Raw genomic sequence first — 57,347 nt, forward strand, 5'->3', positions numbered from 1 at the left:
CTTGGGCGTGGAAGACGACTGCGGCGCGGCGACGGCCACCCCGGCGGCCGGAACGATGACGCCCGCGGCGAGGACCGCGGCGGCCGCTGAGCGGCCGACGAGCTTACGCATGTATGTCTCCTGGTTTGGCAGGAAATCGGACAACCCACGCATACCTCGCCCAGGGCGGGGACCTGCCGAGCGTCCCGGGCATACAGCCTTACGAGGTGTTAATTGCGCCGATCGCAGCAGCGCCCGCCCGCCCCGCCGACCACCCGGCCCGCGGCACCCCCACAGCGCCCCACCGGCCGTCACCGACCGGCCCGCCGCCCGCCGTTCTCCGCACGGACCACTCCTGACCCGCGCTTAACATGGTGCGGATCACCTCGAACAACCACAGTGGGAGCATTCATGGGCCTCGGCGTGCGCTGGACCCTGCACGGCGACGGGCGCACCCCCGCCCCCGGGGCCGTGGTCGCGCCGGACGAACGGCTCTCCTGGCCGCGCACCGCGGGGCTCGGCGCCCAGCACGTGGTGGCGATGTTCGGGGCGTCATTCGTCAGTCCGGTACTCATGGGCCTGGACCCCAACCTGGCGATCATGATGTCGGGCGTCGCCACCATGCTCTTCCTGCTCGCCACGCGCGGCCGGATCCCCAGCTACCTGGGGTGCAGCCTGTCGTTCGTCGGCGTGGCGGCCGTCATCCGCGCCCAGGGCGGCGACAGCGCGGCCGTCACCGGCGCGATCTTCGTGGTCGGCGCGGCGCTGTTCCTCAGCGGCCTGGCGGTCCGCAGGTTCGGCGCCCGGATCATCCACGCGGCGATGCCGCCCGTGGTGACCGGCGCGGTGGTGATGCTGATCGGCTTCAACCTCGCCCCGGTGACCGCGAGTACCTACTGGCCGCAGGACCAGTGGACGGCCCTGCTCACCATGCTCTTCACCGGGCTGGCCGTGGTCTGCCTGCGCGGCTTCTGGTCGCGTGTCGCGATCTTCCTGGGGCTGCTCTTCGGCTACGCCCTCTCCTGGACCCTGGACCGGATCTTCGGAAAGATCCACTCCGTCAACGGCGGCCCCCAGGCCGTCGACCACTGGCGGCTCGACCTGTCGGGCGTCGGCAAGGCGGACTGGATCGGCCTCCCCTCCCTGCACGGCCCGTCGTTCGGCTGGTCGGCGGCGCTGGTGGCACTGCCGGTGGTCATCGCCCTCATCGCGGAGAACGCGGGACACGTCAAGGCCGTGGGCGAGATGACCGGCGACCCGCTGGACGACCGACTCGGCACCGCGATCTCGGCCGACGGCGCGGCGACGATGCTGTCCACGGCGGTCGGCGGGCCGGCGAACACCACCTACTCCGAGAACATCGGCGTCATGGCGGCCACCCGCGTCTACTCGACCGCCGCGTACTGGGCGGCGGCCTGCTTCGCGCTCCTCTTCGGCATCTGCCCGAAGTTCGGCGCGGTCGTCGCGGCCGTCCCCGGGGGCGTGCTGGGCGGGATCACCGTCATCCTCTACGGCATGATCGGCCTGCTCGGCGCGCAGATCTGGGTGCACAACAAAGTGGACCTGCGCAATCCGCTCAACCTGGTGCCGATCGCGGCGGGCGTGATCATCGGCGTCGGCGGCGTCAGCCTCAAGATCAGCAACAACTTCGAACTCAACGGCATCGCCCTGGGCACGATCGTGGTCCTCACCGGCTACCACGCGCTGCGCTTCCTCGCCCCGCCGCACCTCAAGCGGCAGGAGCCGCTGCTGGACGAGGGGACGAGCGGGTACGACGGACTGGCGGCGGAGGGCGAACGGGACGGCCGCTCCGGGGCCTGACGGCCGCCACCGACCTGCGACGTCGTCACTCACCGTCACCCGTTCCGGTTAACTTGAAGGCCAGAGCCCCTACGCTCCGTATCCATCTGTCACTCTGTGTGCATGGAGATGACGCGAGCACGGACCATGACACCCATGACCGGCATCGAGCGGGTCGTCGCCCGGATGCGGGCGCTGGCCGCCGAGTTGCCGCCGGAGGACGGGGTGGCGGTCTTCAACGGGGTGTATCTGGCGGTCACCGAGGAGGTGGCCCGGCGGGTACCGGACGGCGGGTTTCGGGACCGTCTGGCCACCACCACGCTGGACGTGCTGTTCGCGAGCCGCTATCTGGACGCGGTCGACGAGGCGGCGGCGGGGCGAAGACCGCCGGCCTGTTGGCGTCCGCTGTTCCAGCTCCGCGGCCATCCCGCCGTCCGGCCGGTGCAGTTCGCACTGGCGGGCATCAACGCCCATATCGGCCACGACCTGCCGCTCGCCCTCGCCGACACCTGCCGCGGCCTGGGCGCCGAACCGCGGGACCTGGAGGGGGACTTCCACCGGGTCGGCGCACTGCTGGTCTCCGTGGAGGAGCGGATCCGCGAGGCCCTGATGCCCGGCCCCGACCTGCTGGACGTGGCGGATCCGCTCACCCACCTGCTCGGGTCGTGGACGCTGGAGGCCGCGCGCGGGGCCGCGTGGGCGGCGTTCCGGGCGCTGTGGGCACTGCGCGAACGGCCGGAGGTGGCGGCGGAGTTCGCGGAGCGCGTCGACGCGAGCGTGGGGCTGGTGGGGCGCTGTCTGCTGACGCCGCTGGGGTGCGGGGGCGGCCGGGACGACGGGAAAGACGAGAACGACGAGAACGACGAGAACGACGGGAAGCGCCCCGCGCGCCGGGCGGGCGGCGGCGGGGCGCTTCCTCGAAGACATCCCTTGGGACAGCCCTTGGGACAGTCCTTGTCTCAGTCCTCCGGCAGCTCGACGGGCGCGATCTCGTCGTAGACGTCGCCGGGGCCCGGGTTGGTCGGGTCGGTGGCGCCGCCGAACTGGTGCATCACACCCCAGACGGCGTTCAGCGCGGTCTGCACGGCACCCTCGGCCCAGCCGGCCGTCCAGGAGATGTCGTCGCCCGCGAGGAAGATGCCGCGCTTGCCCTCGGGGAGGCGGTCCTGCATGAAGTGGGTGAACAGCCGGCGCTGGTAGCGGTAGTGGCCCGGGAGGTTGGCCTTGAACGCGCCCATGAAGTAGGGCTCGTTCTCCCAGGAGATCGTCACCGGGTTGCCGATGATGTGCTTGCGGATGTCGACGCCGGGATAGATCTCGCCGAGCGACTTGAGCATGACCTCCAGGCGCTCGTTGGCGGAGAGCGGCAGCCACTTGAGGCTGTCGTCGCACCAGGTGTAGGAGAGGCAGATCACGGCGGGCTTGTCCGGTCCGTCGTCCAGGAGGTAGGTACCGCGCGTCATGCGGTCGGTGAGCGTCATCGACATGACGTCCCGGCCCGACGCGTCCTTGTCCAGCCAGAACGGCCGGTCCACCGGCACGAACAGCTTGGAGGACTCCATGTAGTGGGTACGCTCGACCGCCGTCCAGTGGTCGATCGGGAGGAGCGCGTCGTCGCACTCGATCTTGGACAGCAGCATCCAGGACTGGGCCGTGAAGATGGCCGCCCGGTAGGTGCGGATGTCGCCCGCGGCGTCGGTGACCGTGATCCGGTTGCCGGCCGTGCGGTGCAGCCGGGTCACGGCCGGGCGGGGCGCGCCGTCGTGCAGCGAGGAGAGCGAGGTGCCCTGCGGCCAGTGGACGATCTTCTCCGGCTCGCGCTCCCAGAGCCGCAGCGGGAGCTGCTGGCTGCCGCCGACGATGCCGCGGTGGTGGTCGTCCGCCTCGGTGTAGACGACGCGCAGGATCTCCAGGATGGAGTTGGGGAAGTCGGTGTCCCAGCCGCCGGTGCCGAAGCCGACCTGGCCGAAGATCTCCCGGTGGCGGAAGGACTTGAACGCCTCCGACTCGCAGAGGAAGCCGTAGAAGGTCTGGTTGTCGAGCTTCTCGACGAGCTTGGCCCAGATCTCGCGGATGCGGGGCACGTCGCGCTCGCGCATGGCCCGGTTCATGTCGGAGAAGTCCGCGCCCTCCTCCAGGCAGGCGGCCCAGGCGGCGGCGACGTCGCGGTAGACCTGCGGCAGGTCGTCGACGGTCTCGGCGTAGTGGCTCTCGCCCTTGAGGTCCACGACGGTGGAGGGGGTGCAGGGGGCCAGCGGGTTGGGGAACGGCTTGGTCTCCAGGCCCACCAGGTCGATGTAGTGCTGGAAGGCGGTGGAGGACGGGGGGAAGCGCATGGCGCCCATCTCGGCGGTCAGGCCCGCGTCCTGGCCCTCGGTGCAGCCGTCGAAGCCGACCGTGCGCAGCCGGCCGCCGATCTGGTCCGCCTCGTAGACGACGGGCTTGAGGCCCATCTTCATCAGCTCGTAGGCGGCCACGATGCCGGAGAGTCCGCCGCCGATGACCGCGACCTCGGCGCCGTGCTCGGTGGCCGGTATCTGGCCCAGCCCGGCCGGGTGGGTCAGGTAGTCGTCGTAGGCGAAGGGAAAGTCCGGGCCGAACATGGTGATCGGCGGCTCGTTCTGCTGGACCTGCTCGTCGTGGACGGCGGTGGGCACCGTGGACGTCATCGGCTGAACTCTCCTGCGTGCAAGGGGGTGTGGGGTGAAGCGAGGGGGTGGAGCGAGGGGGGACTCAGACGAGCCGCGTGTAGAGCTCCGGCCTGCGGTCGGCCAGATAGGTGTTCTCGGCGCGCGACCGGTGGAGCAGGGCGGGGTCGGCCTCGGCGACGAGCAGATCCTCGTCGGCGCCGGCCCGGGCGCGTACGGTCCCGTCCGGGGCGGCGAGGCAGGACAGCCCGGCGAAGGCGAACTCGCCTTCCGTACCGCACCGGTTGACATAGGCGATGTAGAGCTGGCTCTCCCAGGCGCGGGCCGGGACGATCGTCTGCGGCACGATCTCGTAGGGCCGCATCAGCGCGGTCGGCGCGAGCAGCAGCTCCGTGCCGGCGAGGGCGTGCGCCCGCACGGGCTCCGGGAACTCGACGTCGTAGCAGATCAGCAGCCCCAGTCGGACGCCGTCGAGCTCGGCCTGCACCACGGCCTCCGTACCGGGGGTGAAGTACGTGGTCTCGTAGGCGCCGAAGAGGTGGGTCTTGCGGTAGTGGGCGAGCGGGGTGCCCTGCGGGCCCATGAGTTGGAGCGCGTTGTAGACGGCGGCGCCGTCGCGCTCCGGGTAGCCGTACCCGATGGCGAGCCCGTGCCGGGCGGCGATCGCGGCCACGGCTTCGGCGCCGGGACCGTCGGCGGGTTCGGCGCGGTCGGGGACCAGGTCGCCGAGCGCGTAGCCGGTCAGGTAGAGCTCGTTGGTGAGCAGCAGCCGGGCACCGGACTCCGCCGCGCGGCGGGCCGCGGCGTCCAGCGCGCCGAGGGCGGCGTCCGCCGAGGACGGAACGCCGCAGGGCCCTTGGAACAGCGCGATACGCAGCGGGTTCATATGTCCTCTTCGGGTGGGCGGCGTGAAGGCGTTTCGATGAACTTTCGACGGGATTCCGGTCAGGATTCCGTTAAACGCCTTGACGGTACGGCCCGGCCTCAGGGGGCGACAAGCTATGGATGTTGCGTGCAGACCAGCGATTCGTTGCGCCTTTTCCGGCGTCGTCGGTGATTCGTTGCGCGCCCTGCGGCGCCCGCGCGCGGCACGGCCTCATCGGGCCCCGGGCCACGCCTTCGGGGCGCCTCCGGGGCCGGCCCGGACGGTGGGGCGGGTCGGGCGGCCGGGGACGGAGGGGACGGAGACGCCCTGCGGGCCGGCGGACCGACGGAAGGGCCGACCGGCGCCCGGTCTCGGGGCGCTCTGCCGATCCGGCCGCCGGTGATCGTTCAGCGACCCGCCGCCGCGGCGGCGTTGCCCATCACCCGCCCCAGCACCCGCGCCAGCACGGACCGCTCCTCGGCGGACAGGCCGGCCGTCAGCGGGCCCTCCAGTCCGGCGAGCACCTGCCGCATGTCGTCGAGCATCCGCCGGCCCCGCTCGGTGACCTGGAGTTCCGCCTTCCGCCCCCGCCCGGCGGGCGTCGTGCGCGCGACGGCGCCGGCCTCCTCCAGACGGAGAACCGTGGCCTGCATGCTCTGCGCCGTGACTCCGGCGCGCCGCCCCAGTTCGCTGTAGGAGAGACCGGGCTCCCGCGCGAGATGCCCCAGGGCACCCATCATCCGGAGCGAGTACCCGTCCCGGGCGGACAGCACATGATGAGCCGCATCCTGAACGAACCGCCCGAGCCCGATCAACATCAACGACAACGGCATCCCCGGAGAACCCCCCGCGGGCGGCCCTCCGGCAGGCGGACCCCCAGCGGGCGGACCCGCAGCAGGCGCACCGCCCGCAGGCGGACCGCTCGCGGCGGCGGTTTCGGCGGGCCGGCGTCCCTCCGACGCGGACGGTACGTCCGCTGCGGATCCGGGCCCCGTGCGGAACGCTTTCGTCCGCTCGTCCCCGGCCATCACCATCACCCCTCGCCCGCATTACGTCCGCTTGACCGCCGGCCATCACACCCGGGGCCACTTCCGGCCACGCCGCCCAGGGATGCTAGCGTCTCACGATGTTTAAGCCAGACTGAAACCCTCGGCCGGCCCGGTTCTGCCCGCCCGACCGCGATGGGAGCGGAAAGCCATGACGAAACTCCTGCTCAGCCTGCATGTGCTGGCAGCGATCCTGCTCATAGGTCCGGCGACCGTGGCCGCCAGCCTCTTCCCCCGCTTCGCGCGGCAGGCCCTGGCCCCGGACGGCGACCGCACCAAGAAGGGCACCGCGGCCCTGCGGATCCTCCACCGCATCACCCGTGTCTACTCGGCGATCTCGGTGACCGTTCCCGCCTTCGGCATGGCGACGGCGCAGCGGATGGGCGTCCTGGGCGACACCTGGCTGGTCGTCTCGATGGCGCTGACCGCGGTGGCGGCGGTGCTGCTGGCGATCGCGGTGTTCAGCCAGGACGCGATCATCGACGCCCTCGACCTCCACGACACCGAGCCCGAGGCGGCCCCCAAGCTCGCCGCCGGCCTGCCCCGACTGTCGATGATCACCGGACTGTTCGCCCTGACCTGGGCGGTCGTCACCGTCCTGATGATCGTCCGCCCCGGTTCGACGACCGGAGCCTGAACCGGTCACGAGCGATCGGTTCCTCGCGTCCGCGCCCCCGGCCGAGGCGAATCTCCCTGCGGGACATGGCGGAATGACCGTTGACGCGGACCTTCGCCGGGCCCACCGGCGAGGTCCGCTGGAACCGCCTCGGCGGGGAGGGCCACCGCCGGTCGTCCTGCCGCACGGCACCCCGTGCTCGTCCCTTCGCCTGACGCGCGGTGCCCCGGTCACCCGCCCGCGTCCACCTGGCGTACATCCGGGACGCGCCCGGCTACGGGCAGTCGGAGAAGACCATGACCGGCAGGACGTCCCCCTGGTCGCCCGAGGCCGTGTCTTCGGCGAGTTCCCGGTCCACCGGGAACCAGCCGAACCCCTGGTCGTGACCCACGACTTCGGTGGCGCCGTCGCCCTGCGCGCCCACCTGCTGCACGGCGCCCGCTACCGCGCGCTCGCCCTCGTCGACCCGGCGGCACTGGCCCCGTGGGACTCGCCGTTCTTCCGCCTCGCCGGTGAACACTCCCCCGTCCTCGAGCAGTTGCCGCCCGCACCGCACGCCGCACTCGTCCGCGCGCACATCGGCACGACCGGCGGGCCCGATCCGCACCCCGCCGTCCCGGAGCGGCTCGTCGAGCCCTGGCTCGGCACGGCGGGCCGGCCGACGTCCCACCGGCGGATCCCCCAGGCCGACCAGTGGCACACCGACAAGATCCAGGGCCGCTACTCCGTCATGGTGTGCTGGGGCACGGATGACACATGGATCCCGCCGGAGAAGGGCCGTGAGCCGGCCGCCGCGATACCCGGCGCCTCCTTTGAGCCGGTCCCGGGCAAGGACCGCCTTGCCGAGGCGGACGCACCCGCCCAACTCATTGCGGCACGGCATGAGTTCCTCCAATCGGCGACGGTTTCCCGCCCCTGGGACAGCGACGCTCAATGGCCGAAAAGCGCCCCTGCGCCCGCAACGCGTGGTGCTAGCGTTCCGAACGAGCACCACTGGGACGACGCCTCGGCCGCGCCGTCCCTCTTACGAGGGAAGCCGCCCCTCACACGGGGGACGATGCGGGGGACGAGGGGGGACCACATTCACCTGCGCCAGAGCCTTCCGGACACACGATCGGCCACGGTGAGCCCACCGGATGGCGCCGCGCGACCGGTGGCCTGATCTCACGTGCCGTGCCGCGCAGCCGAGTTGCGCACGGCAGGCCCGTTCCGTGAAGCCGCCTCGACCACCACGCCGAGCGCATCCCCGCGACGCGCCCACACCGCGATCCCTTCCGCACGGCGCCGCCGGACGGCCTCCGAAGGGCGCTCCGAGCCGTCCCGCGCTCCCCACCGATTCCCTCCGCCCGCCGGGTGGAGGGCGCACCGGCAAGGGAGCCCACCCGGGCTCCGTCCACGACGAGGAGGATTCTCATGAACACCGTGCAGGCGTGGAAGGACTGTGCCTACCGCGAGACCCTGGCCGCGGCTCCCGCGCACCCCGCGGGCTCCATCGACCTGACCGAGGAACTGCCGGGCGAGCGCGGCGGCGTCCAGGCCATGTCGGGCACCATCGCCATCAAGACCATGTCCGCGCCGTTCTGGACCTGCTGCAAGTAACCGTTCCGGTACCACCGTCCGGACCCTCGCGGCACGTCGCCCGCCCCGGCGGGCGACGTGCCGCACCGCGAGCCGACGCCACCCGCCGCACCCCGGAAGGAAAGCCATGCCCCAGAGCACCCAGGCGCCCCACAGCGCCGGGCCCGGCCGCCCCTCCCCCGACCGCACGCCCCCGGCCTGGGTCCGGGCGCTGCGCCTCGGCGAGCGACTCACGGACGGCGGGCCGCCGCCCTGCGAACCGTCCGAGCGAGCCCGCGAACGCCTCGCCGCCTGGCGCCGGCTCGCCGCCTTCCGGGACGACGACCGCTTCGCGGAGAACGTCCGCACGCTGGGCACGGACCCCGGCACGCTGCTCCGCCTGCTGGACGAGCCCCCAGAGGAGCTGGCTACCCGCATCCCACGGCCCTCCTGGGCCACAGAGGACACCGACGCCCCAGAACCAGCGACCCCGACCCGAACCCCGACCCCGACCCCACCGACGGACCCCGTCTTCCTCCCCTTGGTCGCCCCCGCGATCCGCCGTGCGGAGTCGGCGCTCCTGAGCCGGCTGAACCGCCTCGGCGCCGATGCCCCCGCGGGCCTCGCCGACGCCCTCCTCGCCACGCTGCCCCTCGATCGGCTCGACATGGTGCTGGGACCGACCCTCGTCCTGGAGGTGAACGTCGCCCGTGTCGAAGGGCGGCTGCGCGGGGACACCCCGGAGGAGCGGTTCGCCTCCTTCGCCGGGCTGCTGGCCGACCCGGACCACCAGGCCCGCTTCCGGGCCGAGTACCCGGTCCTCGTCCGGCAGGCGGCGGAGGTCCTGGACCGCTGGTCCGCCGCCTGCGCGCGGCTGGCCCGCCACCTCCGGGACGACCTGCCCGACCTCCGCCGCGACCTGCTGGCCGGCCGGCCCGCCGACACCGTACGGTCCGTCGCACTGGGCGAGGGCGACCTGCACCACGGCGGGCGGAGCGTGGCCCGGGTGGAGTTCGCCTGCGGCGGCGTCGTCATGTACAAGCCGCGCTCCCTCGCCGTGGACGCCGCCTTCGGCGCCCTCGCCGAACGCTTCTCCCACGACACCGGCCTCGTCCTGCGCGCCGCCCGCGTCCTGGACCGGAAGGAGCACGGCTGGGCCGAGTACATCCGCCCCGCGCCCTGCTCCGCCCCCGACGGCCCGGCCCTCTTCTACCGGCGGACCGGCGCGCTGCTCGCCCTGGTCCACGCGCTGCGCGGCAGCGACCTGTACTACGAGAACGTCATCGCCGCGGGAGACCACCCGGTCCTCATCGACCTGGAGGCCCTGTTCCACCCGGGCGACGGCAGCGCGCCCGTCTGGTCCGCGTCCTCCCCGGCGGACGCCGACCCGGCCGGCGAGCTGCTGCACCGGTCCGTGCTGGCCACCGGCCTGCTGCCGGGCCGACGGCTGGTCGGCCCGCCGGACGGCCGCGCTCCGGCACACCACGCCCCGGCCCGACGCCCCCAGACGCACCGCCCGCAGACGGACGCCCCGCAAGCCGCGGACCACCCCCAAGCCACCGCCCTCCCCCGCACCACCGACCTCAGCGGCATCGGCGGTTCCGCCGGCCAGCCCTGGCTGACGCCCGTCCCCGTCCCGGTGGGCGCGGGCACCGACGAGGTGCGCCTGCTCCCCCGTGAGGTGGAGGTGCCCGGGGCGGACAACCGCCCGTCCCTGCCCGACGGTTCGTCCGTCGACCCGGGCCGCCACCTCCCCGACCTGCTGGCCGGCTTCCGGACCGGCTACGACTGGCTGACGGAGCACCGCGCCGCCCTCCTCGCCCCCGGCGGCCCGGTCGACGCGTTCGCCGACGCGCCCGTCCGCTACCTGCACCGCGACACCTACGTCTACGACAAGCTGCTGCGCGAGAGCTTCCACCCCGATTTCGCGCGGGACGCGCTGGACCGCGAGCGCAGCCTGGCGCGGCTCTGCTCGGGCTGGGCGGGCGCTCCCGATCGGAAGCGGATCGTCCGCGACGAACTGGACGCACTGCTCACCGGCGACATCCCGCTGTTCCGTGTCGTCCCCGGCCGCCGCGACCTCCTCCTGTCCACCGGCGGAACCGTCCCCGGCTTCCTCGCGCGCGACGGGCTCTCGGCCGTCCGCGAGGGCCTGGCCGCCCTCGGCCCCGAGGACCGGGACCGCCAGGAGTGGATCATCACCACGTCGTTCACGGACACGTTGAACAAGGCGGGCACGCCGCATACGAAGCCCCCGCACGTTCCCCGCCCCTCTTCCCCCGGCCGCCCAGCGGACACCCGAGCCCTGACAGCCGCGGCGGAGGAGATCGGCGACCGGCTCCTCCGGCTGGCCGTCACCGAAGGCGACGCGGTCGGCTGGCTCGGCACCCGCTCCCCCGGCCCCGGCGTCACCGAGATCGTCCCGCTGGGCCCGGACCTCTACGGAGGGCTGGCCGGGATCGGCCTCTTCCTCCTGCGGCTCGCCCAGGTCACCGGCGCCCGCCGCTTCCGCGACCAGGCGGACCGTGTCGCGGACGAGGTCGCCCGCCGCGTCACGGGCGGCGAGCACCCGGACGCCGGGGCCCTCTACCTGATGAGTCACGACCTGAAGGCGGGCGGTCCCGCGGACCGCTTCCGGGCGGTCCGCGACGCGGTCCTCCCCGCGCTGCGGACGGCCGTCGCCGAGGACACGGCGTACGACGTGATCGACGGCGCCGCCGGGTACGTCCTGATGTGCCTGGCGGCGTACGCGGCCGACGGCGGCCCGGAGTCCCTGGAAGTGGCCCGGCTCGCCGCCGACCACCTGGCCGCCCGCGCCGAGCCGGCGGGCGCCGGGCTCGGCTGGCGGCACGCGGGCATCCCCGCCCCGGGGCCGCTCACCGGCCTGGCGCACGGCACGTCGGGGGCCGTCGTCGCCCTGTCCCGGTTGAACGCCCTGCACCCCGACGGGCGCTACGGCGCGCTGATCGACGGAGCGCTGGCCTACGAGGCCGGCGTCTTCGAGCCCGACGCGGGGAACTGGCCCGACCTGCGGGAGCACGCGCCCGTACGGCACTGGTCCGCCTGGTGCCACGGCGCGGCCGGCGTCGGCCTGGCCCGCGCGGAGCTGCTGATGTCCCCGGCCCGGCCGGCGGCTCGTGCGGACCGGGCCGCCGACGAGCTGCGGACCGCGCTCGGGCCGACCCTGGCCGACCGGGACAACCACAGCCTGTGCCACGGCGGCCTCGGCAACCTCGAACTGCTGCTCTACGCCGAGCGGCTGGGCCTCGCCCGCCCGGGCGGCCTCGCGGACCGCCTCTCCGCCGTCCTGGAGCGGGCACGGCGGACGGGCTGGCGGTCGGGTGCCCCGGCGGGCGAGGAGGTGCCCGGACTGTTCACGGGCCTGGCCGGGATCGGCCACAATCTGCTGCGGTTCGCGGCACCGGACGACGTACCGTCGGTCCTGCTCCTGGAACCGCCCCCGGGAATCAGGACGGCGCCCCCGAGCTGAACCGCCGCAGCAGCGGCGACAGCACCAGCACCGACTTCGTCCGCTCGACGAACGGCTCGCCGGCGATCCGCTCCAGCACCCGCTCGAAGTGCCGCATGTCGGAGGCGAAGATCTGGACGATGGCGTCGGCCTCACCGGTGACGGTGGAGGCGGACGCCACCTCCGGGTAGCGGGAGAGGCCGCGGTGGATCGCCTCGGGCGAGGTGTTGCGGCGGCAGTAGAGCTCGATGAAGCCCTCGGTCTCCCAGCCGAGGGCTCCCGGGTCCACCCGGACGGTGAACCCGGTGATGGCCCCTTCGGCACGCAGCCTGTCCACGCGCCGCTTCACCGCGGGCGCGGACAGGCCGACCTCGGCGCCGATGTCGGCGTAGGAGCGCCGGGCGTCCTCGGCCAGGGCGTGCACGATACGTTCGTCGAGCTCGTTGAGTCGCACTGCGGGTGAATCACTTTTCTACGGGATCCTGCTGTTCCTCCAGCAGTAGATCACGTATCCGGCGTCCACCCCGACTCGCGGCGGCCGGGCTAGCCCTTGGCGGGGGCCTCCGACGCGTCCGCCTCGGCCGAGCCGTCGTCCGTCCCGCCGTTCAGCCGCGAGTGCCGCATGCCGTAGGCGAAGTAGATGACGAAGCCGACGGCCATCCAGAGGCCGAAGACCTCCCAGGTGACGGTGGGCAGCTTGTACATCAGGTAGAAGCAGAGCCCGAAGCCGATCACCGGGAAGATCATGCCCAGCCGCACCCGCAGTCCGCCGAAGAGCGGGACGCGCACCCCGGACAGCGGGACGGTGAAGGAGCGCTTCATGTCCGGCCGCTTTACGGCGAGGACGATGACGGCCACGTTGACCAGGGCGAAGGCGAAGAGGGTGCCGATGCTGGTGGCGTCGGCGAGCTCGGCCAGCGGGACGGCGGCGGCGAGGACGCCGCAGAAGGCGCAGGTGATGATGGTGTTGGCCACCGGGACGCCCTTGCGCGGGCTGACCTTGGCGAAGGTCTTGGGCACCAGGCCGTCGCGGGCCATCGCGAAGAGGATGCGGGTCTGGCCGTAGAGGACGGTCAGCACCACGCTGGCGATGGCGATGACGGCGCCCGCCGCCAGCAGCACGGCCCAGAAGCTCTGGCCGGTGACGTCCTTCATGATCCCGGCGAGCGCGGCCTCGGAGCCCTCGAACTGCTTCCACGGCAGGGCGCCGACGGCGATCGCGGCGACCAGGACGTAGAGGGCGGTGACGATCAGCAGCGACAGCATGATCGCCTTGGGCAGGTCCTTCTTCGGGTTCTTGGCCTCCTCACCTGCGGTGGAGGCGGCGTCGAAACCGATGTAGGAGAAGAACAGGCTGGCACCGGCGTTGCTGACGCCGGCCAGGCCCAGCGGCATGAACGGCGAGTAGTTGCCGGCCTTGATGCCGGTGAAGGCCACGGCGCAGAACAGCAGCAGGGCGGCGATCTTCACCCCGACCATGATGGCGTTGGCGCGGGCACTCTCCTTGGCGCCGCCGAGCAGGAACGCCATGCAGAGGAGCACGACGAGCAGGGCGGGCACGTTGAAGATGCCGCCGTCGCCGGGCGGGTTGGCCAGCGACGCCGGGATCGTGACGCCGATGGTGCCGTCCAGCAGCTCGTTGAGGTACTGGCCCCAGCCGACGGCCACGGCCGCGACGGAGACGCCGTACTCCAGGATCAGGCACCAGCCGCAGATCCAGGCGACGATCTCGCCGAGCGTGGCGTAGGAGTACGAGTACGAGGAGCCGGAGACCGGGATGGTGCCGGCCAGCTCCGCGTAGGAGAGCGCGGAGAAGAGCGCGGTGAGGCCCGCGAGGACGAACGAGATCACGACGGCGGGGCCGGCGTCCGGCACGGCGGTGCCGAGCACCACGAAGATGCCGGTGCCGAGGGTGGCACCGATGCTGATCATGGTCAGCTGCCACATGCCGAGCGAGCGGCGCAGCGTACCGCCCTCGCCCTGGCCGCCCTCGGCGACCAGGCGCTCGACCGGCTTGCGCCGCATCAGTCGGGAACCGGTCCCGGCGGGCGGCTGCGGGGGGCGCTTGCCGTTGCCGGCGGCGGGGGGCGCTGTGTCTTGGTCCAGCACGGGGGTCGCTCCGTTCATCGCGGCCGGTGGAGCCACCGGTACCGCAAGCGGCCCCGTCGGTTGCGTCGGCAGGGGGACGACCGGAAAGGAGGGGGACCGCGAGCTAGCGGTACCCGCCACTCCACGTACTGCGCGGAACCCTACGAGGTGAGGGACCGCGCTCGTAATGCACCATTCTTGCGCATGCCCGTACGATCGTTGCGTCTGCGTGCCAAGAATGGGCGTTCGTTGCATGTCACCTTACGAATCGGTACATGTAGGCGTCAACCACAGCAAGCGGCGGGCGCGCGGAAAACGCGAGAAGGGGCGCGGCCGGATCGGCCGCGCCCCTTCTCGGGCTCTGTGGGAACTACTGCCAGCTGGCGTGCAGCGGCTTGCCCTCCGCGTAACCGGCGGCGCTCTGGACGCCGACGACGGCCCGCTCGTGGAACTCCGCGAGGTTGCCCGCGCCCGCGTAGGTGCAGGACGAGCGGACGCCCGCGATGATCGAGTCGATCAGATCCTCGACGCCCGGGCGGGCCGGGTCGAGGAACATCCGCGAGGTGGAGATGCCCTCCTCGAACAGGCCCTTGCGGGCGCGGTCGTAGGCGGACTCCTCCGAGGTGCGGTTGCGCACGGCACGGGCCGAGGCCATGCCGAAGCTCTCCTTGTACAGCCGGCCGTCGGCGGACTGCTGGAGGTCGCCCGGGGACTCGTAGGTGCCCGCGAACCAGGAGCCGATCATCACGTTGGAGGCGCCGGCGGCCAGCGCCATGGCGACATCGCGCGGGTGGCGGACGCCACCGTCGGCCCAGACGTGCTTGCCGTACTTCTTCGCCTCGGCGGCGCACTCCAGCACCGCGGAGAACTGCGGCCGGCCCACGCCGGTCATCATGCGGGTGGTGCACATGGCGCCGGGGCCCACACCGACCTTGATGATGTCCGCGCCGGCCTCGACGAGGTCGCGCACGCCCTCGGCGGCGACGATGTTGCCCGCGACGATCGGGACCCGCGGGTCCAGCGCCCGGACGGCCTTGATCGCGGCGATCATCGACTCCTGGTGGCCGTGCGCGGTGTCCACCACGATGGTGTCCGCGCCGGCGTCCAGCAGCGCCTTGGCCTTGCCGGCCACGTCGCCGTTGATGCCCACGGCGGCGGCGACGCGCAGCTTGCCGTCGGCGTCGGTGGCCGGGGTGTAGAGGGTGGCGCGTAGGGCGCCCTTGCGGGTGAGGATGCCCGCCAGCTTCCCGTCCTTGTCGACGGCGGGCGCCAGCTTGCGGTGGGCCGCGTCCAGCTGGTTGAACGCCTCACGTGGGTCGATGTCGGCGTCCAGGAGCAGCAGCTCCTTGGACATGACCTCGGACAGCTGGGTGAAGCGGTCCACACCGGTCAGGTCGTGCTCGGTGACCACGCCGACGGGCCGGTGGTCCCCGTCCACGACGACGCCGGCGCCGTGCGCCCGCTTGGGCAGCAGGGACAGCGCGTCGGCGACGGTCTGGGTGGGGGCGAGGACGATGGGGGTGTCCAGCACGTGGTGCCGGCTCTTGACCCAGGTGATGACGTCGGTGACGACCTCGATCGGGATGTCCTGGGGGATGACCACGAGGCCGCCGCGGCGGGCGACGGTCTCCGCCATGCGGCGGCCCGCGATGGCGGTCATGTTGGCGACCACGAGCGGGATGGTGGTGCCCGTGCCGTCCGGGGCGGAGAGGTCCACACCCTGGCGGGAACCGACCGCGGACCGGCTCGGCACCATGAAGACGTCGTCGTACGTCAGGTCGTACGGCGGCTTCTGATCGTTGAGGAAACGCATACTGGCTCTCTCACCTGCAGGAATAGAACTACGAAGCGGGTGGGGAGTCAGCTCGAACCAGCGCCGGATCGGGCTGAGGTTCCTGGACCCATCATCCACGATGAGTCGGGCTGTTGGCCAATGACTGTGAGATTTCGCGGCATTCCTGTGGATTCGGCCAGCCGGTCGCGGCGGGCCCTGTGGCATCGGCCAAGCCCGGCCGGAGGGGCCGTCGGAAGGTCCCCTTACGGTGGCGCCATGACGCACCAGGAGATCATCTGCCGCCCCTCGGGGCCGGAGGACGACGCGGCCGTGGCCGCCCTCGACGGCTCCTTCACCACCGACACCGTGTACGCGGTGACCCCCTTCCCCGGCTCCGCCGAGGGCTTCGCCCTCCGGCCGGTGCCGGTCGACCCGCCCGTCCGCAAGGTGTTCCCCGACGACGAGCCGGACGGCGAGGAGGCGGGGGACGGCGCCCGCCGGTACGCGGCGTTCGCCGGCGACGAGCTCTGCGGCTTCGTCGCCACCTCCTACGAGCCGTGGAACCGCCGGCTCACCGTCGAGGACATCGAGGTGGCCCCGGCGTACCGGGGGCGGGGTGTCGGCCGGGCCCTCATGGAATGCGTCGCCGAACAGGCCAGGGAATGCGGCGCGGGGCATGTGTGGCTGGAAGTCACCAACATCAATGCCCCTGCCATCCGTTCCTATCTCCGCATGGGTTTCTCGTTTTGCGGAATGGACACCACGCTTTATTCCGGGACGGCGTCCGAGGGGGAAATCGCGCTCTTCATGAGCCGCTCCTGCTCCTGATCCGACCCGCTCCCGGACGCTTGGGCCGGCCCGTTCCCGGACGCCTGGGCGGGCCCGCTCTCCGGGGCCTGGGCGGGCCCGCCTCCCGCCGCGTGAGCCGGCCCGCTCCCGGGACCGCCGCCCGCACCGGCCGCCTCTCCGGCGACCGGGCCGGCGACCGGGCCGGCACCGGCCCGCTCCGGCGCGGGCTCCCCGGTGAGGGCGGCGGCCGCCGCCACCGCCGTGCGCCGGGCCCGGGGCCCGGTGGTCGCGGCCCCGAGGACGGCGACGACGAGGCCGCAGGCGGTGACGATCCACCACCCGCCGTGGCTCGCCGCGGCGAAGTGGGTGCGCACGGGCCCGTCGAGGTGCGCGGAGACCACCGTGCCGATGACGGCCACGCCGGACGCCTGGCCGACCTGCCGGGCGGTGGACATCATCCCGGCCGCCGTGCCGGCCCGTTCGGCGGGCATGCCGGTGACGGCGGTCGTGGTGATCGGCGGGTTCATCAGCCCGAAGCCGAGCCCGAACAGCGCGTGGTCGGCGAGCAGCCACGCCGTGGGCGTGTCCGCGTCCACCCGGGTCAGACCGAGGGCGGCCAGCGTGATCGCCGTACCGGCGACCACCAGCGGCAGCCGGGGCCCGCGGGCCGCCACCAGCCGTCCGGACACCGGCCCGGCCACCAGCATCATCGCGGCGAGGGGCAGCGTGTACAGCCCCGCGTCCACCGCCGACAGGCCGCGGACGCCCTGCAGGTAGAGCGGCTCGACGAAGAGGAACCCGCCCAGCGCCCCCACCCCGCAGAACCCGATCACGCTCGCCCCGCTGAAGGGCACGCTCCGGAAGTAGCGCGGTTCGATCAGCGGCTCCGCGCGCCGCCGCTCGTACCCGACCAGGACCACCAGGACGACGGCGGCCAGCGCGAACAGCGCGACGATCGGCGCCGACGCCCAGCCCCGCTCCCGGCCGGTGATCACCGCGTACACCAGGGAGGCCAGCAGCACCACGACGAGGAGCTGCCCCACCGGGTCGAACCGGCGCACCCGGGCCGCCTTGGACTCGGGGACGAAGCGGCGGCACAGCACCACCGCCGCGATCCCGATCGGCACGTTGATCCAGAAGATCGCCCGCCAGCCCACCGAGTCCACCAGCGCCCCGCCGACCACCGGCCCGAGCGCCATGCTGATGCCGAGCACTCCGCCCCACACCCCGATCGCCCGGGCCCGCTCGGCACGGTCGGTGAAGGTGTTGGTGATAATGGCCATGGCCACGGGGTTGAGCATGGACCCGCCGATCGCCTGCACCACCCGGAAGGCGACCAGCCAGCCGAGCCCCGGCGCGAAACCGCACAGCAGCGACCCGGTGGTGAAGACCACGAGACCGGCCGTGAACGTGCGCCGCCGCCCGATGCGGTCCGCCGTCGACCCCGCGAGCATCAGCAGGCTCGCCAGCACCAGAAGGTATGAGTCGACGATCCACTGCAACCCCGCCATCGAAGCGTGCAGTTCGGTCGACAGGGCCGGCAGCGCGATGTTGACGGCCGAGCCGTCCAGGCTCACCAGCAGCAGACTCGTACAGCAGATCAGCAGCACCAGCACGCGGCGCCGGCGTCCTATGTCGTCCGGCATGTACTCCCCTCCCGTTCCCGGGACCGGCCCGGCGTTTTTCCCGGCACTTTCCCTACGGTTCGGGACGGATTTCCCCGAATTCCGCCACCCGCCCCAGGGTGTTTCGGGCCGTCTTCAGAATCCGGCATTCCCCGCATGACTACAAAGGCGATTCCGGCACTCATAAGAAGCGAGGGCGCCGCCGACCCGGAGAGAGGGGTGTTCCGGGCCACCGCGCCGGGGATACGCACCGAGCGCCCGGGCCGCGACCGCCACGTACTCGCCGTGCGGGCCGGCAACCCGCTCACGGAAGGCGAGCTACCGGCCGAGCGGAGCGCCGCGGCACCTCCAGACGTCCCGGCACGGCCGGACCGGTCATCCGCTCGACGACGCGCCGGCCGGGACCGGCCACCGGCGGCGGGTGTGCGCGACCGCGCCGACCTACGCGGCGACGCCGCCGCTCCTGAGGGGATCGCGGAGCTTCGTCTCCGTCATCCCACCGTCGAGACGCTCGGCCCGGCCGTCCGGGAGCTGCCGTTCGCCCTGCCACCGGTCGACCTCTCCCAGACGTGGCACCGGCGCGCACCCGGCGCACCTCCGGCTGCGCGCCCGGGTCCGCGAGGCGGTCGGGACGGTCCTCGGTCCGCGGGAGGCTCAGACGTCCGGGTCGGCGCGGTCCAGCGCGGGCCGGGGGCCGGGCGCGGACTCGGTCAGCAGGTAGTCGGCCGCGGCCGTGTCCGTCACCAGGCTGGTGACCAGGCCCGAACGCAGCACCGCGCCGATCGCCGCCGCCTTGCGCGCGCCGCCCGCGATGGCCACGACCTCGGGGATGCGGCGGAGCCGGTCGGCCTCCACGGTGATGCAGCGCTCGCCCAGGTCCCGCCCGATCCGGCGGCCCTCGGCGTCGAAGAGGTGCGCCGACATCTCGGCGGCGGCGCCCAGCGACGCGTAGTGGGTGCGCTCCTCGTCCGACAGCATGTCGTAGACCGTGGAGATGCCCGGCTCCCAGGAGCCGATGGAGACGGCGGCGACGGTCACCTTGTCGAAGTACTCGAAGGCCCGCGCGATGCCCGTCTGACCGCGCAGCGCGGCGGCGGTGGCCGGGTCGGGGAGCAGCATCGGGGCGTAGATCGGGTGCGCCTCGCCGCCGGAGACCTGGGCCGCCCGGCGCACGGCCTCGACGGAGCCGCGCTCGGCGGTGCCCGCGTCGTAGACGCCGGTGAGCTGGACGACGGTGCAGGGCGGCAGCCGGTGCAGGGCCGCCGCCATGTGGATGGTGGAGCGGCCCCAGGCCAGGCCGAGCACGTCGCCCTCGTTGACCAGCTCGCCGAGCAGTCCGGCGGCCACCTCGCCCAGGTTCTCCGGGTCGGGCGCGTCCTCGGCCGCGTCGGCCGGGGACTCGACGACGACGGCGTGCCGCAGGCCGTAGCGGGCGCGCAGCGCGTCGGAGCGCTCCGCGTCCAGCTCGGCGGGCACCCGGATCTCGATGCGCACCAGATCGCGTTCGAGCGCCGTCTCCAGCACCCGGGCCACCTTGAAGCGGCTCACGCCGAACTCCTCGGCGATCTGGATCTTGGACTTGCCCTCCAGATAGAAGCGGCGGGCCATGGCCGCCGCCTGCACGAGTTCGGCGGGCCCCATCGGCGTCACTGAACGGCCCGTCGACACCGCGTTCTCCTCACTGCTGCGTTCACCTTGTGGACTCGACCGTCACATCCTGTCAGAAAACAGCGGTCCCGATCTTCCTCCGGTCCCGTACCCGGCCTCCGGACCCGGTGGTTCAGTGCCCGCAGGCCCAGGGCGCGGCCGAGGTGGCCGTCTCCGCGAGCTCACGCAGTGAGCGTACGGCGGCCGCCGGGTCATCGGTACCGTAAACGGCCGAACCTGCGACGAACACATCGGCGCCCGCCTCGGCGCACCGCTCGATGGTCTCCGCCGAGACCCCGCCGTCCACCTGGAGCCAGAGCTCCAGACCGTGCCGGGAGATCAGCTCCCGGGTGCGGCGGATCTTCGGCAGCATGATGTCCAGGAACTTCTGCCCGCCGAAGCCCGGCTCCACGGTCATGATCAGGAGCATGTCCAGCTCGGGGAGCAGGTCCTCGTACGGCTCGATCGGCGTCGCGGGCTTGAGCGCCATCGACGCCCGCGCCCCCTTGGCCCGGATCTCCCGCGCCAGCCGCACGGGCGCGGCGGCGGCCTCCACGTGGAAGGTCACCGACCCGGCGCCCGCCTCCACGTACTGCGGGGCCCAGCGGTCCGGGTCCTCGATCATCAGGTGGCAGTCCAGCGGCGTGGACGTGGCCCGGCTCAGCGACTCGACGACCGGCACCCCGAGCGTGAGGTTGGGGACGAAATGGTTGTCCATCACGTCGACGTGGAGCCAGTCGGCGCCCTTGACGGCCTGCGCCTCGTCGGCCAGGCGGGCGAAGTCCGCGCTGAGGATGCTGGGGTTGATCTGGACGGTCATGCCCCAAGCCTGCCATGCGGCGGCCGCCGGCCGGACAGCGAGGGTCGCCCTCGCCGGCGGCGCGGCCCGGCATCGCCGGACGAGGAGACGGGGCCCCGGGGGCGGTGCCAGGCTTCGGCCCCGTGCCGCCCCGGCCGGCGGCCGACTGGCTGCCCGAGGCGGGTTACCGGCCGGGCGTCGACCTCTTCAGGGACGTCACGATCCCGCACCGCCCGGGAAGGAGACGGGACCCCGCGGACGCCGCCAGGCCCCGGCCTGTGCCACAGCGGCGCGCGGTCGGCCGACGGCCCGGAGCCGACCGGTCAGCCCGTGCGTCGCAGCAGCGCCAGGTACATCGCGTCCGTGCCGTGCAGGTGCGGCCACAGCTGGACGTCCGGGCCGTCGCCGAGCGCCGGGACGCCGGGCAGCAGCGGGCGGGCGTCGATCCACTCGGCCTCGACGCCGTCGCGCTTGAGGACGTCCTGGACCACGGCCCGGGTCTCCGCCGGGTGCGGGGAGCAGGTGGCGTAGCCGACGACGCCGCCAATCCGCACGGACAGCAGCGCCTCGTGCAGCAGGTCGCGCTGGAGCGGCCCGAACCCGGCCACGTCCTCCGCGCGCCGCCGCCAGCGGGCCTCGGGGCGGCGGCGCAGCGCGCCCAGGCCGGTGCAGGGGACGTCGACGAGGGCGCGGTCGAACGAGCCGGGACGCCACGGCGGGCGGGTGCCGTCGGCCGTCACCACCTGGTACGGGCCGGGGTTGCCGGCCAGCGCGCGGCCGACCAGCCGGGCGCGGTGCGGCTGGCGCTCGGCGGCGAGCAGGGCGGCGCCGCGCTCGGCGGCCAGGGCGGCGAGCAGCGCGGCCTTGCCGCCGGGTCCCGCGCAGCCGTCCAGCCAGCGGCGGTCGGGCCCGTCCAGCGGGGCCGCGGCGAGGGCGAGGGCGACGAGCTGGCTGCCCTCGTCCTGGACGCCGGCCCGGCCCTCGCGCACGGCGTCGATCGCGCCGGGCTCGCCGCCCTCGACCAGCCGGACGGCGTGCGGCGACCAGCGGCCCGGCAGGGCGCCGTCCTCGCCGAGCGCCGTCAGCAGCTCGGCGGTGGTGGCGCGGCCGGGCCGCGCGACGAGGGTGACGTCGGGCCGCTCGTTGTCGGCGTCGAGCAGGTCCTCGATGCCGGCGCGGCCGCCGCCGAGCGCGTCCCACAGCGCGGAGACGATCCAGCGCGGGTGCGCGTGGACGACGGCGAGGTGCTCCTCGGGGTCGTCGTCGTAGGGCGGGGCGACCCGCTCCAGCCAGCCGTCCAGATCGTGCGCGGTGACCTTGCGCAGCACGGCGTTGACGAACTTCGCCCGGCCGTCGCCGCAGACCACGCGGGCCAGTTCGACGGTGGCCGACACGGCCGCGTGCGGCGGGATGCGGGTGCCGAGCAGCTGGTGGACGCCGAGGCTCAGCACATCGAGCACCGGCGGGTCCACCTCGCGCAGCGGCCGGTCGACGCACGCGGCGAGGATCGCGTCGTACGTCCCCTGCCGGCGCAGCGTGCCGTAGACCAGCTCGGTGGCGAGGGCGGCGTCCCGGGCGTCGAAGTCCTCGTGCTTCTCCCGCGCCTTGCGCAGCAGCGGGGGGAGCACCAGGTTCGCGTACGCGTCGCGCTCGTCGACGGCCCGCAGCGCCTCGAAGGCGAGGATCCGGACCGGGTCCTTCTTGGGCCGGCGGTGCGGCTTCGCAGGGCGGCCGTTCTTCCGACGAGGCGGCTGCTGATCGTTCACGAAAGGTGCTCCGGAGCTGGGACGACGAAGGGGTCCAGCCTACGCCGCCGGGCCGTCCCCGAGCTTCTCGCCTGCGGTGATGCGGACACCGCGGGCCCAGTCGGCGGCCTGCATGGGCTTCTTGCCCTGCGGCCGCACCCACTGGAGCTCGACGGCGTGCGAGCCGGTGCCGACGTGGACGCTCTTCTTCCCGGCGGCGATCTCGCCGGGCGCGAGGTCCGTGCGCTCCGGGGCAAGCGCCAGCGACATGACCTTCAGCCGCTCGCCGCGGAACACCGTCCACGCGCCGGGGGCGGGGGCGCAGCCCCGGACGACGCGGTCGCAGCGCAGGGCGGGGGCGGTCCAGTCGATCCGGGCGTCCTCGACGCTGATCTTGGGGGCCAGGGAGACGCCCTCGGCGGGCTGCGGGACGGCCTCCAGGGTGCCGTCCTCGATCCCGTCCATCGTCGCGGCGAGCAGCCCGCCGCCGGCGAGCGCGAGCCGCGTCAGCAGGTCGCCGCTGGTGTCCGTGGGGCGGATCCGCTCGGTGAGGACGCCGTAGACGGGACCCGAGTCGAGGCCCTCCTCGATGAGGAAGGTCGAGGCGCCGGTGACCTCGTCGCCGGCCATCACCGCGTGCTGCACGGGGGCGGCGCCGCGCCAGGCCGGGAGCAGCGAGAAGTGCAGGTTCACCCAGCCGTGGCGGGGGATCTCCAGGGCGGCCTTGGGCAGCAGCGCGCCGTAGGCGACGACCGGGCAGCAGTCGGGCGCGATCTCGCGGAGCCGGGCGAGGAAGTCCTCGTCGCGCGGCCGGTTCGGCTTGAGGACCTCGATGCCCGCTTCCTCGGCGCGCTCGGCGACCGGGCTGGCGACCATCCGCCGGCCCCGCCCGGCCGGGGCGTCCGGGCGGGTGACCACGGCGACGACCTCGTGGCGGTCCGAGGCGAGCAGGGCGTCGAGGGCGGGGACCGCGACCTCGGGAGTACCGGCGAAGACGAGCCTCATGGGTGGCGAACTACCTCTCACGCGCCGAGCGGAACGGCGCACAGTCTAGGCCGTGCGCGGCCCGGCCGCCCCGTCGGCCTCACGGCTCGGGCAAGGGGCGTGCGACCGGCCGCACGCCCCATTCCGGCGGATGTGCGCCCCCATAGCGTGACCCGTCCGGCCTTGGCGCGTTGGGTCAAGAGAGATTGACCGACCCACCGGTCCGCCACCGCGGCCCGCTCCCACCGTCCGTCAACTCTCGCCCGTAACCGCCCCGTTCACCGCCGGTCCGAGAGGCTTGTTGATGCCCGACCACGCAACTCATGACGCCCAGGCACGAGCCAGCCTGCATCTCCTGGTCCGGGACATCGAGCGGGTCCGCCGACAGGTGGACGCGCTGCGTACCCTGACCGCTCAGCTGGGCAATGTCTACCGTCCACGCCGCACGGGCCCCTCGGCGGGCTTCGTCGTCTACGGCCGGGCCCCCGCCCCGACCGTCCGGCTGGCGCAGGAACTGCGCGACAGCGTCGAGACGCTGGTGACGGCGGCGGTGGACTTCGACCGCTCACTCGGCTTCTCGTGGGACGCGGTGGGCTCGGCGCTGGGCGTCACCAAGCAGGCGGTCCACCGCCGCTACGGCGCCCGCCGCGCCAACGGCCAGACCGCCACGGAAACGGCCCCGGCCCCCGAGCAGGCCGCGACGGTCGGCGCCCCGCCGGTCGTCCCCGTCGTCCCTGCGGCCCGCTCGGTCCCGGGCCAGCCCGCCGGCTCCCACCGCGAGGAACCACGCCCGCCGGCGTTCCCGGGGCCGCGCAACGGGTGAGGGCCGCCGCGGCGGCGGGGCCGCGGTGCTTGCGGGCGGTTCCGGTCCACTTGGGCTGGATATCGTGCTCGGGCGCACATCTCAGCCTGTCCGGCGTTCGAGGACGAGCGGCGAAGCCGCGATCACAGGGGGTCTGGGGGCTTGCCCCCAGGAAACGGTGATGGGGGTGCCCCCTCTGGGGGAGGGACCGGGGCACGACCCCATCCGCCTGGCCGGACGAATTGGCCGAGGCATCCGCCCAGGACCGTTCCCCGGCCCCGCCCGGCCGGCCTCCCGCCGTCCCCCCGACGGATGCCGGCACAGCAGCGCTCGGGACCCGGCGGATCGAACGCTGCCGAGCGACCGCGGGACGGCGCCGACCGGACAGCGCCGCACCGCCGACCAGCCGCACCCCCGGCCAGGGCCCCGCCCCGACCCGCTCAGCCGATGTCCGGCGGATCCATCCGCAGCCGTACCGGCTCACCGTCCCGGCGGGCGAGCCGGACCGCCTGCGCGGTCCGCAGCGCGGCGGCCAGCGCGGCGCCCTGCCCGGGGCGGACGCGGACCAGCGCCCGCTCCCAGTGCTCCCCCGGCGGCGGATCGCCGGGGCGGCGCGGGCGCCCGGCGGCCGGCGGCGGCACCGGGACGGGCCCGAGGACGTCGGCCCCCTCCGGCAGCTCCGCCGCCGCCAGGAACTCCGCGACGGCCTCCGGCGGCCCGCTGACCGCGGCCATCCGGGAGACCGGCGGGAAGCCCAGCTCCGCCCGTTCGGCGAGCTCCCGCACGGCGTGGCCCTCCGGGTCCCAGCGGACCAGCGCCTGCACCGGCCGCAGCGTCGGCTCGGCCACGACGACGACCGTGCCGCCCGCCGCCTGCCCCCGCACCAGCGCGGACGCGGCCAGCCAGCGGCGCAGGGCCTCCTCCCCCGCCCGCAGGTCGGGCAGGCCGAGCAGGGCCCAGCCGTCGAGCAGCAGGGCCGCCGCGTAGCCGCCCTCGGCGACCGGCTCCGCGCCGGGCGTGGCGACGACCAGGGCGGGGGCGCCGGGGACGGTGTCCAGTACGTGGTCGCGGCCCGAGGTGCGGACCGGGACGGCGGGGAACGCCCGGCCGAGCTCCTCGGCGGTCCGGCGCGCCCCCACCACCTGGGCGCGCAGCCGGGATCCGGCGCACTCGGGGCAGTGCCAATTGACCGCCTCCACGCCGCACCAGCCGCAGTGCAGCGCGCCGTCGCCGCCGCGCGCCTCCAGGGGGCCGGCGCAGCGCCCGCACCGAGCGGGCTCGCGGCAGCGCTCGCAGGCGAGCCGGGGGACGTAGCCCCGGCGGGGCACCTGGACCAGCACCGGGCCGTGCCGCAGCCCCTCCCGGGCCACCTGCCAGGCCAGTGAGGGCAGCCGGGCGGCGCGCGCCGCCTCGTCCCGGGCGAGATCGCCGTCGCCGACCGTGCGGACCAGCGGCGCGGCGGCCCGGACGCGGGCCCGGTCGGCGGCCAGCGGCAGCGCCCAGCCCGTACGGACCAGCTGCGCCGCCTCGACGCTGCACCCGAAGGCGCCCAGCAGGAACGCGGCCTTCTCCTGGGCCGCGCGCAGCAGGAGCACCTCGCGGGCGTGCGGCTGCGGCGCGTGCTGCTCGGCGTGGCTGGAGTCCGCGTCGTCCCAGATCGCGACGAAGCCCAGGTCCCGCACGGGCGCGAACATGGCGGCGCGGGTGCCGACGACGGCCCGTACCGCGCCGCGGTTGACCGCGAGCCAGCGCCGGTAGCGCTCCTCGGGCCCGGTGTCGGCGGTGAGCAGGACGTGCCGGCCGGGCCCGAGCAGCGCGGTGAGCGCGGCGTCGACCCGGGCCGCGGCCCGCCCGTCGGGGACGACGACCAGCGCGCCGCGCCGCGAGGCGAGCGCCGCCGCGGCGGCCCGGGCCAGCTCGTCGGCCCACTGCGGCCCGGGGAGCGCCGTCCACACCGCCCGCGGGCTCTCGCCCCGGGCCACGGCCTCCAGATAGCCGGGGCCGGTGGGGTAGCGGGCCCAGCCGCCGGGGTCCGGCGCGGCGGGCGGGGGCAGCAGCGGCCCGGACGGCTCGCCCTCGATCCGGGCGTGCCGGGGCGGCACGGCCAGCTGGAGGACGTCGGCGAGCGAGCCCGCGTACCGGTCGGCGACGGACCGGCAGAGCGCGAACAGCCGCGGGCCGAGGACGGGTTCGGGCGAGAGGACCTGGGCGATGGCGGCGAGCGGCCCCTGGTAGTCGGACTCCGGTACCCGCTCCACGATGAAGCCGTCGAGCAGACCGCCGCCCTCGCGGCGCCCGTCCCGTACGTTGCGGGTGCCCGCGCCGAAGCGGACCCGCACCCGGGCGCCCGGGCGGGCGTCCGCGTCCAGCTCGGCGGGCACGGCGTAGTCCCACAACTTGTCCAGGTGCACCGGCCCCTTGTCGACCAGCACCTTCGCGACCGGCAACTCCTTCGCCAGCGCGGCGCCCCGCCACGTTCGCGGCTTGGCCCGCGGCTTCTTCGCCTTGCGTACGGTTTCGCGGATCAGCGCGAGCTGTTCCCCTTGCGGGGGTGCTGGTTCGGGGTGCCCGTTCTCGCTGCTCACAGCTTCAGTCTTAGCAGAGGGCTCGGACAGTGGGGGTGGGTGTGCCCCGGTCCCGCCCTTTCACCGTTTCTTCCAGGGCTGCGCCCCGGACCCCGGCGTCGCGGCTTCGCCGCTCGTCCTCAATCGCCGGACGGGCTGGATACCGCGCCCGGGCGCACCACTCAGCCCGTCCGGCGTTTGAGGACAACCGCGCGGAGCGCGGTTTCGGGGGCGCGGGGGCTCGCCCCCGCAAGAAACGGCGAAAGGGCGGGACCGGGGCTCCGAAAACGACAACGGCCCCGGGAGCGGATACCCGCCCCGGGGCCGTACGCCACTACGTCAGAGACCCGCAGCCTTGCGCAGCGCGTCCACGCGGTCCGTCCGCTCCCACGTGAAGTCCTCGTGCTCACGCCCGAAGTGACCGTACGCCGCCGTCTGGGCGTAGATCGGCCGCAGCAGGTCCAGGTCGCGGATGATCGCGGCCGGCCGCAGGTCGAAGACCTCGCCGATGGCGTGCTCGATCTTCTCGGTGTCGACCGTGGCCGTCCCGAAGGTCTCGACGAACAGACCGACCGGCTCCGCCTTGCCGATCGCGTAAGCGACCTGCACCTCGCAGCGGGCGGCCAGCCCGGCGGCGACCACGTTCTTCGCGACCCAGCGCATCGCGTACGCGGCCGAGCGGTCGACCTTGGACGGGTCCTTGCCGGAGAAGGCGCCGCCACCGTGGCGGGCCATGCCGCCGTAGGTGTCGATGATGATCTTGCGGCCGGTGAGGCCGGCGTCGCCCATGGGGCCGCCGATCTCGAAGCGACCGGTGGGGTTGACCAGCAGGCGGTAGCCCTCGGTCTCCAGCTTGATGCCGTCCTCGACCAGCTCCTTGAGGACGTGCTCCACGACGTACTCGCGGATGTCGGGGGCGAGCAGCGAGTCCAGGTCGATGTCGGACGCGTGCTGCGAGGAGACGACGACGGTGTCCAGGCGGACCGCCTTGTTGCCGTCGTACTCGATGGTGACCTGGGTCTTGCCGTCGGGGCGCAGGTACGGGATGGTCCCGTTCTTGCGGACCTCCGTCAGACGGCGCGACAGGCGGTGCGCCAGGTTGATCGGGAGGGGCATGAGCTCGGGCGTCTCGTCGCAGGCGTAGCCGAACATCAGGCCCTGGTCGCCCGCGCCCTGCTTGTCGAGCTCGTCCTCATCGCCCTCGACCCGCGCCTCGTACGCGGCGTCGACACCCTGTGCGATGTCCGGGGACTGCGATCCGATCGAGACCGAGACGCCGCAGGAAGCGCCGTCGAAGCCCTTCTTGGACGAGTCGTAGCCGATCTCCAGGATCTTGTTGCGGACCAGCGTGGCGATCGGCGCGTACGCCTTCGTGGTCACCTCGCCGGCGACGTGCACCAGGCCGGTGGTGATCAGGGTCTCGACGGCGACCCGGGAGGTCGGGTCCTCCTTGAGGAGGGCGTCGAGAATGGTGTCGCTGATCTGGTCAGCGATCTTGTCGGGGTGACCCTCGGTCACGGATTCCGAGGTGAACAGGCGGCGGGACACATCGCTCCCTGGGGTTGCAGCGGCTGCTGGCTGATCATTGGCGGTTCCGGACGAGAGCTGCGCTCGTGCACGGACCGGTGTCAGTTTATCCGGCCTTTGCTCCCTGCGGACCTCCTGTCCAGCATCACTAAGGACCCGCCTAGTGACACTCGTCACCCCGTTCGCCGCTGGCACATGTGAGCGGGTTATGTCAGACGGTCGGCGACCAGGTCCCAGACAACGTCCGCCAGATCCTCCTTGGGGCCGTGCGGGACGGGGGTCTCACCGCCGTCGGCGGAGAGGACGACGGCCTCGTTCTCCGTCGAGCCGAAGGTCCGGCCCTCCCCCACCTCGTTGACCACGAGGAGGTCGCAGCCCTTGCGCGCGAGCTTGGCGCGGCCGTTGGCCAGCACCTCGTCCGTCTCGGCCGCGAAGCCCACGACGACCTGCCCGGGCCGGGCCCGGTCCGCCGACAGCTCGGCGAGGACGTCCGGGTTGCGGACCAGCTCGACGGGCGCGGGCTCCTCGCCGTCCCGCTTCTTGATCTTGCCGGGGGCGTAGTGCGCGGGCCGGAAGTCGGCGACCGCGGCGGCCATCACCACGGCGTCCGCGTCGGCCGCGGCCTTGAGTACCGCCTCCCGCAGCTGCACCGCCGTGCCCACCCGCACCACGTCGGCCCCGGCCGGGTCGGGCAGCTCGCTGTTGGCCGCCACCAGCGTGACCCGGGCACCGCGCGCGACGGCGGTCCTGGCCAGGGCGTAGCCCTGCCGGCCGGAGGAGCGGTTGCCGAGGTAGCGCACCGGGTCCAGGGGCTCGCGGGTGCCGCCGGCGCTGATCACCACGTGCCGGCCGGCCAGGTCCCGCCCTTCGGCGCCACGGGCCAGCACCCGGCGGCAGATCTCGAAGATCTCGGCCGGGTCGGGGAAGCGGCCCTTGCCGGTGTCCACGCCGGTCAGCCGGCCGACGGCGGGCTCGACGACGACGGCGCCCCGGCGGCGGAGGGTGGCCACGTTCTCCTGGGTGGCCTGGTTCTCCCACATCTCGGTGTGCATGGCGGGCACGAAGACCACCGGGCAGCGGGCGGTGAGGAGGGTGTTGGTCAGCAGGTCGTCGGCCAGCCCGTGGGCGGCCTTGGCCAGCATGTCGGCGGTACAGGGGGCGACCACGACGAGGTCGGCCTCCTGGCCGATCCGCACGTGCGGCACCTCGTGGACGCTCTCCCACACCTCGGTGCCGGCCGGGCGCCCGGAGAGCGCGGACCAGGTGGCCTCCCCGACGAAGTGCAGCGCCGAGGCCGTCGGGACGACGCGTACGTCGTGGCCCGACTCGGTGAGCCGGCGCAGCAGCTCACACGCCTTGTAGGCGGCGATCCCGCCGCTGACCCCCAGCACGACCTTGGGCTTGTCCATCGCTCGCCTCTCCCCGCTCTCGTTGTGCAGGCTTCCATGACACACCAAGGGCCCGGCAGTGGTGCTGCCGGGCCCTCGGTGAACGTATCTCGTCGCTTGTCGCGCGGAGTCGCCTACTGCGCCGGGGCCTCGATGGCCTCGGAGGTGAGCAGACCCGCGTTGATCTCGCGGAGCGCGATGGAGAGCGGCTTCTCGTGGACGTGGGTGTCCACCAGCGGACCGACGTACTCCAGCAGGCCCTCGCCGAGCTGCGAGTAGTACGCGTTGATCTGGCGCGCGCGCTTGGCGGCGTAGATCACCAGGCTGTACTTCGAGTCGGTCGCTTCGAGCAGCTCATCAATCGGCGGGTTGATGATGCCCTCGGGCGCGGTGATGGAAGAGGACACTCTCTGCCTTCCGAAGGGGGGTGAAGAAAGTCGTGATGCGCGAATGGGGCGTACCGGGTGTACGGGACGTACGGGGTGTACCCCTGCTCATCGGAGCAAGGCTAGCAGCTCCCGCGCGACGTCCTCGACGGAGGTGTTGACCAGGGTGGTGTCGAACTCCGACTCCGCCGCCAGCTCGGTGCGGGCCGCGGCCAGCCGCCGCTCGATGACCTCGGGCGACTCGGTGCCCCGGCCGGTGAGCCGGCGGACCAGCTCGTCCCAGCTCGGCGGCGCGAGGAAGACCAGCTGGGCGTCCTCCATGGACGCGCGGACCTGCCGGGCGCCCTGGAGGTCGATCTCCAGCAGTACCGGCTCGCCGGCCTCCAGGCGGTCCAGGACCGCCTGACGCGGCGTGCCGTACCGGTTGCCGGCGAACTCGGCCCACTCCAGCAGCTCTCCGTTGGCGACGAGCTTGTCGAACTCCGTGTCGTCGACGAAGAAGTACTGGACACCCTCCCGCTCACCGGGGCGCGGCTTGCGGGTGGTGCAGGACACCGAGAGCCACACCTCGGGGTGGGCCTTGCGCATGTGGGCGACGACCGTGCTCTTGCCGACCCCGGAGGGACCGGAGAGCACGGTCAGCCGCGGACGTCTGGCCGGGGGGACGGGGGTCGTCCCCCGGGAGACTGCAGTACTCATGCAGCGATTATCCCGGTTCCCGGGAGTGCCCGGTAACGTCAGGCCGCGGTGCTGCCGAACTCCCGCTCAAGAGCCGCGATCTGGTTCGTACCGAGCCCGCGGACACGGCGGCTCTCGGAGATCCCGAGCCGCTCCATGATCTGCTTGGCGCGGACCTTGCCCACGCCGGGCAGGCTCTCCAGGAGGGCGCTGACCTTCATCTTGCCGATGACGTCATCCTCCTGGCCCTGCTTGATCACGTCGTGCAGCGAGGCGCCGGAGTGCTTGAGCCGATTCTTGACCTCGGCGCGGGCCCGGCGAGCCGCGGCGGCCTTTTCGAGCGCGGCTGCGCGCTGTTCAGGGGTAAGGGGCGGAAGAGCCACGCCTACGTCACCTCGGATGTCGAACTGTCGGATAAGGACCGGTGAGAACCTAGTCGGCCCACACCTGGGGAGCAACGAGCAACGCGCTTGCACGTTCGCTCTTGTCGGAGACTAGCGGCCGATCCCGCTCCAGTCAGCGAGAACAGCGGAAAAGTCCTGGTCAGCCTTGCTCGACCAGGACTTTTTCGGACATAGCGGCCGGGGAATCCCCCGGCGGCGCCGCTCGCCGGCCGCGATCAGCCGGTGCCGACCGCCTCCCGCACCTCGTCCGCGAACCGCGCCGCGCTCTCCCGCAGGGCGCTGACGTCGGGTCCGTGCCGGAGCACGCCCCGGCTCACGTTGGGGACGACGTCCCGGACCGCCGCGCCGAAGACCTTCGGCAGGTCCGCGGCGGTGGCGCCCTGGGCGCCGATGCCGGGGGCGAGCAGCGGGCCGCCGATGGCCGGATCGACGCCGGCCGCGGTGAGCCCGCCGGCCAGCGTGGCCCCGACGACCGCGCCGAAGGAGCCCATCGGGGCGGCGTCGGCGTTCTCGGCGCGCAGGTGGTCCAGCATCGTCGCGGCGACGCTCCGCCCGTCCGCGCGGAGCGCGTGCTGCACCTCGGCGCCCTCCGGGTTGGAGGTGAGGGCGAGGACGAAGACGCCGGTGCCGCTCGCGCGGGCCAGGTCCAGGGCGGGGCGCAGGGCGCCGTAGCCGAGGTACGGGCTGACGGTGACCGCGTCGGAGAAGAGCGGCGCGGCGGGGTCGAGGTAGGTCTCGGCGTAGGCGGCCATGGTGGAGCCGATGTCGCCGCGCTTGGCGTCCATCAGCACCAGGGCGCCGGCCGCGCGGGCGTCGGCGACGGCCCGCTCCAGGACGGCGATGCCGCGCGAGCCGAAGCGCTCGAAGAAGGCGGACTGGGGCTTGAGGACGGCCACCCGGTCGGCCAGCGCCTCCACGGTGGTGCGGGCGAACCGCTCCAGGCCCGCGATGTCGTCGCCGAGGCCCCAGGCGGAGAGCAGGGCGGCGTGCGGGTCGATGCCGACGCAGAGCGGGCCGCGCTCGTCCATGGCGCGGCGCAGGCGGGCGCCGAAGGGCTCCAGGGGCGGCACGGGGGTCACGGGAGTCACGCGGTCACCTTCCGGTGCTCGGCGCCGACCGCGTCGGCGAGGGTGGCGTAGGGGCTGGCGGCCAGCCGCTCGGCGAGGCCGCGGTGGATCGCGCGGCACCAGAAGGGGCCCTCGTAGATGAAGGCGCTGTAGCCCTGGACCAGGGTGGCGCCGGCCAGGATGCGCTCCCAGACGTCGTCGGCGGTCTCGACGCCGCCCACGCCCACGAGGGTGATCCGGTCGCCGACGCGGGCGTACAGCCGGCGCAGGACCTCCAGCGAGCGCTGCTTGAGGGGGGCGCCCGAGAGGCCGCCCGCGCCGATGGCCTCGACCGTGCGCTGCGGGGTGCGCAGTCCGAGGCCCTCGCGGGCGATGGTGGTGTTGGTGGCGATGATGCCGTCCAGGCCGAGCTCGACGGCGAGGTCGGCGACGGCGTCCACGTCCTCGTCGGCGAGGTCGGGGGCGATCTTCACCAGCAGCGGGACGCGCCGGTCGGTGACGGTGCGGTCGGCGGCCTCGCGGACGGCGGTGAGCAGCGGGCGGAGCGCCTCGGTGGCCTGGAGGTTCCGGAGCCCGGGGGTGTTGGGCGAGGAGACGTTGACGACCAGGTAGTCGGCGTGGGCGGCCAGCCGCTCGGTGGAGGTGACGTAGTCGGCGACGGCCTCCGCCTCGGGGACGATCTTCGTCTTGCCGATGTTGACACCGACGGTGGTACGGAAAGCAGGCTTCCCGGCGGTCCGCTCGGCCAGGCGGCGGGCGACGGCGGCCGAGCCGTCGTTGTTGAAGCCCATGCGGTTGATCAGCGCACGGTCGGCGACCAGGCGGAACAGCCGCTTCTTGGGGTTGCCGGGCTGCGGCTGGGCGGTGACGGTGCCGATCTCGACGTGGTCGAAGCCGAGCATGGCCATGCCGTCGATGGCGGCGGCGTTCTTGTCGAAGCCGGCGGCGAGGCCGAAGGGGCCGTGCATCCGCAGGCCCAGGGCCTCGGTGCGCAGCTCCTTGTGGCGGGGGGCGAGGACGGCGGCGGCGAAGGTGCGCAGGACGGGGATCCGGGCGGCCAGGCGGATCCAGGCGAAGGCCAGGTGGTGGGCCTGCTCGGGGTCCATGCGGCGGAAGACCAGCCGGAAGAAGAATCGGTACATTTCGGGCCTTCTGGGCAGCGAAGAAGGGAACGGAGAGCTCGTGAAGAGGGGGACACCTCCCGGTGTCCCCCTCCGCGTCCTACGCCTCGCGGGCGGCGGTCAGCCGGCTCGCGTGCTCCTGGAGCGAGCGCACGCCCACGTCACCGCGGGTCAGCGCCTCGATGCCCTGGACGGCCGCGGCCAGCGCCTGGACCGTGGTCAGGCAGGGCACCCCGCGGGAGACGGCGGCGGTACGGATCTCGTAGCCGTCGAGCCGCCCGCCGGTGCCGTAGGGGGTGTTGACGATCAGGTCGACCTCGCCGTCGTGGATCAGCTGGACGATCGTCTTCTCGCCGTTCGGGCCCTCGCCCTCGCTCAGCTTGCGGACGACGGTCGTCTTGATGCCGTTCCGCCGCAGCACCTCGGCGGTGCCGGAGGTGGCCAGCAGCTCGAAGCCGTGGGCGACCAGCTCCCGGGCCGGGAAGATCATCGAGCGCTTGTCCCGGTTGGCGACCGACACGAACGCCCGGCCCCCGGTGGGCAGCGCGCCGTACGCGCCCGCCTGCGACTTGGCGTACGCCGTGCCGAAGACGTCGTCGATGCCCATGACCTCGCCCGTGGACCGCATCTCCGGGCCCAGGACGGTGTCCACGCCGCGGCCGGAGGGGTCGCGGAACCGCGTCCACGGCATCACGGCCTCCTTGACGGAGATCGGCGCGTCCAGCGGCAGGGTGCCGCCGTCGCCCTCCGCCGGGAGCATGCCCTCGGCGCGCAGCTCGGCGATGGTGGCGCCCAGCGAGATCCGCGCGGCGGCCTTGGCCAGCGGCACCGCGGTCGCCTTCGAGGTGAAGGGGACGGTGCGCGAGGCGCGCGGGTTGGCCTCCAGGACGTAGAGGATGTCCCCGGCCATCGCGAACTGGATGTTGATCAGACCGCGGACGCCCACGCCCTTGGCGATCGCCTCGGTCGAGGTGCGCAGCCGCTTGATGTCGTGGCCGCCCAGGGTGATCGGGGGCAGCGCGCAGGCCGAGTCGCCGGAGTGGATGCCGGCCTCCTCGATGTGCTCCATGACGCCGCCGAGGTAGAGCTCGTGGCCGTCGTAGAGCGCGTCCACGTCGATCTCTATGGCGTCGTCCAGGAACCGGTCGATCAGCACCGGGTGCTCGGAGATCAGGCCCGCGTGCCGCTCCAGGTAGCCGGCCAGCGAGGGCTCGTCGTAGACGATCTCCATGCCGCGCCCGCCGAGCACGTAGGACGGCCGGACCATGACCGGGTAGCCGATCTCGGCGGCGATGGACTTCGCCTCCTCGAAGGAGAAGGCCGTGCCGTACTTGGGCGCCGGCAGCCCGGCCTCGGTGAGGACGCGGCCGAAGGCGCCGCGCTCCTCGGCCAGGTCGATGGCCTCCGGCGAGGTGCCGACGATCGGCACGCCGTTGTCCTTGAGGGCCTGCGCCAGGCCCAGCGGCGTCTGCCCGCCGAGCTGGACGACGACGCCCGCGACCGGGCCCGCCTGCTGCTCGGCGTGCACGATCTCCAGCACGTCCTCCAGGGTGAGCGGCTCGAAGTAGAGCCGGTCGGAGGTGTCGTAGTCGGTGGAGACGGTCTCCGGGTTGCAGTTGACCATCACGGTCTCGTAGCCGGCGTCGCTCAGCGCGAAGGAGGCGTGGACGCAGGAGTAGTCGAACTCGATGCCCTGGCCGATGCGGTTCGGGCCGGAGCCCAGGATGATCACCGCGGGCTTCTCGCGCGGCGCGACCTCGGTCTCCTCGTCGTACGAGGAGTAGAAGTACGGGGTCTTCGCGGCGAACTCGGCGGCGCAGGTGTCCACCGTCTTGTACACCGGGCGGACGCCCAGCGAGTGCCGGACCTCGCGGACCACCTTCTCGTCGGTCCCGCGGATCGCCGCGATCTGGACGTCGGAGAAGCCGTGCCGCTTGGCCTCGGCCAGCAGCTCCGGCTCCAGCGTCCCGGCCTCGGCCAGCTCCTGGGCGACCTCGTGCAGCAGGAAGAGCTGGTCGACGAACCAGGGGTCGATCCGGGTGGCCGCGAAGACCTCGGCCTGGGTGGCACCGGCCCGGATGGCGGCCATGACGGTGTTGATCCGCCCGTCCGTGGGGACGGCCGCCTTCGCCAGCAGCGCGGTCTTGTCGCCGGGCGCCGAGACGAAGTCGAACTGCGAGCCCTTCTTCTCCAGCGAGCGCAGCGCCTTCTGCAGCGCCTCGGTGAAGTTCCGGCCGATGGCCATGGCCTCGCCCACCGACTTCATGGTGGTGGTGAGGGTGGCGTCGGCGGCCGGGAACTTCTCGAAGGCGAAGCGCGGGGCCTTGACCACGACGTAGTCGAGCGTCGGCTCGAAGGAGGCCGGGGTCTGCTCGGTGATGTCGTTGGGGATCTCGTCCAGCGTGTAGCCGACGGCGAGCCGGGCCGCGATCTTCGCGATCGGGAAGCCGGTGGCCTTGGACGCGAGCGCGGAGGAGCGGGAGACGCGCGGGTTCATCTCGATGACGATGACCCGGCCGTCCTCGGGGTTGACCGCGAACTGGATGTTGCAGCCGCCGGTGTCCACGCCGACCTCGCGGATGACCTCGATGCCGATGTCGCGCAGCACCTGGTACTCGCGGTCGGTGAGGGTCATCGCCGGGGCGACGGTGATCGAGTCGCCGGTGTGCACGCCCATCGGGTCGAAGTTCTCGATGGAGCAGACGACCACGACGTTGTCGTTCTTGTCGCGCATCAGCTCCAGCTCGTACTCCTTCCAGCCGAGGATGGACTCCTCCAGGAGCACCTCGGTGGTCGGGGAGAGCGCGAGGCCCTGGCCGGCGATGCGGCGCAGCTCGTCCTCGTCGTGGGCGAAGCCGGAGCCGGCGCCGCCCATGGTGAAGGAGGGGCGGACGACGACCGGGTAGCCGCCGAGCGTCTCGACGCCGGCGAGCACCTCGTCCATGGTGTGGCAGATGACCGAGCGGGCGGACTCGCCGTGCCCGATCCGGGCGTGCACGGCCTCGACGACGGCCTTGAACTGCTCGCGGTCCTCGCCCTTGTGGATCGCCTCCACATTGGCGCCGATCAGCTCGACGTCGTACTTCTCCAGCGTGCCCGCCTCGTGCAGCGAGATCGCGGTGTTGAGCGCGGTCTGGCCGCCCAGGGTGGGCAGCAGGGCGTCGGGCCGCTCCTTGGCGATGATCCGCTCGACGAACTCGGGGGTGATCGGCTCGACGTAGGTGGCGTCGGCGATCTCCGGGTCGGTCATGATCGTGGCGGGGTTGGAGTTGACCAGGATGACCCGCAGGCCCTCGGCCTTGAGGACCCGGCACGCCTGGGTGCCGGAGTAGTCGAACTCGGCCGCCTGACCGATGACGATCGGGCCGGAGCCGATGACCAGAACGGACTGGATGTCGGTGCGCTTAGGCACGCTGGCCCTCCATCAGGGAGACGAAGCGGTCGAACAGGTAGGCCGCGTCGTGCGGGCCGGCTGCGGCTTCGGGGTGGTACTGGACGCTGAAGGCCGGCCGGTCGAGCAGCCGGAGCCCCTCGACCACGTCGTCGTTGAGGCAGACGTGGGAGACCTCGACGCGGCCGTAGGGGGTGTCGGCGGGCCCGTCGAGCGGGGCGTCGACGGCGAAGCCGTGGTTGTGCGCGGTGACCTCGACCTTGCCGGTCGTCCGGTCCTGCACGGGCTGGTTGATGCCGCGGTGGCCGTACTTCAGCTTGTAGGTGCCGAAGCCCAGCGCGCGGCCGAGGATCTGGTTGCCGAAGCAGATGCCGAAGAGCGGGGTCTTCCGCTCCAGCACCGCCCGCATCACCGCGACCGGGTGGTCGGCGGTGGCCGGGTCGCCCGGGCCGTTGGAGAAGAACACGCCGTCCGGGTTCACCGCGTAGACGTCCTCGACGGTCGCCGTGGCGGGCAGGACGTGGACCTCTATGCCGCGCTCGGCCATCCGGTGCGGGGTCATGCCCTTGATGCCCAGGTCGATGGCGGCGACGGTGTACTTCTTCGCGCCGATCGCCGGGACGACGTAGGTCTCCTTGGTGGCGACCTCGGCGGAGAGGTCCGCGCCCGCCATCTCGGGGGCCTGCCGCACCTGCTCCAGCATGGCGGCCTCGCCCGGCAGGGTCGCGCCGGAGAAGATGCCGACCCGCATGGCACCGCGCTCGCGCAGGTGGCGGGTGAGGGCGCGGGTGTCGATGCCGCTGATGCCGACGACGCCCTGGCGCTCCAGTTCCTCGTCGAGGGAGCGGCGGGAGCGCCAGTTCGACGGGGTCCGGGCGGGGTCGCGGACCACGTAGCCGGCCACCCAGATGCGGGACGACTCCGGGTCCTCGTCGTTGACGCCGGTGTTGCCCACGTGCGGGGCGGTCATCACGACCACCTGGCGGTGGTACGAGGGGTCGGTGAGGGTCTCCTGGTAGCCGGTCATACCGGTGGAGAACACGGCCTCGCCGAAGGTGGTGCCCACGGCCCCGTAGGCCCGGCCCCGGAAGACGCGGCCGTCCTCCAGGACGAGTACGGCGGGAAGCGCCCCTTTCCTCTGCGAGGGGTTCCCCGGGTGCGAGGTCGTCATCGTGCGCCTTCCGTCGTGCTGTTCAGGTTCTGCAAGGTGGTGAGCTCCTCGACCCAGGCCGGGTGCTCCGCCACGCGATCGGCCCGGAAGCCGGAGTCGATCTGCCGGTCGCCGTGCTGCCAGGTGATGATCAACAGGCCGCCCTCGGTGAGGACCTTGCCGGCGATGCCCTTGTCCAGGCGGGCGCCGCGCACGGCCGCGGCGGGGATCAGGAAGTCGGTGGCGCCGGGGCGCAGCACGCTCACGCCCTCGTCGGTGAGGGTGAGCTGAGCGCGGCTGCGGGTGCCGAGGCCCCCGGCGACGATGCGGTCCAGCCACTGTCCGGCGGTGGTGGAGCCGTGGTACCGGCCGCTGAGGGTGAGCCGGGCCGGGCCCGGCTCCTCCGGGACGGCGGGCAGCGGCGGCAGGTCGCCCTGGAGCGTGCCGCGCCACTTCCAGCCCTCGCGCATCAGCCAGTACAGGAGCGCGATGAAGAGCAGCAGACCCACGACCCAGCCGGCGCGTGCCGCCCAGTCGGTGACGGCCTGCGACTTCTGCTCGTCCGCGAGGTGAGTGCTCGCGAGGTTGGTGATCAAAGGTGTCACGTCAGATTCCCGTCAGCTTCCCGTCGGCGACCGTCGCCCGGCCCCGCAGGAAGGTGTGGGTGACGCGCCCCGGCAGCTCGCGGCCCTCGTAAGGGGTGTTGCGGCTGCGGGAGGCGAAGCCCGCGGGGTCCACGACACCACGGTAAGCGGAATCGACCAGGGTGAGGTTGGCGGGCTCACCGGCGGCCACGGGTCGGCCGTGTCCGGCGAGGCGGCCGATGCGGGCCGGGGTGAAGGACATCCGGTCGGCGACGCCCGCCCAGTCCAGCAGGCCGGTCTCGACCATGGTGTGCTGGACGACCGAGAGGGCGGTCTCCAGGCCCACCATGCCCATGGCGGCGGCGCCCCACTCGCAGTCCTTGTCCTCGTGCGGGTGCGGGGCGTGGTCGGTGGCCACGCAGTCGATCGTCCCGTCGGCGAGCGCCTCGCGCAGGGCCATCACGTCGGCCTCGGTGCGCAGCGGCGGGTTCACCTTGTAGACCGGGTTGTACGAGCGGACCAGCTCGTCGGTGAGGAGCAGGTGGTGCGGGGTGACCTCGGCGGTGACGTTCCAGCCCTTGGACTTGGCCCAGCGGACGATCTCCACCGAGCCGGCCGTCGAGAGGTGGCAGACGTGCAGGCGGGAGCCGACGTGCGCGGCGAGCAGCACGTCGCGGGCGATGATCGACTCCTCGGCGACGGCCGGCCAGCCGCCCAGGCCCAGCTCGGCGGAGACGACGCCCTCGTTCATCTGGGCGCCCTCGGTGAGCCGCGGCTCCTGGGCGTGCTGGGCGACGACGCCGTCGAACGCCTTCACGTACTCCAGGGCGCGCCGCATGATCACGGCGTCGTCCACGCACTTGCCGTCGTCGGAGAAGACCCGGACGCCGGCGGCGGAGTCGTGCATGGCGCCGAGCTCGGCGAGCTTCTTGCCCTCCAGGCCGACGGTGACGGCGCCGACGGGCTGCACGTCGCAGTAGCCGGACTCCTTGCCGAGCCGCCAGACCTGCTCGACGACGCCGGCGGTGTCGGCGACCGGGAAGGTGTTGGCCATGGCGTGCACGGCGGTGTAGCCGCCGACGGCCGCGGCGCGGGTGCCGGTGAGGACGGTCTCGGAGTCCTCGCGACCGGGCTCGCGCAGGTGGGTGTGGAGGTCGACCAGGCCGGGCAGCAGGACCTTGCCGTCCGCCTCGATCACGGTGGCGCCGTCGGCCTCGATGCCGTTGCCGACCCGGGCGATGGTCTCGCCGTCGATCAGGACGTCCTGGGCGGGGCCGCCGAGCACCTTGGCACCGCGGATAAGGATCTGGGGCATTACTTGTTCTCCTCGGTGCGGGTGTTCGTGGTGGTGACGGCGGACTCCGAGCCGCCGAGCAGCAGGTAGAGGACGGCCATCCGGATGGAGACGCCGTTGGTGACCTGCTCGACGGCCGTGCAGCGGCGCGAGTCGGCGACCTCGGCGGTGATCTCCATGCCGCGGTTCATCGGGCCGGGGTGCATGACGATCGCGTCCTCGGGCATCCTCGCCATCCGCTGGGCGTCCAGGCCGTAGCGGCGCGCGTACTCGCGCTCGGTGGGGAAGAACGCGGCGTTCATCCGCTCGCGCTGGACGCGCAGCATCATCACGGCGTCGGACTTGGGGAGCACCGCGTCCAGGTCGTAGGAGACCTCGCAGGGCCAGTGCTCGACGCCGATGGGCACAAGGGTGGGCGGCGCGACGAGAGTGACCTCCGCGCCCAGCGTGGTGAGCAGGTGGACGTTGGACCGGGCGACGCGGCTGTGCAGGATGTCGCCGACGACCGTGATCCGGCGGCCGTCCAGGTCCTTGCCGAGCCCGGCGTCGGGGCCGACCAGGCGGCGGCGCAGGGTGAAGGCGTCCAGCAGGGCCTGGGTGGGGTGCTCGTGGGTGCCGTCGCCGGCGTTGACGACCGAGCCGTTGATCCAGCCGGAGGTGGCCAGCCGGTGCGGGGCGCCGGAGTCGTGGTGGCGGATGACGACGGCGTCGGCGCCCATCGCCTCCAGGGTGAGCGCGGTGTCCTTCAGGGACTCGCCCTTGGAGACCGAGGAGCCCTTGGCGGAGAAGTTGATGACGTCGGCGGAGAGCCGCTTGGCGGCGGCCTCGAAGGAGATGCGGGTCCGCGTCGAGTCCTCGAAGAAGAGGTTGACGACGGTCCGGCCGCGCAGGGTCGGCAGCTTCTTGATCGGCCGGTCCGCGACGCGGGCCATCTCCTCGGCGGTGTCGAGGATCAGGACGGCGTCGTCGCGGCTGAGGTCGGCGGCCGAGACGAGGTGGCCGCGGGTACGGGGGCTCCCCCCGGAGAGGTGCAGCATCCGGATGCTCCGTGGTTGAGGGTGTGCGTGAGGACGGCCGGGCGTGCGGCGTCGCGGGTCCGGGGTGCGGACCCGTGCGGGATGGCTGCTAGCGGCCCTCGGCCGGAGCGGTGGCGCCCACGCCGAGGAGCACGCTGTCGCGCCCGTCCTCCTCGGTGAGCTGGACCTTGACCGTCTCGCGCAGCGACGTGGGGAGGTTCTTGCCGACGTAGTCGGCGCGGATCGGCAGCTCGCGGTGGCCGCGGTCGACCAGGACGGCGAGCTGGACCGCGCGGGGTCGCCCGATGTCGTTCAGGGCGTCGAGCGCGGCGCGGATGGTGCGGCCGGAGAAGAGCACGTCGTCGACGAGGACCACCAGGCGGCCGTCGATGCCGTCGCCGGGGATCTCCGTGCGGGCCAGCGCACGGGCCGGGCGGAGCCGCAGGTCGTCGCGGTACATGGTGATGTCGAGGGAGCCCACGGGCATGGTGGCGCCGGTGATCTCGGCCAGTTTCGCGGCCAGGCGGTGGGCGAGGTAGACCCCTCGGGTGGGGATGCCGAGCAGAACGACATCGTCGGCGCCCTTGGCGCGTTCGACGATCTCGTGGGCGATGCGGGTGAGGACCCGGGCGATGTCCGGTGCTTCGAGCACGGGACGCGCGGGACCGGCCGCGAATGCGGTGGTGTCCATGAGAAACGGACCTCCTTCTCCGCCTCACAGGACGGACGTTAAAGGACGTCGGAATTGCGTGGTCCACAGTAGCAGCCGTCCGGGGGTGCTCCGGACCCGGCCCCCGACGGCGGAAGCGGTGGACCATTCGGCTTGACGAAGCCAGATTACGCTGCGTAACCTCACAGTGAGTTACCAGCCACGCGGCAGAGCCGCACATTGATACCGCGTCCGGGGAGCTTTATGTCCAGCGAATACGCCAAACAGCTCGGGGCCAAGCTCCGCGCCATCCGCACCCAGCAGGGCCTCTCACTCCATGGTGTCGAGGAGAAGTCCCAGGGCCGCTGGAAGGCCGTGGTGGTGGGCTCGTACGAGCGCGGCGACCGTGCCGTGACCGTGCAGCGTCTTGCCGAGCTGGCCGACTTCTACGGCGTGCCCGTGCAGGAGCTGCTGCCCGGCACCACGCCGGGGGGCGCCGCCGAGCCGCCGCCGAAGCTGGTCCTGGACCTGGAGCGCCTCGCCCACGTCCCGGCCGAGAAGGCGGGCCCGCTCCAGCGTTACGCGGCGACCATCCAGAGCCAGCGCGGCGACTACAACGGCAAGGTGCTGTCGATCCGCCAGGACGACCTGCGCACCCTCGCCGTGATCTACGACCAGTCGCCCTCGGTGCTCACCGAGCAGCTGATCAGCTGGGGCGTGCTCGACGCGGACGCGCGCCGCGCGGTGCAGCACGAGGACGCCTAGTCCCGTCGGCCCGGTCCGGCCCGTATACCAACCGCCAGGGGGCGGGGAACCTTCCGGTTCCCCGCCCCCTGGCGGTTTGTGTGTCGGTCGTGGTGCGTCAGGCCCGGCGGATGCCCGGCTTGAGCTCCTTGAACCGGCCGAGCAGGCCGTTGATGAAGGCCGGCGACTCGTCGGTGGAGAACTCCTTGGCGAGCTGCACCGCCTCGTCGATCGCCACGGCGTCCGGGGTGCCGTCCTCCCAGATCAGCTCGTAGGCCCCGAGCCGGACGATGTTCCGGTCGGCGGCCGGCATCCGGTCCAGGTCCCAGTCGACCGCGTAGGTCTCGATCAGCTCGTCGATCCGGGCGACGTGCTCGGCGTAGCCCTCGACCAGCTGCATCGTGTACTCGTTGACCGGCGGCTGCCGGTCGTCCGAGCGCGAGTGCCGGATCCAGTCGGCGAGCACGTCCAGGACGGCCGCCCCTCGCTGGTCGGCCTCGAAGAGGATCTGGAAGGCGCGCTTCCGGGAGTTGCTGCGGGCGGCCACGGTTAGCTGTTCACCCGGCCGAGGTAATCGCCGGTACGCGTGTCGACCTTGATCTTCTCGCCCGTGCTGACGAACAGCGGGACCTGGATCTCGTAGCCGGTCTCCAGCTCGGCCGGCTTGGTGCCACCGGTGGAGCGGTCGCCCTGCACACCCGGGTCGGTGTGCTTGATGGTGAGCTCGACGGCGGCCGGCAGCTCGACGTAGAGCACCTCGCCCTCGTGCGTGGCGACCGTGGCCTCGAAGCCCTCGATCAGGAAGTTCGCGGCGTCGCCGACGGCCTTCCGGTCGATCATGAGCTGGTCGTAGTCCTTCATGTCCATGAAGACGAAGTACTCGCCGTCCATGTACGAGAACTGCATGTCGCGGCGGTCGACGGTGGCCGTCTCGACCTTCACGCCGGCGTTGAAGGTCTTGTCGACGACCTTGCCGGACAGCACGTTCTTGAGCTTGGTGCGCACGAAGGCGGGGCCCTTGCCGGGCTTGACGTGCTGGAACTCGACGACGGACCAGAGCTGGCCGCCTTCGAGCTTGAGCACCATGCCGTTCTTGAGGTCGTTCGTGGAAGCCACGGTTGCGGAATCTCCTGGACTGAAGCTGCGACCCCGAAGAGGCACGCGCTACAGCGCGAGCAGCTCCTTGGTCGTGATGGTGAGTAGCTCGGGACCGCCGTCCGCCTCGGGGCGGACGACGAGCGTGTCATCGATCCGGACGCCGCCCCGCCCCGGGAGGTGGACTCCCGGATCTACGGTGACCGGCACGCAAGCGTCCAGTTTACCCATGGCCGTGGGCGCGAGCCGAGGGTCCTCGCCGTTTTCGAGTCCGACCCCGTGGCCGATCCGCGGACCGAGCCGGTCGCCGTGGCCCGCCGCCTCCAGGACGCGCCGTGCCGCGCGGTCCACGTCCCGGTACGGCGTCCCGGGCAACAGCGCCTCCCGCCCGGCCCGCTGGGCCGCGAAGACCTGCTCGTACAGCTCGATCTGCCAGTCCGCCGGGGACGTGCCGATGACGAAGGTGCGGGCGATCTCGCTGTGGTAGCCGCGGTAGTCCGCGCCCAGGCAGACGGAGAGGAAGTCGCCCTCCTCGACCCGCCGGTCCGAGGGTACGTGCCCGGCCAGCCCGGAGTCGGGCCCGGTCCCCACCGACGTGGGGAACGCCGGACCGGACGCGCCGTGGTCCACCAGGCGGCGCTCCAGCTCTAGGGCGAGGTGCCGCTCGGTACGGCCGACCAGGATGGACTCCAGCAGCTCCCCCAGCGCCTGGTCGGCGATCTCGGCGGCGATCCGCAGACAGGAGATCTCCTCCTCGTCCTTGACCAGCCGCTGCTGCTCCACGGCCGGCCCCAGGTCGTCCAGCCGCAGCCCCGGCGCGACGGCTCCCACGGCGCGGTGGCGCCGTACGGTCAGATGGTGCTCCTCCACCGCCAGCGAGCCGGCCCCGGCCGCGGCGGCCCGCTCGGCGCCCGCGACGGCCGGGTCGCCCTCCGTGCCGGGCAGGACGAAGACGCGCAGGTCACCGGCGGGCCGCCCGGCCGACGCGGTGTCGAACGGATCGGACGCGCAGAGCAGCACGTCGTGGACGGGCCCGACCAGCAGGGCGGCGTCGGCCGGGGCGTGCCCGGCGAGGTAGCGGACGTTGGCCGCGCCGGTCACCAGCGCCGCCTCGCTGCCGTTCCCCAGGCACCGCTCCAGCAGCCGTGAACGGCGCGCCGCGTACACGTCGGACATGCCCCGAGCGTACGTACGGCGGCCCGGACCGGCCGCTCCGGCGCGTCCGACCGGGGTGCGGCCCGCGGGCCCGGCTACCAGGCGGGCGGGGTGGCGAAGGAGCGGGCCACGGCCTCGTCGATGAGCCGGGCGGTGGTGGCCACGTCCTGCTGCGAGTTGTCGATGATCGGCAGCCCGGAGCCGTACCAGCCGGCCATCCGCCCGTGGATGCGCGCCACCTCCTCGTCGCCCAGCCGCCGGTTGCCGCGCCGCTCGGCGTTGCGTTCCAGCACCACGTCGAGCCCCGGCAGCAGGACGACGGGCAGCAGGCCGGGGCCGATGTGCCGCTTCCAGCCGCCCAGGCCGACGGCGGGCCGGTCCGGGAAGACCGCGTCGTCGAGGATGCAGGAGATGCCGTTGGCCAGGAAGTTCCGCGCGGCGAAGCCGCAGGTGCGGCGGGCCAGCCGGTACTGGGCCTCGGACCGCTCGTTCCACCCGGCCTGCGGGTCGGCGAAGCCGGCCCGCACCCATTCCCGGACGTCGTCCAGGCTGATGTGCGCCGTGGGCACCCGGCGGGTGTCGGCCCAGTACCGGGCCGCCGTCGTCTTCCCCGCCCCGGCCGGGCCGATCAGCAGCACCGCGACGGGGGCGGTGGTGGGATCGAGGGGCACGGGAGCGGGCAACGGGGGGTGGGCGGGTGGTAGCGGCTGTCCCACTGGGTGCTGCATCCGGTGGCACTCCGTCTCGTGCGGTGGGTCGTGTGGTGGGGGGGTGTGCCCCGGTCCCGCCCTTTCACCGTTTCCTGGGGCTGCACCCCAGACCCCCTTGTCCTCAAACGCCGGACGGGCTGATTTCAGCCCGTCCGGCGTTTGAGGACAGTGCCCGAAGGGCGCTTCGGGGGTGCGGGGGCTTGCCCCCGCAAGAAACTGGGGGCACCTCCCAGCGGTAGCTGGGGGAGAAAGGGCGGGACCGGGGCACCCTACCCCCTCAACCCAGACGCTCCGCTCAGCCCCGGAGTTCCTCCGCGAGCGCCCGCAACGCCAGCCGGTACGACCCGACACCGAACCCGGCGATCGTCCCGGACGCGACGGCGGAGATCACGGACGTGTGCCGGAACTCCTCCCGCGCGTGCGGATTGGAGATGTGCACCTCGATCAACGGAGCCGTCCGCTGCGCCGCGGCATCCCGCATCGCGTACGAGTAATGCGTGAAAGCCCCGGGATTGATGACCACAGGCAGCCGCCCATCCGCCGCCTCGTGCAGCCAACGGACCAGCTCGCCCTCGTCGTTGGTCTCCCGGACGTCGACGTCGAAGCCGAGCTCGGCCCCGAGCTCGGTGCACTCCTCGACGAGCCCGGCGTACGAGGTGGACCCGTACACGTCGGGCTCCCGGGAGCCGAGCCGCCCGAGGTTCGGCCCGTTGAGCACGAGGACCCGCGCGCCGCTCACGCCGCGATCTCAGCGTGCGCGGCGAGCAGCATCGCCGGGTCCGGAGCCTCCAGCACCACCGGCTTCGCCAGCCCGTCGAGCACGATGAAGCGCAGCCGGTCGCCGCGCGTCTTCTTGTCGACCTTCATCGTCTCCAGCAGCTTGGGCCACTGGTCGCCCCGGTAGGTCACCGGAAGTCCCACGGACTCCAGCACCGCGCGGTGCCGGTCGGCCGTCGCGTCGTCCAGCCGGCCGGCGATCCGGCCGAGTTCGGCCGCGAAGACCATGCCGACGGCGACGGCCGCGCCGTGCCGCCAGTTGTACCGCTCGTTCTTCTCGATGGCGTGGGCGAGGGTGTGCCCGTAGTTGAGGATCTCGCGGAGACCGGACTCCTTGAGGTCCTGCGAGACGACGTCGGTCTTGACCCGGATGGCCCGCTCGATCAGCTCGGCGGTGTGCGGTCCGGACGGGGTGCGGGCGCCCTCGGGGTCGCTCTCGATCAGGTCGAGGATGGTCGGGTCGGCGATGAAGCCGGCCTTGATGACCTCGGCGAGCCCGCTGACGTAGTCGTTGACCGGCAGCGACTCCAGCGCGGCCAGGTCGCACAGCACCCCGGCCGGCGGGTGGAAGGCGCCGACGAGGTTCTTGCCCTCGGCGGTGTTGATGCCGGTCTTGCCGCCGACGGCGGCGTCGACCATCGCCAGCACGGTGGTGGGCACCGCGATCCAGCGCACACCGCGAAGCCAGGTGGCGGCGACGAAGCCGGCCAGGTCGGTGGTGGCGCCGCCGCCGACGCCGACGATGACGTCGGTGCGGGTGAAGCCGGACTGGCCGAGCGCCTTCCAGCAGTAGGCGGCGACCTCGGCGGTCTTGGCCTCCTCGGCGTTCGGCACCTGGATGGCGATGGCCTCGTAGCCCTGGTCGGCCAGGTCGGCGCGGAGCACCTCGCCGGTCTCGGCCAGCGCCTCGGGGTGCAGGACGGCCACGCGGCGGGCGTCGGTCCCGATGAGCGCGGGCAGTTCGTCCAGCAGCCGGTGCCCGATCAGGACCTCGTACGGCGCGGTCCCGGCGGTGCCGGCGACCTGGATACGGGTGGGTGCGTCGGTCATGCGTTCCTCACTGCGAGGTGTCGTGGGTACGGGCGCCGGGCGGGCGCAGGCTGTCGAGTACCGCGTCGGTGACCTCGGCCGGGCTCCGGCCTCCGGTGGCGACGACGACCCGGGCGACCTCGGTGTACAGCGGACGGCGGGCCTCCATCAGCTCCCGCCACCGCTTGCGCGGGTTGACGGCCAGCAGCGGGCGCGGGGCGTCCAGCCCCACGCGGCGGACGGCGTCGGCCAGGTCGACGTCGAGGAAGACGACGGGCAGCCCCTTGAGCAGCTCCCGGGTGCCCGGGTCCATGACGGCGCCGCCGCCGAGCGAGAGCACTCCGGGGTGCTCCGCCACGGCGGCGCGCACGGCCTGCCGCTCCAGCTCGCGGAAGTGCGGCTCGCCCTCGTCCAGGAAGATCTCCGGGATGGGCTTGCCGGCGGTCCGCTCGATGTCGGCGTCGGTGTCCCGGTAGCCGGTGCCGAGCCGCTCGGCGAGCAGCGCTCCGACGGTCGACTTCCCGGCTCCGGGCGGGCCGACCAGGACAGCTACCGGCCCGCTCACTTGATGGCCAGGTTGTCGAGGTAGCCCTGGACGTTGCGGCGGGTCTCGGTGACGCTGTCGCCGCCGAACTTCTCCACCACGGCGTCCGCCAGGACGAGCGCCACCATCGCCTCGGCGACGATGCCGGCCGCGGGGACGGCGCACACGTCGGAGCGCTGGTGGTGGGCCTTGGCGGCCTCGCCGGTGGTGACGTCGATGGTGGCGAGCGCCTTCGGCACCGTGGCGATGGGCTTCATCGCGGCGCGGACGCGCAGCAGTTCACCGGTGGTGAGGCCGCCCTCGGTGCCGCCGGAACGGCCCGAGGTGCGGCGCACGCCCTCCTCGGTGGCGACGATCTCGTCGTGCGCCTTGGAGCCGGGCACCCGGGCCAGGTCGAAGCCGTCGCCGAGCTCGACGCCCTTGATCGCCTGAATGCCCATCAGGGCGGCGGCGAGCCGGGCGTCCAGCCGCCGGTCCCAGTGCACGTGCGAACCGAGGCCGACGGGCACGCCGTAGGCGAGGACCTCGACGACGCCGCCGAGAGTGTCGCCGTCCTTGTGCGCCTGGTCGATCTCGGCGACCATCGCCTCGCTGGCGGCGGCGTCGAGGCAGCGCACCGGGTCGGCGTCCAGCCGCTCGACGTCCGACGGCTTCGGGTACACGCCGTACGGCGCCTTGGCGGCGGCCAGTTCGACGACGTGCGAGACGATCTCGATCCCGGCCGCCTCCTTCAGGAAGGAGCGGGCGACGGCGCCGAGCGCGACGCGGGCCGCGGTCTCCCGCGCGGAGGCCCGCTCCAGGACCGGACGGGCCTCGTCGAAGCCGTACTTCTGCATGCCGGCGAGGTCCGCGTGGCCGGGGCGCGGCCGGGTCAGCGGGGCGTTGCGGGCGAGGTCGGCGAGCTCGGCCGGGTCCACCGGGTCGGCCGCCATGACCTTCTCCCACTTGGGCCACTCGGTGTTGCCCACCATGACCGCGACCGGGGAGCCCATGGACCGCCCGTGCCGGACGCCGCCGAGGAAGGTCACCTCGTCCCGTTCGAACTTCATCCGGGCGCCGCGCCCATAGCCGAGGCGCCGCCGGGCCAGGTGGTCCGCCACCATCTCCGTGGTGACCGGGACGCCCGCGGGCAGTCCCTCCAGCGTCGCCACCAGGGCCGGACCGTGCGACTCCCCGGCCGTCAGCCAGCGCAACCTGCTCAACGGATCTCCTCTTGCTCGCGCCTCGGAACGTGGGACGGCGCGACCGACCCGTGGTACGGTCCGCCGTCCCCGATCCTCCCATGGCCGGGGCGGTATCCCGGCGCCGGTCCGCGTTCCGGACGTTTTCCGCTCGTTTCGGGAGCGACCTGGGAATGTTCCGGAGGGGTCCGGGGGCGGTCAGCGGGCCGCGAGGGCCGCTTCCCCGGCGGCCCGCATGGCCGCGAGCGGTGCCGGCGAGACGCCCGTCATCCGTTCGACCTGGAGCACCGCCTGGTGGACGAGCAGGTCGAGGCCGCCCAGGACCGTGCCGCCGCGCGCGGCCCAGGCCGCCGCCAGCGGGGTCGGCCAGGGCTCGTAGAGGACGTCGAAGAGGGTGCCGGGCCGGTCCGGGACGGCGGTCGCGAGCGCGTCCGCGGCCCCGGCCGGGGTGGTGGCGACGACCAGCGGGGCCTCGAACGCCTCGGCGGCGCGGGACCAGTCGGCGGTGCGGACGGCCACCCCGAGCCGTTCGCCCCACCGCCGCATCTCGGCCGCCCGCTCCGCGCTGCGGACGTAGGCGGTGACCTCGCCGGCGCAGATCCCGGCGAGCGCGGCGAGCGCCGAGGACGCGGTGGCGCCCGCGCCCAGCACGGCCGCCGAGGCCACCTTGTCGACGCCGCGCTCGCGCAGGGCGGCGACCAGGCCCGGGATGTCCGTGTTGTCGCCGGTGAGCCGGCCGTCCGGGCCGACGAGGACGGTGTTGACGGCCTCGACGGACCGCGCGGTGTCGCTGATCTCGTCGAGCAGCGGGATGACCGCCCGCTTCAGCGGCATGGTCAGCGAGAGTCCGGCCCAGCTCTCGTCCAGCCGCTCGACGAAGGCCGGCAGCGCGGCCTCGTCGATCTCGTACCGGCCGTACGTCCACTCCCCCAGGCCGAGCGCGGCGTAGGCGGCCCGGTGCAGGACCGGGGAGAGCGAGTGCGCGATGGGCGAGCCGAGGACGGCGGCCCGGCGGCGTGCGGTCACTGTCCGGCCGCCTTCCGGTGCTCCTGCTCGTACCGCTGGCGGTTCTTGTTGTGCTCCGCGTTGGTCACGGCGAAGAGCGTCTCGTTCTCGTTGATCGAGACGAAGTAGTACCAGGGGCCGGACGCGGGTTCGAGCGCGGACTTCAGGGCGTCCATGCCCGGGTTGCTGATCGGCCCGGGCGGCAGGCCCTTGATGCTGTAGGTGTTGTACGGGTCCTTGAACTTGCGCAGGTCGTTGACGGAACCGGTGTCCAGGGTGGACTGGCTCTTGGCGTAGTTGACCGTGGAGTCGAAGTCCAGCAGGCCGTACGTCTCCTTGTTGTCCGGCTTGAGCCGGTTGTAGACGACGCGGGCGATCTTGTCGAAGTCGTGCTTGTACTTGCCCTCGACCTGGACCAGGCTGGCGACGGTGATCACCTGGAGCGGGGACTTCAGGCCCAGCTCCTTGGCCTTGCCCTCCAGGTCCTGCTGCTCGTAGTTGGCCTTCGCCCGCTTGACCATCTGCCGGAGGATCTCCTCCGGCTTGGTGCCCTTGCCCGCGTTGTACTGCGAGGGGAAGAGGAAGCCCTCCAGCGGGTCCTTGACGTCCGGGTCGGCGGTCGCCCAGTCGGGCAGGCCCAGGTTCCTGGCCTGCGCCTTGGCGACGTCCTTGGTGGTGCCCGGCTTGAGCTCCAGCTTCTTGTCGATGGAGCTGTAGACCTCGGCGGCCCGGATGCCCTCGCGGATGGTCAGCAGGTTCTTGGTGTCCGTCATCATCGTGACGGCGGACTCGGCCGACATCTCCTTGTGCAGGGTGTACGTACCGGGCTGGATGAGCTTGGTGCCCGCCGCCTCGGTGAACGCCCGGGCGCTCTTGACCACGCCGTTCTTCTGAAGGAGATCACCCATCTGGGTGAGACCGGCCCCCTTGGGGATCTCCACCTGGACCGAGCCGGTGCCCTCGCCCTCGTAGTCGGGCGCGGGACCGTAGTTGGTCTCCCAGTAGTCGTAGCCGAGGTAGCCGAGGCCGCCCACGGCGCCGACCAGCACCACCGCGACGACCAGGCAGGCCGTGCCGCTGCGGCGCTTGGGCTGCTTCTTGCCCTTGCCGCCGGACCCGCCGCCGCGCCGGCCGCGCCGCGGCTCCTCGGCCGCGTCGGTCTCGTCGTCCTCGTCCGTGACGCCGCCGGGGAGGAGGTCTATGGCCGGCGACGACCGGGGGGCCGGGGCAGCGGCGGACTTGGAGAGCAGGGAGTGCCCGCCGGAGGACTCCTCCAGCCACTCCTCGTGCGGCTCCTTGGCGGTCGCCTGCTGCGGCACCCGCCCCTCGCCGGGCCGCGGGTGCTGGCCGGTGTCGTACGCCTGCTGCGGGTGCTGACCGGTGTCGTAGGACGGGTGCGGGTGCTGACCCGTGTCATAGGACTGCTGCGGATGCTGACCCGTGTCGTACGCCTGCTGCGGATGCTGACCGGTGTCATACGCCGGATGCGGGTGCTGACCCGTGTCATAGGACTGCTGCGGATGCTGACCCGTGTCGTACGCCTGCTGTCCGCCGGGCTGCGGATGCTGCCCGGTGTCGTACGCCTGCTGCTGTACGTGCGGGTGCTGACCCGTGTCGTAGGACTGTCCGTCCTGTCCCGGGTACCCGCCACCGGAGCCGTAGTAGCCCCCGCCCGACTGGCCGGGCTGCCCGTACTGCTGCCCGGACGGGGAGTGGGGGTCACCGTAGTGGCCCCCACCGCCCTGCGCCGACTGCTCCCAGCCGTACTGCTGCTGCTCTGGGAACCGCTGGTCCGGATACTGCTGCTGACCGGGGTACGGCTGCTGCTGCGGCGGATGCTGCCGGCCCTCGTACCCCGGGTCCCCGTGCTGGGGGTCGCCGGGATTCCACGGTTGGGAGCCGGAACCCCGGCCGTACTCAGTCATCTATCCCCTAGAGCCGCACAGCGGCAGCCGGGCGCCCCCGGGGGGCGCGGGTCCGATCGTCTGGTCCTGTAGGGATGGCGTTCGAACTAGCTGCCATGTCGCGCGGAAGGTTACCGTATCGCGATCAGATGACCACTTCGACGGGTTCGCCCGGAGGCCGCCCCGACGTCCTTTCGGTCTCCAGGGCGTTCTGCAGGATGATCACTGCGGCCGCCTGGTCGACGACCGACCGGCCCTTCTTGCTGCTGACCCCGGACGCGCGCAGCCCCTGGGCCGCGGTGACCGTCGTCATCCGCTCGTCCACCAGCCGGACGGGCACCGGCGCGACGCGCCGGGCCATCTCCTTGGCGAACGTGCGCACCTTGGCCGCGGCCGGCCCCTCTCCCCCCTTGAGGGAGCGGGGCAGGCCGACGACGACCTCGATGGGCTCGTACTCCGCGACGAGCGCCGCGAGCCGCTTGTGGGCCTGCGGGATGTCCCGTCCGGGCACGGTCTCGACCGGTGTGGCGAGGATCCCGTCGGGGTCGCACGAGGCGACCCCGATCCGGGCGTCCCCGACGTCGACGGCGATGCGTCTGCCACGTCGCACGGTCAGGCCGCTTCCGCCACGAGGCGCTCCACGGCGGCGATGGCGTCGGCCACGGCCTCCGGGTTCTGGCCGCCGCCCTGGGCGACGTCCGGCTTGCCGCCACCGCCGCCGCCGAGCGTCTTGGCGGCCGTACGGACCAGGTCGCCGGCCTTGAGACCGCGCTCGCGGGCGGCCTCGTTGGTGGCGATGACGGTCAGCGGGCGGCCGTTGGCCACGGTGAACAGGGCGACGACGGCCGGGCGGCCGCCCTGGATCCGGCCGCGGACGTCGAGGACCAGCTTGCGCAGGTCGTCGGCGCCGGTGCCGTCCGGGACGGTGCCGGTGACCAGGGCGACGCCGTGCACGTCCCGGGCGCCCTCGGCCAGCCCGGCGGCGGCCTGGAGCACCTTCTCGGCGCGGTAGCGCTCGATCTCCTTCTCGGCGTCCCGCAGCTTGGCGAGCATGCCCGAGATCTTCTCCGGCAGCTCCTCCGGGCGGCCCTTGACCAGCTCGGTGAGCTGGGCGACGACCGTGTGCTCCTTGGCCAGGAAGTCGTACGCGTCGGCGCCGACCAGGGCCTCGACGCGGCGCACACCGGAACCGATCGAGGACTCGCCGAGCAGCTTCACCAGACCCAGCTGGGCGGTGTTGGCGACGTGCGTACCGCCGCACAGCTCCTTGGAGAAGTCGCCGATGGTCACGACGCGTACCCGCTCGCCGTACTTCTCGCCGAACTCGGCGATCGCACCGGACTTCTTGGCCTCGTCCAGGCTCATGATCTCGGCGTGGACGTCGAGCTCCCGGGAGAGGACCTCGTTGATCCGCTGCTCGACGTCGGTGAGGACGGTGCCGGGCACGGCGGCCGGGGAGCCGAAGTCGAAGCGGAAGCGGCCGGGCGAGTTCTCCGAACCGGCCTGGGCGGCCGTCGGGCCGAGCGCGTCGCGCAGCGCCTGGTGCGTCAGGTGGGTGGCGCTGTGGGCGCGGGCGATGGCCCGGCGGCGCTTGACGTCGATGACGGCGTACGCCGAGGCGCCGACCGTCACCTCACCGACCTGCACGACGCCCTTGTGGACGTTGACGCCCGGAACGGGCTTCTGCACATCGCGGATCTCGACCACGGCACCGTTGTGCAGCTTGATACGCCCCTGGTCGGCCAGCTGGCCACCACCCTCGGCGTAGAACGGCGTACGGTCGAGGACGATCTCGACCTCGTCGCCCTCGGAGGCGGCCGGCGACGGGACGCCGTCGACGAGCAGGCCGACGACGGTGGCCTCGTTCTCGGTGAGGGTGTAGCCGGTGAAGTCGGTGGCGCCCGCGGTGTCGGCGACCTCGCGGTAGGCGGACAGGTCGGCATGGCCGGTCTTCTTGGCCTTGGCGTCGGCCTTGGCCCGCTCCCGCTGCTCCTTCATCAGGCGGCGGAAGCCGTCCTCGTCCACGGCGAGGCCCTGCTCGGCGGCCATCTCCAGGGTGAGGTCGATCGGGAAGCCCCAGGTGTCGTGGAGCAGGAACGCCTTCTCGCCGGCGAGGACCGTGCCGCCCGCGGCCTTGGTCTCGGTGACGGCGGTGTCGAGGATGTTGGTGCCGGCCTTGAGGGTCTTGAGGAAGGCGGCCTCCTCGGCGAGCGCGACAGTCTCGATGCGCTTGCGGTCCTCGATGAGCTCCGGGTACTGCTGCCCCATCGTGTTGATGATCACGTCGAGCAGGTCGGCGACGACCGGGCCGGTGGCGCCCAGCATCCGCATGTTGCGGATGGCGCGGCGCATGATGCGGCGCAGGACGTAGCCGCGGCCCTCGTTGCCGGGCGTGACGCCGTCACCGATGAGCATCACGGAGGTGCGCATGTGGTCGGCGACCACGCGCAGCGAGACGTCGGAGTCGGCGGCCTTGCCGTAGGCGACGCCCGTGAGTTCGGTGGCCTTGTCGATGACGACGCGCAGGGTGTCGGTCTCGTACATGTTCCGGACGCCCTGGAGGATCATCGCGAGGCGTTCGAGGCCGAGGCCGGTGTCGATGTTCTTGGCGGGGAGGTCGCCGAGGATCGGGAAGTCCTCCTTGCCGTCGCCGGCACCCCGCTCGTACTGCATGAAGACCAGGTTCCAGATCTCCACGTACCGCTCGTCGTTGACGGCCGGGCCGCCCTCGGGGCCGAACTCGGGGCCGCGGTCGTAGTTGATCTCGGAGCAGGGGCCACAGGGGCCGGGGACGCCCATGGACCAGAAGTTGTCCTTCTTGCCCAGCCGCTGGATGCGCTCGGCGGGGACGCCGACGGTGTCCCGCCAGATCCGCTCGGCCTCGTCGTCGTCCTGGTAGACGGTGATCCAGAGCTTCTCGGGGTCGAGGCCGTAGCCGCCGTCGGCGACGGGCGTGGTCAGCAGCTCCCAGGAGAGCTTGATCGCGCCCTCCTTGAAGTAGTCGCCGAACGAGAAGTTGCCGCACATCTGGAAGAACGTGCCGTGCCGGGTGGTCTTGCCGACCTCTTCGATGTCCGGCGTGCGGACGCACTTCTGCACGCTGGTGGCGCGGCTGAACGGCGGCTTGACCTCACCCAGGAAGTAGGGCTTGAAGGGCACCATGCCCGCGGGCACGAGGAGCAGCGTCGGGTCGTCCGCGATGAGCGACGCCGACGGCACGACGGTGTGCCCACGCTCTTCGAAGAAGCGCAGCCAGCGGCGGCGGATTTCAGCGGACTCCATCAGTGGTCCTCTTTCCGGGTCAGCGAGTGGTGGGGATGGGTGGGTTCGACGACGACGAGGTGCGGGCGTCCGGCGGGCAGCGCCCGGGCCTCCTCGGGTTCCGGTGCGGCGGTGAGGCCGAGCGCGTCCTTGAGCGCCGCCTCGCGGTGCGCCATGCCGTCGCGGACGTCGAGCGCGAAGTGCTTGACGCGGCGGCCGGCGAGCACGGCCCGGTCGGCCGCCTGGAGCGCAAGGCTCTCGGGGGTGAGCTTGTCCAGGGTGCGGTTCACCTTGGTGGTGGCCCACACTCCGGCGGCCACCCCGGTGGTGAACCAAAAAGCACGGCGGAACATTTCCGGATCAGCCCTTCCCACGGGTACGACGGCCGCCGCGCCGGGCGGACGGCAGTTTCTTACCGACGCTCCGGCCGGTGATCACGGTGCGCTCGGGTTCGGCGGGGGCGCCCTTGCGCCCGATCGCCCGCCGCACGCCGTAGCCGAAGGCGGCGACCTTCACCAGCGGTCCGCCGAAGGCGGAGGAGACGGTGGAGGACAACGCGGAGGCGTTGGCCGTGACCTCCTGGACGTCCGCGGCGATCGAGTCGACGCGGGCGAGCTGGGTGTGGGCGGACCGCACGGTCGCCGAGGCGTCGGCCAGCAGCGGCACAGCCTGCGCGGTGACGTCGGCGACCAGCTTGGTGGCCGCCTTGAGGGTCTGCGCGAGCCGTACCAGGACGAGGGCGATGAAGGACACCAGGATCGCCCAGAAGACGGCCACGAGGATCCCGGCCACCTCTCCACCGGACACTGCACCGCTCCCTGCTGTCGTCGCTGGTCACACGTAAGAAACGTCGGGTACCGACCTTATCGCGCCGCGGGTGGCGGCCCGTACTCCGTTTCGAGGCCCGGAGCGCCCCGGAAAACGCGGTGGCCCGCCACCCCGCCGCCACGAGGGCGGAGGGGCGACGGGCCAGGCGTGAAGGAGAGGTCCTACGGCCGACTTATCGGGCGTAGTACTCGACGACGAGCTGCTCGTCGCAGATGACCGGGATCTCCTTGCGGTTCGGGTCGCGGTCCAGGCGGAAGGCCAGGGCCTGCAGGTTGACCTGCAGGTAGCGCGGGGTCTCGCCCTCACCCGCGTAGCCACCCTCGCGGGCGACCTGGAAGGGGTGCTTGGCGCGGCTGCGCTCGCGGACCATCACGACGTCGTCGGGACGGACGCGGAAGGACGGCTTGTCGACCTTCTTGCCGTTGACCTCGATGTGGCCGTGGACGACCATCTGGCGGGCCTGGTAGATGGTGCGGGCGATGCCGGCACGCAGGACCAGGGCGTCCAGACGACGCTCGAGCTCGATGACCAGCGCCTCGCCGGTCTTGCCCTCGGCCTTCTTGGCGCGGTCGTAGGCGCGCGCCATCTGGCGCTCGCTGATGTCGTACTGCGCGCGCAGACGCTGCTTCTCGAGCAGGCGGACCTTGTAGTCCGAGTTCTGCTTGCGGCCGCGGCCGTGCTCGCCCGGCGGGTAGGGACGGGCCTCGAAGTACTTGACGGCCTTCGGCGTCAGGGCGATGCCGAGCGCACGAGACTTCTTGACCTTGGGACGCGACTGGTTAGGCACGTTCTCCAGACCTCCGAAATAGGTTAGGTTAGGCTCACCTTACTCAAGGAGATCGCATGTCTCGCCCGGGGAACACCAGTCACGTCACGGACAGCACGAAGAAGGCCGACGCAACTGATGGCGTCGGTGCGACGGAGGTCCGATCAGATCGTGGTCAGCCGCGTCCCAGCGGACTTGAAACCGCCCGGATGCCGTCAGCAGCCGAGCGCACACGAACTCTCGTACAGAGTACATGCTCCGCGGTACTGCTCGTTCCCGGGCTGGGGGCCGCCCGCCCCGAACCCCTCACCCCCGAGGTACGGACCGTCGGCCCCGACGGCGACGTCTACCTCGTCCACCCGGCCGACTCCCCCGTCGTCCGCGCGGCCACCCACGCCGAGGCCGACGACCTCCCCGCGGTCCTGGAGCTCACCGACGTCGCCCCCGTCTCCGTCCCCAACCGCATCCGCGGCCGCGCCTGGCTCTCGGGCTGGCTCACCTGCGTCCCCGGCGTCGCGGAGCCGGGCCGCATGATGGTGCGGCTGGAACTCGGCGACCTCTCCGTCGACGACCTCTGGGGCATCGAGACCGTCTCCCCGGAGGACTTCGCGGGTGCCGCGCCCGATCCGCTCGTGGAGTACGAGGTGGAGCTGCTGCAGCATCTGCACGCGGGGCACGGGGATCAGATGCGGTCCCTGTGGGGCCTGCTGGACGAGCACCGGGTGGGCTCGGGCAGCGCGGTGCCGCTGGCGCTGGACCGCTTCGGGTTCCGCGTGCGCTTCACCCGCGAGGGTTCGGGGTCGCCGGCCGACCGCTCGTTCGACGCGCGGTTCGAGTTCCCGGAGCCGGTGCGGGATGTGGCGGGGTTGCGGCGGGAGATGCACCGCCTGTTCGAC

At 72.9% G+C, this 57,347-nt stretch carries 50 protein-coding genes and 2 pseudogenes (2 of these 52 cut by a window edge); 10 read left to right on the forward strand and 42 right to left on the reverse strand.

What is annotated here, in order from left to right:
- Nucleotides 1-111, reverse strand: partial view of a hypothetical protein gene (locus tag J7W19_RS04775; RefSeq protein WP_004952262.1) — the 5' end (the start) only. 657 nt of this gene lie to the left of the window's left edge; only the first 111 of its 768 coding nucleotides appear in the window; its start codon is at nt 109-111; its stop codon lies beyond the left edge, outside the window.
- Between the two features lie 279 nt (nt 112-390).
- Here J7W19_RS04775 and J7W19_RS04780 point away from each other — a divergent pair, with 279 nt between their 5' ends.
- Nucleotides 391-1,800 (forward strand): uracil-xanthine permease family protein, encoded by a 1,410-nt coding sequence (locus J7W19_RS04780; protein ID WP_004952265.1) that lies wholly within the window; start codon nt 391-393, stop codon nt 1,798-1,800.
- 126 nt (nt 1,801-1,926) lie between these two features.
- Nucleotides 1,927-2,592, forward strand: a pseudogene (locus tag J7W19_RS04785) (DUF5995 family protein); the annotation flags it as partial.
- 146 nt (nt 2,593-2,738) lie between these two features.
- Here the strand turns inward: J7W19_RS04785 and J7W19_RS04790 are convergent.
- The 3 genes from J7W19_RS04790 to J7W19_RS04800 form a co-directional block, all read right to left on the reverse strand.
- Complete coding sequence (locus J7W19_RS04790) at nt 2,739-4,448, reverse strand: flavin monoamine oxidase family protein (protein WP_004952269.1); 1,710 nt, start codon at nt 4,446-4,448, stop codon at nt 2,739-2,741.
- 64 nt (nt 4,449-4,512) lie between these two features.
- Complete coding sequence (locus J7W19_RS04795; protein ID WP_004952271.1) at nt 4,513-5,313, reverse strand: carbon-nitrogen hydrolase family protein; 801 nt, start codon at nt 5,311-5,313, stop codon at nt 4,513-4,515.
- Nucleotides 5,314-5,699: 386 nt separating this feature from the next.
- Entirely contained in the window at nt 5,700-6,110 is a 411-nt protein-coding gene (locus tag J7W19_RS04800) for a MarR family winged helix-turn-helix transcriptional regulator (protein WP_233478068.1), read from the reverse strand.
- Nucleotides 6,111-6,489: 379 nt separating this feature from the next.
- Here J7W19_RS04800 and J7W19_RS04805 point away from each other — a divergent pair, with 379 nt between their 5' ends.
- The 4 genes and pseudogenes from J7W19_RS04805 (at nt 6,490) to J7W19_RS04820 (ending at nt 12,001) form a co-directional block, all read left to right on the forward strand.
- Nucleotides 6,490-6,975: a DUF2269 family protein gene (locus tag J7W19_RS04805; RefSeq protein WP_004952276.1), complete on the forward strand. Its 486-nt coding sequence runs from the start codon at nt 6,490-6,492 to the stop codon at nt 6,973-6,975.
- A gap of 80 nt (nt 6,976-7,055) precedes the next feature.
- A pseudogene (locus J7W19_RS33750) lies at nt 7,056-7,849 on the forward strand (alpha/beta fold hydrolase); the annotation flags it as partial.
- A 518-nt stretch (nt 7,850-8,367) separates the two neighbouring features.
- Complete coding sequence (locus J7W19_RS04815; protein ID WP_004952279.1) at nt 8,368-8,553, forward strand: mersacidin/lichenicidin family type 2 lantibiotic; 186 nt, start codon at nt 8,368-8,370, stop codon at nt 8,551-8,553.
- A 106-nt stretch (nt 8,554-8,659) separates the two neighbouring features.
- A complete protein-coding gene (locus J7W19_RS04820; RefSeq protein WP_004948616.1) occupies nt 8,660-12,001 on the forward strand; it encodes a type 2 lanthipeptide synthetase LanM family protein in 3,342 nt (1,113 codons plus the stop codon).
- On the opposite strand, the gene J7W19_RS04825 is transcribed toward J7W19_RS04820, so the two are convergent.
- The 3 genes from J7W19_RS04825 to J7W19_RS04835 all read right to left on the reverse strand — a co-directional run bounded on the left by J7W19_RS04825 (nt 11,979) and on the right by J7W19_RS04835 (nt 15,881).
- Nucleotides 11,979-12,434, reverse strand: a complete 456-nt coding sequence (locus tag J7W19_RS04825) for an Lrp/AsnC family transcriptional regulator (protein ID WP_004948618.1) — start codon at nt 12,432-12,434, stop codon at nt 11,979-11,981. The genes J7W19_RS04820 and J7W19_RS04825 overlap by 23 nt on opposite strands.
- Nucleotides 12,435-12,523: 89 nt before the next feature.
- Nucleotides 12,524-14,089: an amino acid permease gene (locus tag J7W19_RS04830; protein WP_004948621.1), complete on the reverse strand. Its 1,566-nt coding sequence runs from the start codon at nt 14,087-14,089 to the stop codon at nt 12,524-12,526.
- A gap of 349 nt (nt 14,090-14,438) precedes the next feature.
- Nucleotides 14,439-15,881: a GuaB1 family IMP dehydrogenase-related protein gene (locus J7W19_RS04835; protein ID WP_004948626.1), complete on the reverse strand. Its 1,443-nt coding sequence runs from the start codon at nt 15,879-15,881 to the stop codon at nt 14,439-14,441.
- Between the two features lie 237 nt (nt 15,882-16,118).
- Between J7W19_RS04835 and J7W19_RS04840 the strand changes: the two genes are divergently transcribed.
- Nucleotides 16,119-16,670, forward strand: coding sequence for a GNAT family N-acetyltransferase (locus J7W19_RS04840; RefSeq protein ID WP_004948628.1), 552 nt, complete (start codon nt 16,119-16,121; stop codon nt 16,668-16,670).
- Here the strand turns inward: J7W19_RS04840 and J7W19_RS04845 are convergent.
- From J7W19_RS04845 to fmt, 6 genes are all read right to left on the reverse strand, one after another.
- A complete protein-coding gene (locus J7W19_RS04845; protein WP_004948630.1) occupies nt 16,610-18,277 on the reverse strand; it encodes an MFS transporter in 1,668 nt (555 codons plus the stop codon). The two genes, J7W19_RS04840 and J7W19_RS04845, sit on opposite strands and share 61 nt — an antisense overlap.
- 420 nt (nt 18,278-18,697) lie before the next feature.
- A complete protein-coding gene (locus J7W19_RS33385) occupies nt 18,698-18,832 on the reverse strand; it encodes a hypothetical protein (RefSeq protein WP_267939118.1) in 135 nt (44 codons plus the stop codon).
- Nucleotides 18,833-18,910: 78 nt separating this feature from the next.
- Nucleotides 18,911-19,897, reverse strand: a complete 987-nt coding sequence (locus J7W19_RS04850; protein WP_004948633.1) for a sugar-binding transcriptional regulator — start codon at nt 19,895-19,897, stop codon at nt 18,911-18,913.
- 139 nt (nt 19,898-20,036) lie between these two features.
- Nucleotides 20,037-20,723 carry a ribulose-phosphate 3-epimerase gene (gene rpe, locus J7W19_RS04855; protein WP_004948636.1) on the reverse strand — a complete coding sequence of 229 codons (687 nt, stop codon included), beginning with the start codon at nt 20,721-20,723 and terminating at the stop codon, nt 20,037-20,039.
- A 302-nt stretch (nt 20,724-21,025) separates the two neighbouring features.
- Nucleotides 21,026-22,468 (reverse strand): RsmB/NOP family class I SAM-dependent RNA methyltransferase, encoded by a 1,443-nt coding sequence (locus J7W19_RS04860; protein WP_004948638.1) that lies wholly within the window; start codon nt 22,466-22,468, stop codon nt 21,026-21,028.
- Between the two features lie 39 nt (nt 22,469-22,507).
- Nucleotides 22,508-23,452 (reverse strand): methionyl-tRNA formyltransferase, encoded by a 945-nt coding sequence (fmt, locus tag J7W19_RS04865; protein ID WP_004948642.1) that lies wholly within the window; start codon nt 23,450-23,452, stop codon nt 22,508-22,510.
- A 283-nt stretch (nt 23,453-23,735) separates the two neighbouring features.
- Between fmt and J7W19_RS04870 the strand changes: the two genes are divergently transcribed.
- Complete coding sequence (locus J7W19_RS04870; RefSeq protein ID WP_004948645.1) at nt 23,736-24,254, forward strand: hypothetical protein; 519 nt, start codon at nt 23,736-23,738, stop codon at nt 24,252-24,254.
- Nucleotides 24,255-24,673: 419 nt separating this feature from the next.
- Here J7W19_RS04870 and J7W19_RS04875 read toward each other — a convergent pair whose 3' ends face one another.
- From J7W19_RS04875 to pyrR, 14 genes are all read right to left on the reverse strand, one after another.
- Nucleotides 24,674-26,818 (reverse strand): primosomal protein N', encoded by a 2,145-nt coding sequence (locus J7W19_RS04875; RefSeq protein WP_004948647.1) that lies wholly within the window; start codon nt 26,816-26,818, stop codon nt 24,674-24,676.
- A gap of 318 nt (nt 26,819-27,136) precedes the next feature.
- On the reverse strand, nt 27,137-28,345 hold the full coding sequence (gene metK / locus J7W19_RS04880) for a methionine adenosyltransferase (protein WP_004948649.1): 1,209 nt from the start codon (nt 28,343-28,345) through the stop codon (nt 27,137-27,139).
- Nucleotides 28,346-28,530: 185 nt separating this feature from the next.
- Nucleotides 28,531-29,733: a bifunctional phosphopantothenoylcysteine decarboxylase/phosphopantothenate--cysteine ligase CoaBC gene (coaBC, locus tag J7W19_RS04885; RefSeq protein ID WP_004948653.1), complete on the reverse strand. Its 1,203-nt coding sequence runs from the start codon at nt 29,731-29,733 to the stop codon at nt 28,531-28,533.
- 113 nt (nt 29,734-29,846) lie between these two features.
- Nucleotides 29,847-30,119 (reverse strand): DNA-directed RNA polymerase subunit omega, encoded by a 273-nt coding sequence (gene rpoZ, locus J7W19_RS04890; RefSeq protein WP_004948662.1) that lies wholly within the window; start codon nt 30,117-30,119, stop codon nt 29,847-29,849.
- Nucleotides 30,120-30,206: 87 nt separating this feature from the next.
- Nucleotides 30,207-30,797, reverse strand: a complete 591-nt coding sequence (gmk, locus tag J7W19_RS04895) for a guanylate kinase (protein WP_051072658.1) — start codon at nt 30,795-30,797, stop codon at nt 30,207-30,209.
- Nucleotides 30,798-30,835: 38 nt separating this feature from the next.
- Nucleotides 30,836-31,159, reverse strand: a complete 324-nt coding sequence (gene mihF / locus J7W19_RS04900) for an integration host factor, actinobacterial type (RefSeq protein ID WP_004948667.1) — start codon at nt 31,157-31,159, stop codon at nt 30,836-30,838.
- Nucleotides 31,160-31,395: 236 nt separating this feature from the next.
- The gene (gene pyrF, locus J7W19_RS04905; RefSeq protein WP_040890925.1) at nt 31,396-32,250 is read right to left on the reverse strand and encodes an orotidine-5'-phosphate decarboxylase; all 855 of its coding nucleotides are present in this window, start codon (nt 32,248-32,250) and stop codon (nt 31,396-31,398) included.
- A gap of 14 nt (nt 32,251-32,264) precedes the next feature.
- Nucleotides 32,265-33,389, reverse strand: coding sequence for a quinone-dependent dihydroorotate dehydrogenase (locus J7W19_RS04910; RefSeq protein WP_004948673.1), 1,125 nt, complete (start codon nt 33,387-33,389; stop codon nt 32,265-32,267).
- A 79-nt stretch (nt 33,390-33,468) separates the two neighbouring features.
- The gene (gene carB / locus J7W19_RS04915) at nt 33,469-36,780 is read right to left on the reverse strand and encodes a carbamoyl-phosphate synthase large subunit (RefSeq protein ID WP_004948676.1); all 3,312 of its coding nucleotides are present in this window, start codon (nt 36,778-36,780) and stop codon (nt 33,469-33,471) included.
- Nucleotides 36,773-37,930: a glutamine-hydrolyzing carbamoyl-phosphate synthase small subunit gene (carA, locus tag J7W19_RS04920; RefSeq protein WP_004948677.1), complete on the reverse strand. Its 1,158-nt coding sequence runs from the start codon at nt 37,928-37,930 to the stop codon at nt 36,773-36,775. Before carA ends, carB begins: the two co-directional genes overlap by 8 nt.
- Complete coding sequence (locus tag J7W19_RS04925; protein WP_063825806.1) at nt 37,927-38,514, reverse strand: PH-like domain-containing protein; 588 nt, start codon at nt 38,512-38,514, stop codon at nt 37,927-37,929. The genes carA and J7W19_RS04925 overlap by 4 nt, the downstream gene beginning before the upstream one ends.
- A gap of 1 nt (nt 38,515) precedes the next feature.
- Nucleotides 38,516-39,808 (reverse strand): dihydroorotase, encoded by a 1,293-nt coding sequence (locus J7W19_RS04930; protein WP_004948682.1) that lies wholly within the window; start codon nt 39,806-39,808, stop codon nt 38,516-38,518.
- Entirely contained in the window at nt 39,808-40,824 is a 1,017-nt protein-coding gene (locus J7W19_RS04935) for an aspartate carbamoyltransferase catalytic subunit (protein ID WP_004948685.1), read from the reverse strand. The genes J7W19_RS04930 and J7W19_RS04935 overlap by 1 nt, the downstream gene beginning before the upstream one ends.
- A gap of 88 nt (nt 40,825-40,912) precedes the next feature.
- Nucleotides 40,913-41,494 carry a bifunctional pyr operon transcriptional regulator/uracil phosphoribosyltransferase PyrR gene (pyrR, locus tag J7W19_RS04940; protein WP_004948688.1) on the reverse strand — a complete coding sequence of 194 codons (582 nt, stop codon included), beginning with the start codon at nt 41,492-41,494 and terminating at the stop codon, nt 40,913-40,915.
- Nucleotides 41,495-41,716: 222 nt separating this feature from the next.
- On the opposite strand from pyrR, the gene bldD reads away from it, so the two are divergent.
- Nucleotides 41,717-42,217 (forward strand): transcriptional regulator BldD, encoded by a 501-nt coding sequence (gene bldD / locus J7W19_RS04945; RefSeq protein WP_004948690.1) that lies wholly within the window; start codon nt 41,717-41,719, stop codon nt 42,215-42,217.
- A 97-nt stretch (nt 42,218-42,314) separates the two neighbouring features.
- On the opposite strand, the gene nusB is transcribed toward bldD, so the two are convergent.
- The 15 genes from nusB to rpsD form a co-directional block, all read right to left on the reverse strand.
- Complete coding sequence (nusB, locus tag J7W19_RS04950) at nt 42,315-42,743, reverse strand: transcription antitermination factor NusB (RefSeq protein WP_004948694.1); 429 nt, start codon at nt 42,741-42,743, stop codon at nt 42,315-42,317.
- Between the two features lie 2 nt (nt 42,744-42,745).
- Entirely contained in the window at nt 42,746-43,312 is a 567-nt protein-coding gene (gene efp, locus J7W19_RS04955; protein WP_004948697.1) for an elongation factor P, read from the reverse strand.
- A gap of 48 nt (nt 43,313-43,360) precedes the next feature.
- Nucleotides 43,361-44,467, reverse strand: coding sequence for a M24 family metallopeptidase (locus J7W19_RS04960; protein ID WP_004948700.1), 1,107 nt, complete (start codon nt 44,465-44,467; stop codon nt 43,361-43,363).
- Between the two features lie 74 nt (nt 44,468-44,541).
- The gene (locus J7W19_RS33755; protein ID WP_411848825.1) at nt 44,542-45,507 is read right to left on the reverse strand and encodes an AAA family ATPase; all 966 of its coding nucleotides are present in this window, start codon (nt 45,505-45,507) and stop codon (nt 44,542-44,544) included.
- Nucleotides 45,452-45,895 carry a type II 3-dehydroquinate dehydratase gene (gene aroQ / locus J7W19_RS04970; RefSeq protein WP_004942393.1) on the reverse strand — a complete coding sequence of 148 codons (444 nt, stop codon included), beginning with the start codon at nt 45,893-45,895 and terminating at the stop codon, nt 45,452-45,454. The genes J7W19_RS33755 and aroQ overlap by 56 nt, the downstream gene beginning before the upstream one ends.
- On the reverse strand, nt 45,892-46,983 hold the full coding sequence (gene aroB / locus J7W19_RS04975; protein WP_004942390.1) for a 3-dehydroquinate synthase: 1,092 nt from the start codon (nt 46,981-46,983) through the stop codon (nt 45,892-45,894). Before aroB ends, aroQ begins: the two co-directional genes overlap by 4 nt.
- 7 nt (nt 46,984-46,990) lie before the next feature.
- Entirely contained in the window at nt 46,991-47,527 is a 537-nt protein-coding gene (locus tag J7W19_RS04980) for a shikimate kinase (RefSeq protein WP_004942389.1), read from the reverse strand.
- On the reverse strand, nt 47,524-48,708 hold the full coding sequence (gene aroC / locus J7W19_RS04985; protein WP_004942387.1) for a chorismate synthase: 1,185 nt from the start codon (nt 48,706-48,708) through the stop codon (nt 47,524-47,526). The genes J7W19_RS04980 and aroC overlap by 4 nt, the downstream gene beginning before the upstream one ends.
- Before the next feature lie 177 nt (nt 48,709-48,885).
- Nucleotides 48,886-49,713, reverse strand: coding sequence for a shikimate dehydrogenase (locus J7W19_RS04990; protein ID WP_004942384.1), 828 nt, complete (start codon nt 49,711-49,713; stop codon nt 48,886-48,888).
- A complete protein-coding gene (gene mltG / locus J7W19_RS04995) occupies nt 49,710-51,617 on the reverse strand; it encodes an endolytic transglycosylase MltG (protein ID WP_040888974.1) in 1,908 nt (635 codons plus the stop codon). The genes J7W19_RS04990 and mltG overlap by 4 nt, the downstream gene beginning before the upstream one ends.
- A gap of 124 nt (nt 51,618-51,741) precedes the next feature.
- Nucleotides 51,742-52,212 carry a Holliday junction resolvase RuvX gene (gene ruvX, locus J7W19_RS05000; RefSeq protein WP_040888988.1) on the reverse strand — a complete coding sequence of 157 codons (471 nt, stop codon included), beginning with the start codon at nt 52,210-52,212 and terminating at the stop codon, nt 51,742-51,744.
- Complete coding sequence (gene alaS, locus J7W19_RS05005; RefSeq protein ID WP_004942375.1) at nt 52,209-54,878, reverse strand: alanine--tRNA ligase; 2,670 nt, start codon at nt 54,876-54,878, stop codon at nt 52,209-52,211. The genes ruvX and alaS overlap by 4 nt, the downstream gene beginning before the upstream one ends.
- On the reverse strand, nt 54,878-55,210 hold the full coding sequence (locus tag J7W19_RS05010) for a DUF6167 family protein (RefSeq protein WP_040888971.1): 333 nt from the start codon (nt 55,208-55,210) through the stop codon (nt 54,878-54,880). Before J7W19_RS05010 ends, alaS begins: the two co-directional genes overlap by 1 nt.
- 7 nt (nt 55,211-55,217) lie before the next feature.
- Nucleotides 55,218-55,664, reverse strand: a complete 447-nt coding sequence (locus tag J7W19_RS05015; RefSeq protein WP_004942371.1) for a DUF948 domain-containing protein — start codon at nt 55,662-55,664, stop codon at nt 55,218-55,220.
- A 193-nt stretch (nt 55,665-55,857) separates the two neighbouring features.
- Nucleotides 55,858-56,472, reverse strand: a complete 615-nt coding sequence (gene rpsD / locus J7W19_RS05020; RefSeq protein WP_004942368.1) for a 30S ribosomal protein S4 — start codon at nt 56,470-56,472, stop codon at nt 55,858-55,860.
- A 188-nt stretch (nt 56,473-56,660) separates the two neighbouring features.
- On the opposite strand from rpsD, the gene J7W19_RS05025 reads away from it, so the two are divergent.
- Nucleotides 56,661-57,347: the 5' portion of a DUF2470 domain-containing protein gene (locus tag J7W19_RS05025; protein ID WP_004942366.1), read on the forward strand. Its footprint extends 15 nt past the window's final position; the window shows 687 of its 702 coding nt (coding positions 1-687); its start codon is at nt 56,661-56,663; its stop codon lies off the right edge, out of view.

The sequence above is a fragment of the Streptomyces mobaraensis NBRC 13819 = DSM 40847 genome (assembly GCF_017916255.1).
GTDB classification, from domain to species: Bacteria; Actinomycetota; Actinomycetes; order Streptomycetales; family Streptomycetaceae; genus Streptomyces; species Streptomyces mobaraensis.

Bases quoted from the DNA above. Each gene is read 5' to 3' on its own strand.
- J7W19_RS04805 (WP_004952276.1), top strand. From the start codon at position 6,490: ATGACGAAACTCCTGCTCAGCCTGCATGTGCTGGCAGCGATCCTGCTC.
- J7W19_RS04835 (WP_004948626.1), bottom strand. From the start codon at position 15,881: ATGCGTTTCCTCAACGATCAGAAGCCGCCGTACGACCTGACGTACGAC.
- J7W19_RS04960 (WP_004948700.1), bottom strand. From the start codon at position 44,467: ATGTCCGACGTGTACGCGGCGCGCCGTTCACGGCTGCTGGAGCGGTGC.
- pyrR (WP_004948688.1), bottom strand. From the start codon at position 41,494: ATGGACACCACCGCATTCGCGGCCGGTCCCGCGCGTCCCGTGCTCGAA.
- fmt (WP_004948642.1), bottom strand. From the start codon at position 23,452: ATGAGGCTCGTCTTCGCCGGTACTCCCGAGGTCGCGGTCCCCGCCCTC.
- J7W19_RS04780 (WP_004952265.1), top strand. From the start codon at position 391: ATGGGCCTCGGCGTGCGCTGGACCCTGCACGGCGACGGGCGCACCCCC.
- coaBC (WP_004948653.1), bottom strand. From the start codon at position 29,733: ATGGACAAGCCCAAGGTCGTGCTGGGGGTCAGCGGCGGGATCGCCGCC.
- J7W19_RS04910 (WP_004948673.1), bottom strand. From the start codon at position 33,389: ATGTACCGATTCTTCTTCCGGCTGGTCTTCCGCCGCATGGACCCCGAG.
- J7W19_RS04840 (WP_004948628.1), top strand. From the start codon at position 16,119: ATGACGCACCAGGAGATCATCTGCCGCCCCTCGGGGCCGGAGGACGAC.
- J7W19_RS04815 (WP_004952279.1), top strand. From the start codon at position 8,368: ATGAACACCGTGCAGGCGTGGAAGGACTGTGCCTACCGCGAGACCCTG.
- alaS (WP_004942375.1), bottom strand. From the start codon at position 54,878: ATGGAGTCCGCTGAAATCCGCCGCCGCTGGCTGCGCTTCTTCGAAGAG.
- J7W19_RS04790 (WP_004952269.1), bottom strand. From the start codon at position 4,448: ATGACGTCCACGGTGCCCACCGCCGTCCACGACGAGCAGGTCCAGCAG.
- J7W19_RS04795 (WP_004952271.1), bottom strand. From the start codon at position 5,313: ATGAACCCGCTGCGTATCGCGCTGTTCCAAGGGCCCTGCGGCGTTCCG.
- aroB (WP_004942390.1), bottom strand. From the start codon at position 46,983: ATGACCGACGCACCCACCCGTATCCAGGTCGCCGGCACCGCCGGGACC.
- J7W19_RS04820 (WP_004948616.1), top strand. From the start codon at position 8,660: ATGCCCCAGAGCACCCAGGCGCCCCACAGCGCCGGGCCCGGCCGCCCC.
- J7W19_RS04850 (WP_004948633.1), bottom strand. From the start codon at position 19,897: ATGGGGCCCGCCGAACTCGTGCAGGCGGCGGCCATGGCCCGCCGCTTC.
- gmk (WP_051072658.1), bottom strand. From the start codon at position 30,797: ATGAGTACTGCAGTCTCCCGGGGGACGACCCCCGTCCCCCCGGCCAGA.
- mltG (WP_040888974.1), bottom strand. From the start codon at position 51,617: ATGACTGAGTACGGCCGGGGTTCCGGCTCCCAACCGTGGAATCCCGGC.
- rpe (WP_004948636.1), bottom strand. From the start codon at position 20,723: ATGACCGTCCAGATCAACCCCAGCATCCTCAGCGCGGACTTCGCCCGC.
- bldD (WP_004948690.1), top strand. From the start codon at position 41,717: ATGTCCAGCGAATACGCCAAACAGCTCGGGGCCAAGCTCCGCGCCATC.
- J7W19_RS04800 (WP_233478068.1), bottom strand. From the start codon at position 6,110: ATGTTGATCGGGCTCGGGCGGTTCGTTCAGGATGCGGCTCATCATGTG.
- J7W19_RS04930 (WP_004948682.1), bottom strand. From the start codon at position 39,808: ATGCCCCAGATCCTTATCCGCGGTGCCAAGGTGCTCGGCGGCCCCGCC.
- carA (WP_004948677.1), bottom strand. From the start codon at position 37,930: ATGACGACCTCGCACCCGGGGAACCCCTCGCAGAGGAAAGGGGCGCTT.
- J7W19_RS05010 (WP_040888971.1), bottom strand. From the start codon at position 55,210: ATGTTCCGCCGTGCTTTTTGGTTCACCACCGGGGTGGCCGCCGGAGTG.
- J7W19_RS04845 (WP_004948630.1), bottom strand. From the start codon at position 18,277: ATGCCGGACGACATAGGACGCCGGCGCCGCGTGCTGGTGCTGCTGATC.
- J7W19_RS04935 (WP_004948685.1), bottom strand. From the start codon at position 40,824: ATGCTGCACCTCTCCGGGGGGAGCCCCCGTACCCGCGGCCACCTCGTC.
- J7W19_RS04870 (WP_004948645.1), top strand. From the start codon at position 23,736: ATGCCCGACCACGCAACTCATGACGCCCAGGCACGAGCCAGCCTGCAT.